The sequence below is a fragment of the Bradyrhizobium retamae genome (assembly GCF_001440415.1).
GTDB classification, from domain to species: Bacteria; Pseudomonadota; Alphaproteobacteria; order Rhizobiales; family Xanthobacteraceae; genus Bradyrhizobium; species Bradyrhizobium retamae.
In genome coordinates, this window is record NZ_LLYA01000160.1 from 1 (window position 1) to 56,734 (window position 56,734).

A 56,734-nucleotide genomic window follows, 5' to 3' on the forward strand; every position below is an offset into this window, starting at 1 on the left:
ATATTCCGCTTTCGTTCTCACCCAAATCAGTCGCATAACTCCGCCCGTCTCACGGCAGATGAGGGGCGTTGGCGATCGTCACGAACGTGCGGTGAGATGCGATGGACGCGGAATGCGCAAGACGTAGGCGCAGGAAGCGTACGGCGAAGTCGTGTGGTCCTGGCGTCGCGGTGCTGGCGTTAAGTCCTTAAGAAGCGAAGCTTCTCGGGGGCGACGGAGGCAAAAGAGCCGTTCTCCGGGGAGAGTACGAAGTAAGCCGTAAAGCCATTGCGCAGGGAAGGCCGGGACGCTCCCGCTGTACCTGTATGCTCGTGTGCGTTTTCTTTCGCGCACTTTGCACACGAGACCGCGGGTGCGGCGCGCACCCGGTCTTCCCTGTGCCCTCTGAACGAGAGGGTGGGAAGTTGATAGCAAAGCTCGGGCACAGTGTGTCGCGAGAACGCGAACGCATACTCCGTCGTCGTCACCTGCGAAAGTGGATGACCCAGTATTCCAGAGACGTCAGTGATTCAACAGAGAAGCCGCGGCGTACTGGATCCCCCGCTGGAGTCTGTCATCGGGCTCGCCGAAGGCGAGACCCGGTGGCGGGGGATGACAAATGCATGCGATTATTCGCCCTCACTCCCGCACGCGCGTCAGCAGCGCCAGGCCCGCGACGAAGAACACCACCAGCAGCGCCATGCCGGCCTTCTGGCTTGCCGTCACGGCCGTGATCGCGCCGATCAGGAGCGGACCGATGAACGACGTCACCTTTCCGGTCAGCGCGAACAATCCAAAGTATTGCGCGATGCGATCCTTCGGCGCGAGGCGGATCAGCAGCGTGCGCGAAGCCGCCTGCAGCGGGCCGCCGGCCGCGCCGATCAGGCACCCGAGCACGAGATAGGCGCGCTCGGCGGCGCCGGAAAACAGCGCGCCGCCCGGAACCGGTGGCGCGACCTTCACGAACAGGATCGAATCCTTGTCGACCAGCAAGATCGCGGCGAGCGCAAGCAGCAGGATCGTGAGGCTGCCGGCGATGACGCGCTTGGGTCCGAGCCTGTCGTCGAGCTTGCCGCCAAGCCACGCGCCGAAGGTGCCCGCGATCGCCAGCAAAATTCCAAACGTCCCGATCTCGATCGTGTGCCAGCCGAAAGTGCCGGCGGCGTAGATGCCGCCGAAGGCAAACAGCGACACCAGCCCGTCGGTATAGATCATGTTGGCGAGCAGGAACGTCGCCATCGGTTTCTGCTTCGGCAATTCGCCGAGCGTTCGCCTGAGCCCGCTCAATCCTTCGCGCACGGCCTCGCGGATCGGGCGCTTGGCCGGATAATCCGGCGTGAGCAGGAACATCGGCGTCACGAAAATGAGGAACCAGATGCCGGTCAAGGGACCGGTGATGCGATCGCCCTGGTGCGTGACCGGATCGAGACCAAACAATGGCGCGAGGCCGAACAGTGTACGCCCGGTCTCGGGACTGGCCGCCAGAAAGCCGAGCACGAGGATGAGGCTGAGGATGCCGCCGATATAACCGGTCGCCCATCCGGTCCCGGACAACCGCCCGATTCTGTCCGGCGGCACCAGCGTCGGCATCATCGCATTGTTGAAGACGGTGGCGAATTCGACCCCGATGCTCGCAATCGCATAGGCCAACAGCAGTGGCGGGATGACGCTCGGGTCGCCCGGCTTTCCGAACCACATCAGGCAAGAGCCGATCACCAAAAGCGACCCGAAGCCGGCGATCCACGGCTTGCGGCGGCCGCTGGCGTCGGCGATGGCACCCAACACCGGCGACAGCAGCGCGATCATCAGGCCGGCGGCGGCGGTGGCGAATCCCCACAGCGCCTGCCCCCTCGCCGGATCCGGCGCGACGAAGCCTGCGAAATAGGGCGCGAAGACAAACGTGGTGATCAGCGTGAAGTAAGGCTGCGCGGCCCAATCGAAGAAGATCCAGCTCACGACGGCAGCGCGGCGCGGATATGCCCTTGGAATCTCGGCGCCAACTGCCTCGGAAGCGATCACCGCCATGCCGGATATTTCCTTCAAAAGTCTCGCGAAGCGTTTTGCGTGCCGAAGCCGAACCCATATAGCATGCGTCACCAACGCTGGCGCTGTTGCCCACGCGCCACACAGGCTCAAACTGCGGCGGATTTTCGATGACAATCTTTCAAATCAGCCGGCGCAAGGCGATTGCCGCAATCGCGCTGGTATTCGCCTGCGGCACCACCGCCTTTGCACAGGAACGCCGCTTTTATTCGCCGGACCTCTCCGCCGTTCGCTCCATTCCAGCCGAGCACGGCATGGTGGTCGCCCAGGAAAGGATCGCGGCGGAAGTCGGCGCCGACATTCTCCGGCAAGGCGGCAACGCGGTTGATGCCGCGGTCGCCACCGGCTTTGCGCTTGCCGTCACCTATCCGCGCGCCGGAAACATCGGCGGCGGCGGCTTCATGGTGATCCATTCGGCCGAGCGCAATGAAGACGTCGCCATCGACTATCGCGAGACCGCACCGGCCGCGACCACGCGCGATATCTTTCTGGGATCGGACGGCAAGCCCGATACCGACAAGTCGCGCAATTCCGCGCTTGGTATCGGCGTGCCCGGCACTGTGGCCGGATTGACGCTGGCGCTGGAGAAATACGGCTCCGGCCGCTTCACGCTCGCGCAAATCCTCAAGCCCGCCATCGAGCTCGCACGAGACGGTTTCGTGATCGCCGACGACACCGCCGACACGCTGCCCGACCTGTATCGCCGGATGGCGCGCTGGCCGAACTCAGCCAAGGCGTTCTCCCGTGACGACCGCACGGCGCTGCGAGAGGGCGACCGTCTGATTCAGGCCGATCTCGCGGCAACGCTGTCGGCGATTGCCGAGCAGGGACCGCGCGGATTTTACCAGGGGTCGGTCGCCGAACGGCTGGCAAAAGCCGTCCGCGATGCCGGCGGCATCATGACGGCGGACGATCTCAAATCCTACGAGTCGGTGATCCGTAGCCCCGTGCGCGGCAGTTATCGCGGCTACGAGATCGTCTCGATGCCGCTGCCCTCGTCCGGCGGCACGGTGCTACTGGAAGCGCTGAACATTCTCGAAGGGTTTGCGATGGCGGACATGAAGCAGGGCTCGGCGCCTTCGTTGCATGTCATGATCGAGGCCATGAAGCGCGCTTACGCCGACCGGGCGCGCTATCTCGGCGATCCCGCCTTCGTCAATGCACCGGCGAATATCCTGATCGCGAAGGATTACGCGGCGAAGCAACGCGCCAGCATCGACCTTGCGCGCGCTACGCCCGCCGACGCGTTATCCGTGAGCCTGCCGCGCGAGGGCAGCAATACCACGCATTATTCCGTCGTCGACGCCGCCGGCAATGCCGTCAGCAACACCTATACGCTGAATTTTTCCTATGGGGTCGGCCTCGTCGCCGATGGCACCGGCGTGCTGCTCAACAACGAACTCGACGACTTCACCGCGGCACCCGGCGCGGCGAACGCGTTCGGCCTGGTCGGCTTCGAAGCCAATTTGCCGGGCCCGGGCAAAAGGCCGCTGTCGTCGATGTCGCCCACCATCGTGCTGAAGGACGGCAAGCCGGTGCTGGTGACGGGTTCGCCGGGCGGCAGCCGCATCATTTCAGCCGTGCTGCAGGTCGTGGTCAACGTGCTCGATTACAAGATGGACGTCGCCACCGCCGTGGCCGCACCCCGGCTGCACCATCAATGGATGCCAGACGTGGTGCGCGTGGAGCGCGGCTTTCCGCAGGAAACGCTGGATGCGCTAAAGGAGAAGGGCCATCAGCTGATCGAGCCGCTCGGCCAGACGTCGGCCAATTCGATCGCCGTCACGCCCAACGGCCTGATCGGCGCCCCCGATCCGCGGACGAGAGGGGCGGCGGCGGCAGGGCATTAAAGAACGGTGCGTCGCTGACGTAGTATGCTTCATTCGCAGGAGATTTTCAGATGACATCCCTCAAAGGCAAGACGTTGTTCATTTCCGGCGCCAGTCGCGGCATTGGGCTGGCGATTGCGCTTCGCGCCGCGCGTGACGGCGCCAATGTCGCGATTGCGGCGAAGACCGCCGAGCCGCATCCGAAACTCAAGGGCACGATCTACACCGCGGCGGAAGAAGTTCGCGCCGCGGGCGGCAAGGCGCTGCCGGTGCTGTGCGACATCCGCGACGAGGCGCAGGTGATGGCGGCGGTCGAGCAGACCGTCGCCGAATTCGGCGGCATCGATATCTGCGTCAACAACGCCAGCGCCATCAGCCTGACCAACTCGCAAGCAACCGACATGAAGCGGTTCGACCTGATGATGGATATCAACACCCGCGGCACGTTCATGGTGTCGAAATACTGCATTCCGCATCTGAAGAAGGCGAAAAACCCGCACATCCTGATGCTGTCGCCGCCGCTCGACATGAAGACGAAATGGTTCGAGCATTCCACCGCGTACACGATGGCCAAGTTCGGCATGAGCATGTGCGTGCTGGGCTTGTCGGGTGAGTTGAAATCCGCTGGCGTCGCCGTCAACGCGCTATGGCCGCGTACCACCATCGCCACCGCCGCGGTCGGCAACCTGCTCGGCGGCGAGGCAATGATCCGCGCCAGCCGCACGCCCGTGATCATGGGTGACGCCGCGCACGCGATCCTGACCAGGCCAGCGCGGGAATTCACAGGACAGTTCTGCATCGACGACAAGGTGCTGTACGCGTCCGGCGTCAGGGATTTCGAGCGCTACCGCGTCGATCGGTCCGTGCCGTTGATGTCGGATTTCTTCGTCCCCGACGACGACGTGCCGCCGCCCGGCGTCTCGGTGCAGGCGCTGCCCTCGGTCGGCGCCGCGTAGACGTCGCGCTAGAAGTGAACACCGACAGCAATGACGGAGGAGATGTCACCGCCCGACCACATACGGCCCGCCCTTTTCCAGCGCGCGCGCATATGCCGGCCGCGCGTGGATGCCTTCGAGAAACGCCATCGCTTTGGGATGGCCCTGCTCCAGCCCGCCGCGCGCCGCGGCCGCTTCCAGGGGAAAGCTCATCTGGATATCGGCGGCGGTGAATTCATTGCCGGCGAACCATTCGCTCTTGCCGAGCTCACTCTCCCAGTAATCCATGTGCTGCTTGAGCTGCGGATTGACCAGGGTAGTCAGCGCCGTGTTGGAGACCTTGCGCACCAGCGGCCGCAGCAGTGCTGGCGCACGCTTCGGCATCAGCGTGAACAGCAGCTTCAAAAGCAGCGGCGACATGGCGGAGCCTTCCGCATAGTGCAGCCAATAGGTGTAGCGCAGCCGCTCCGGCGTGTTCGGTGGCGGGATCAGGCGACCATTGCCATAGGTGCCGACGATGTATTCGCAGATCGCGCCGGACTCGGCGATGGTATTGCCGTTGTCGGTGATGACGGGCGATTTGCCGAGCGGGTGAATGGCGCGCAGTTCCTTCGGCGCGCGCATGTCCGGCTGGCGCTGATAGCGGACGATCTCGTAAGCGACGCCGAGCTCTTCGAGAAGCCAGAGCACGCGTTGGGAGCGTGAGTTGTTGAGATGATGAACCGTCAGCATGGCGTCCCCCTGGAGTTGGCGTGGCGTTGGTGCCAGCCGGGGGATGGAAAGTCGAGACGGCCTGAGCCATGTCATATTTTACCCGGAGGATATTGACGTCCGAAATTTATCCGGGTACATATAACGCGCCGAAAATCCAGAGTATCTCCAATGGCTGCCCCGTCTCGCCCCCTGTTCACAGCCTTCATCGGCCCGCAACGCCTGGCGGCCGGCCCGCTCGCCGAGGTCGCGCTGGCGGTCATGCAGGCCTCCCGCAGGCCCGCAGTGCTGCCGATCATCATATTCAACGACGCGACCGGCCAACCGATCGATCTCGACCTTCGGGGGGCCGAGAGCGACGTTATTGCCCGTCTGCCGCAACCGGCCTCGCCTCCGGAAGTCGAAGCCGACGAGGCTGCTGCGGCGATTGAGCCGCGCGGACGGGGGCGGCCCAAGCTCGGCGTGGTAGCGCGCGAGGTGACGCTGTTGCCGCGCCATTGGGTATGGCTCGGGGCGCAGCCCGGCGGAGCGTCGGTGGCGTTGCGCAAGCTCGTCGACGAGGCGCGCCGCGCCAATGGCGATGCGGATCGCGCCCGCGCGGCAAGGGATGCCGCCTACCGCTTCATGTCGGTGATGGCCGGCAATCTCGCCGACTTCGAGGAAGCCTCGCGGGCGTTGTTCGCCGATGACCGGCGGCGCTTCGTCGCTCTGGTCGCCGGCTGGCCCGACGATATCCGCGACCACGTCGTCAAGCTGGCCTTCAGCGATCGCGCCGAGCCATAGGCGCGATCGCCCTTCAGCCGAATCTCCAAAAGTCCCTCGCCCGCCACGCATTCCACAATATTACGATCATCATGATACTGTGGACGCGCCGGCTGCCTTGCGCCAAAATGCGCCAAAACGTCCAAGGAGAGTGCCGTGAGTTCAAATCCGCAATTCCTGTTCGATTTCGGCAGCCCCAACGCCTTCCTCAGCCATGAAGCGATTCCAGCGATCGAAAAGCGCACCGGTGCAAGGTTCGAATATGTGCCGATCCTGCTCGGCGGCATCTTCAAGGCCACCAACAACAAGTCGCCTGCCGAAACGCTCGCCGGCATCAAGAACAAGCGCGAATTCCACGCGCTGGAAACCGAACGCTTCCTGAAGCGCTTCGGGGTCAAGCCCTATGTCTGGAACCCATTCTTCCCGGTCAACACGCTGAATCTGATGCGTGCGGCGGTGGCAGCCCAGTTCGAGGGCGTGTTCGAGAAATATGTCGATGCTGCGTTCCACCACATGTGGGTCGAGCCGAAGAAGATGGATGATCCCGAAGTCGCAGCCAAGGCGCTAACCTCGTCCGGCCTGGATGCTGCCAAGCTGCTGGCGCGATCGCAGGATGCGGATGTAAAGGCCAGGCTGATCGAGAATACGCAAAACGCGGTCGATCGTGGCGCGTTCGGCTCGCCGACGTTCTTCGTCGGCAAGGAAATGTTCTTCGGCAAGGAACAACTTCGCGAAGTCGAGGAAATGATTTCGGGGAAGTAGCTGCCCAGATCAGACCACATGGTAGGCAAGCGAATGGTGAGTAGCGAATAGCGAATAGTTGGGAGTAGATTGCAGCCGGCATCTTCCTACTCGCTATTCGCCCGTTCCAAAATCAACAGTAAGGAAAGTTGATACATGCGTATTCTCGTGGTCGGGGCCGGCGCCATCGGCGGCTATTTCGGCGGCAGGCTGCTTCAGGCAGGAAACGACGTGACGTTCCTGGTCCGGCCGAAGCGCGCATCCGAACTCGCAAGCGCCGGTCTCGTCATCAGGAGCCCCGCCGGCGATGTGACGCTCGAGAACCCGCCGACCGTGCAGGCCGACAAACTCGCCGAGACATTCGACGTTGTGCTGTTGAGCTGCAAGGCGTTCGACCTGGAGGATGCGATCAAATCTTTTGCTCCTGCGGTCGGGCCGCAAACCGCAATCATCCCGCTGCTCAACGGCATGCTGCACCTCAACGTGCTGGACAAGAAATTCGGGCCCGACCGCGTGCTCGGCGGTCTCTGCGCGATCGCGGTGACGCTCAACGAGGCCCGCGAGGTGGTCCAGCTCGCGCCGATGCAATCGCTAAACATTGGCGAGCGCGACGGCTCGATGTCGGATCGTGTGCGCGCGATTGCAAAAGTGTTCGACAGCGGCAAGTTCGGCGCCGTAGCCAGCGAACACATCATGCGGGACATGTGGGAGAAGTGGGTTTTCCTTGCTTCGCTCGCAGCCTCCACCTGCCTGATGCGCACCTCAGTCGGCAACATCCTGGCGGTGGCCGGCGGCAAGGATTTTCTGCTCGGCATGCTCGATGAATGCAGCGCGATTGCAAAGGCGTCGGGCTACGAGCCGACGGGACCGTTCTTCCAGCGTACCAGCGGCTTGTTGACCACCGAGGGCTCGCCGATGACCGCCTCGATGTTCCGCGACATCAAGGCGGGACTGCCCGTGGAAGCCGATCATGTGATCGGCGATCTCGTGGCACGCGCCGACGCGGCGAAGATTCCGGTTCCGAAGCTGCGCATCGCCTATACGCATCTCAAAGCGTATGAGAAGCAGCGGGCCGCGTAACCATTCGACTCTATCTCCGTCGTTCCTGCGAAAGCAAGGGACGACGAGCCACTCAGAGATGCGCGAGATAATGCGCGAGTGCTTCGATCTCTTCCTCGCTAAGGGAATAGGCGACGTCCGTCATCGCAGCCATCGCGCCGCCGGATCGCACTCCCGACTTGTACTCGCGCAGCGCCTTGACCAGGTATTCCTCGCGTTGGCCGGCGACGCGGGCGACCCCCTTGGTGCCGGCGTAGCTATCGGTGTGGCATGACGCGCAGCGCCGGCCAGCGGCCGCCTGCGCGCCCTTTTTGGAGAGATCAGGGTTTTCGTCAGGCTTGGGCGCTTTCGGCGGTTCGAGCGAAGCGTAGTAGGCGCCGAGGTTGCGAATATCCTCATTATTGAGCTGTTCGACGATCGGCTGCATCTGCTCGTTCTTGCGGGTGCCGGCACGAAAGAACACGAGCTGCCACTGGATGAATTGATCAGGCTGAGCCGCCAACGAGGGAGTGTTCTCGATCTGCGAAATACCGGCCTCGCCATGACAACCGACGCACAGCTCGGCTTTCGCCTTGCCGGCCGCGATATCGGCGGCGCGGGCGAGCGGTACGCAAATCATGATCGCCAGCAGCGACCCCATTAATGCACTTCGCATTTCAACTACTCTCCGCCCGTGCATCAAACAATAAGGGCCGCGGCTACTCGTTCCCGAGCAACCGCAGCCTCTCATTTACTTAGGCGCTACTTCTTGGTGTAGCTGATGCGGTAGATCGCACCGGCCCAGTCGTCGGCCACGAGGATCGAACCGTCCTTGTCCAGCAATATATCGTTCGGCCGGCCGAGGTAGCCCTGGTCGCCTTCGAGCCAGCCGGAGGCAAAGATCTCGGATTTGGCGTTCTTGCCCTCGGCATCGACGATGACGCGCTTGATCCGGGCGCCCTGGTACTTATGCCGATTCCAGGAGCCGTGTTCGGCGATCAGGATGTTGTTCTTGTACTCGGCCGGGAATTGATCGCCGGTATAGAACTTCATGCCCAGCGGCGCGACGTGCGCGCCCAGATTGACGACGGGCGGCGTGAATTCCGAGCACTTGTGGCCCATCGCGAATTTCGGGTCCGGCATATCGCCCTGGTGGCAGTAGGGATAGCCGAAATGCTCGCCGATCCTGGAGATCATGTTCAGCTTGTCGCTCGGCATGTCGTCACTGATCCAGTCGCGGGCGTTCTCGGTAAACCAGTATCGCCCGCTGCGTGGATCGATGTCGCCGCCGACGCTGTTGCGGACGCCAAGCGCCCAGATTTCGGCATTGCCGGTCTTGGGATCGACGCGGCGTATTTGCGAAACGCTGGTCGGCGGAATGCCGATGTTGAATGGAGGACCGAATGGCAGGTAGAACCAGCCATCCTTGTCGACGGTGATGTATTTCCAACCATGGGCGATGTAGGACGGCATGTCGTCATACACCACCTTGCCGGTGCCGAGGTTGTCGAGATTGGCCTCGGCGTTTTCGTATTTGATCAGCTTGTCGACCGCGATGACGTAGAGCGCGCCATCGAGAAAGGCGAGGCCGGTCGGCATCTTGAGGCCCTTGAGAATGGTCTTGACCTCCTTCTTGCCGCCATTGTCCTTGATCGCATAGACATTGCCGAGGTCGAACGAGCCGACGAACAGCGTGCCCTTGTCGCCCCACGCCATCTGCCGTGCGGACAACACGTTGGACGCATAAACTTCGATCTTGAAGCCGTCGGGCAGCTTGATCTTCTTCATCATCGCCGCCAGTTCTGCGTCCGAGGCGCCGGTCGGCGGCCCTGACGGCGGAGCGAGGCCCTTTTGTTGTTCGGTCTCATCGCCGAGGAACCAGTCCGGCGGCGGATTATTCCAAAAATCCTTGGTGCCGGACTCGTATTTCTTCAGGGCCTTCTGTTGGGCGGAGGCCTGGCTGGCCCCCGCGACAACAAGGATGGCTGCGAGCGCAAGAATAGATCGATTGAAAGCCGCTTTCATCGCGTCACTCCCTATGCAGCGCGGATGGGCCGCGCCTGTTATTATTTTGGACTTCGAGAGGCGAGTTTGGTCTGGTGAAGTGTGGCAGACCGGAAAATGGTAGCACATCCGTTGCGGCAGAGAAGCGCGCGCCGCGCGGCTCAATGCGACCAAGACAAATTGTGAGACGGATTGCCAAGCCGCACGTTCAATCCGAACTGCGCCCGCTGCATCGCAATATCCGCGTCGAGCTAGTGGGCGCAAGGCGCACGAGTGGGCGGCATTCCACATCAAGCGGATCGCTTGCGCTGTCACCCGATTGATAAACGAACAACGCAATTGTGGTCCATTTCATACAGGAGTGGATCAAACCCTGAGAAAACCATTCGGCATATCCTTCAATGTCTGTCTCCCCTCGCCCGGGTTTGAGCGAGCGTCCGTATGGCCAACAAGCGGATCATTCTGCTCTCGGACGGCACCGGCAATTCCGCCGGCAAGGTCTGGCGGACGAATGTCTGGCGTGTGTTTGAATCGCATGATCTGACCAGTTCGCAACAGATCGCGTTCTACGACGACGGGGTCGGCACCTCGTCCTTCAAGCCGTTCGCGATCCTGGGCGGCGCCTTCGGCTTCGGCCTGAAGCGGAACGTGCTCGATATCTACAAGTTTGCCTGCCGCAACTATCGTTCGCATCTGGACTATCTGGCGCTAGAGGCTGCCGTTGCGAAGGCCGAGGGTCGCGAAGAGAGATACGGTCCCTGGCAGAGCGACGACATCTTTGCATTCGGGTTCAGCCGAGGGGCCTTCACCATCCGCGTGGTGAACGGTCTGATCTGCGAACAGGGCCTGGTGAAGTACCAGACCGAAGAAGAACTCGATCGAAAGGTCGCGGCGGCCTACCGGGCGCACCGGGCAGAGACGTTCAAGTCGCGGTTTCAAGTCGAATGGGTTTTTCGAAAGCTGCGCAACCTGTTCGTATCAGCCAAGCACGACAAGAACGAGCGCCCGGTCGATCACATCGCCTTCCTCGGCCTTTGGGATACCGTCGCCGCCTACGGCCTGCCCATCGACGAAATGACCCGCGGCGTCAGCCGGTATCTCTGGCCGCTCGAACTGCCGGACCGGCAGCTCCATCCGTTGGTCCGCAAAGCCTGCCATGCGCTCTCGCTCGACGATGAGCGCACCACGTTTCATCCGCTGCTGTGGGACGAGAGTCCGGAGACCGTTGTCACCGATACCCGAAGGACCAGTTCGGAACGGATCACGCAGGTCTGGTTCGCCGGCGTGCATTCAAATGTCGGCGGTGGATATCCGGACGACTCGCTCGCGCATGTGTCGCTGACCTGGATGTTATCAGAGGCGCGCAGCCGCGGCCTTACCTTGAAGGCGGCGCCGGGAGCCGATCCCGACGCATTCACGCGAGTGCGATCGACCCAGGACAAGGACGGCCGCATCTATGATTCCCGCAACGGGCTCGGCGGCTACTACCGCTATGGGCCACGGAGCGTGGCCGCGTTGTCGGATACGAAATTTTCCGACGACAAGCGCGATTGCGTGAAGATCGCAATACCGAAGATCCACGAAAGCGTATTCGACCGGATCTCCGTCGACGCGCATCTCTATGCGCCGGTCGCACTGCCACCGGTCTATGAAATATTGACCTACGACGAGAGGATCGTCACCCCCGACAAGCTGACCGTCCCGCCGGGCAGGCCGAAATATGAGAGCCTGGCCTCCGCCCGTCAGCGCGAGCTCACCCAGGAGCACGTCGTCGGAAGTTCGATCTGGCGGCGACGCATCATCTATTTCCTGACCGTCATCGCGTCGCTCTATTTGCTGACCTATCCGCTTACATCCACCGCGCCGGCGGCCGCCGAATTCACCACGCCCCTCCGGCCGCTTTCCGACCTCATTCGGATGGTCGGGCTCACTTTGCCGGGCGCGGCCTCACGCTGGATCAATGCCTATGCGAGGGAGCCGCTCTGGTTTGTGCTTTGCGCCGGTCTTGTTGCGCTGCTGCTATGGTTGAGCGCCAGGCTTAAGGACCGGATCACCGATCAGATGCGCCGCGCGTGGCGGGTGAGCCTTGCAAAGGTCGACCTGCACCGGGGCGAATCCAAACCAAGGCTCGGCCTGAGCACATCGCAAATGGTGGTGCTGGCTGGCCTGCTCTTTGTCGCGCTCTATCCGCTACCGGGTTGGACCGGCTACAGCTTGCCAAAGCTGTCTGCCTCGCCGCAGACCTTCATCGACCGAATAACCCACCCCTATTTCCAGTTCTTCGCCTTTGCCGTCCTAGTCACCATGTTGCTCCCCGACAGGACTATCGCGGGCTTCAGACTGAAGGACGCCTACCGGCGATTGCTCACCAACATCAAACTCAAGGTCGCGCCCGCATTCTTTGCGGTTTTCTTCCTGGTCGGCGGCATCGCTTTCGCCAGCCACTATCTTTTCAACATTCGCGACAGCCTTGGCCACTTCTGCCAGCCAGCGGAGAAGCCAATCACGCTGGAGGTGTGCGACCCCGATGATATGAAGCTGTGCAAGCGCGCACCCGACGGCAGCTTCCATGGCACCTGCACGTCGGCGGCGTGCCGAGGGGTCGACTTGGCCGCATTCAACACCGCCGACCTTTGCACACCCGTGGGCGTCATGCTCGAGAGGCGCGGACATTATCAGTTCATTCTGGAAAAGGATGGCGACTGGTCGTTTCTCGGCGCGCCATCGGGCCCGGGCGGAATGCCTCTCCGTGCGTTCTTGCCCAACTGGAAAAAGAACGGTGTAACAACCGATCCGACCGTTCCACTGGGCCGATTCGCTTTGCTGGCGGCGGCTTACCCGCTCAAGCGAACGCTCGACCGGCCCTTTGGCCACGTTATCCTTCGCTACGGCGAGACCGGCAATGAGGAGAACTTCATTGATGGCGAGCCGGCGAACGGCCGTCTTGACGAGAAATTCAGAGCGACCCGCGACGGGCAGTTGTTCGTCTATCTGAACCAGCCGGTCAGCGGCGTCTTTCCGGGCCTGTTTCGCAACGTGAATTCGGGAAAGGCAAGGGTCTGGGTCTATCGCATCCCGAGATGAGCAACCGTTGGGTAGAGATGCCGCCGCCGGAGGCGCACCCGTTGTCGGCTGCAAACGAAAGGCCGCCAAAATGGCGGCCGTTCGTTGGATCTAGTGCTTTGCCATAGAGAAATCTGGAGCGGGCGAAGGGGCTCGAACCCTCGACCCCGACCTTGGCAAGGTCGTGCTCTACCACTGAGCTACACCCGCATCCGAGATGGCGGCGATCGCGCGCCGTCAACGGCAGACCTATGCCAAATGCGGGCTGCGAATGCAACAGTCCGCGCACGGTCCGAAGCTTTTCCGGATAATCTGATTTCTTTGATCAAAAAGGCTCGAATCGGCCCGAAACAACGGCATAATGGAATTTATCGGGCCTCGTGCCATCGTCGGGAACCCAGAGTTAGCCGCCAGCGCGATAGCCCGATTCGCGGGGCCCCTGGCCCACCCAGACGGCTCGGAACGCCGGCCGGAGCGGCGGTTGCACCCTTCATTCGCCGAATGTCCACGGTCGGCACAGCTTGCGGAAGGCGGCGGCGCCCGGACCGATTGATTTTTGCGGCCAAGCCGCCATCTAGCGAACGAGAACTTGGTTCCGGACCGTGCTAGAAGCAGCGGACCCGCAGCCGATATTCTGCGTTCCTTCTCGAGACATCAGGCGAGGATACCGTGACGATAGTTGAGCAGGGCGGCGGCCCGGCACCGCAGGCAGTACCCGATCTGATCAAGGAGACGACCACCCAGACCTTCGTGAAGGATGTCATCGAGGAATCGAAGCGCCAGCCGGTGCTGATCGACTTCTGGGCGCCCTGGTGCGGTCCCTGCCGTCAGCTCACGCCGGTGCTGGAAAAGGCGGTTCGGGCCGCCAAGGGTAAGGTCAAACTGGTCAAGATGAATATCGACGAGCATCCAGCCATTCCGGGCCAGATGGGCATTCAGTCGATCCCGGCGGTGATCGCGTTCGTGGGCGGCCAACCCGCCGACGGTTTCATGGGCGCGGTGCCGGAGAGCCAGGTTAACGCCTTCATCGACAAGCTCACCAAGGGCATGACGGCACCGGGTGAGCCGAACATTGCAGAAATCCTGAAGGAGGCCGAGGCCGTGCTGGCAGAAGGCGATCCGGCCGCCGCTGCACAGATTTATGCCGAGATACTCGGTTTCGATGCCACCAATATCGCCGCACTGGCGGGACTGTCGAAGTGCTACGTGACGACGGGCGCCGTCGAACAAGCCAAGCAGACCATCGCGATGGTGCCGGAATCGAAGCGCAACGATGCCGCCGTCAAGGCGGTGCAGGCCTCGATCGACCTTGCCGAGCAGGCGCAGTCGGTCGGCCCGGTGACCGAGCTCGAACAAAAGGTCGCCGCAAACCCGCTCGACCATCAGGCGCGATTCGACTTGGCGACGGCGCTCAATGCGCTCGGCCAGCGTAACGAGGCGACCAACCAGTTGCTGGAAATCGTCAAGCGCGATCGCAAGTGGAACGACGACGGCGCGCGCAAGCAGCTCGTGCAGTTTTTCGAGGCTTGGGGCGGCACCGACGAAGCTACGGTCGAGGGACGCAAGCGGCTGTCGACGATCCTTTTCTCGTAGGCGTAGTCCACGCGCGCGGGACATGGTTTTGTGAAGAGAACACCCACCGAACCAACGAACTGACCGGGACTGCAGATGCCGATCAATGCCGAATACCGCGGACCCGGCGAGCTTCCCGAAATCATTCCGGTATTTCCGTTGCCGGGCGCGCTGTTGCTGCCGCGCGGCCAGATGCCGCTCAATATTTTCGAGCCGCGCTATCTGGCGATGGTGGACGACGCGTTGCGCGACGGCCACCGGCTGATCGGGATGATCCAGCCGGACATTTCCCACACCAGGGACGAGGCAAGGCCCGAGCTGTTCCGGGTCGGCTGCGTCGGCCGCATTACCCAGCTCGCCGAATCCGGCGACGGCCGCTACATCCTCGAATTGACCGGGGTCGCGCGCTTCAAGGTGGTCGAGGAAATCGCAACACTGACTGCGTACCGGCAATGCAAGGTGGACTTCTTCCCCTATGCCGACGACTTCGTCGCGCGTAAAGGCGAGGAGGAAGTCGACCGTACGGCGTTGCTCGACGTGCTAAACGATTTTCTAAAAGCCAACAATCTGAAGGTGGATTGGGAAGGTATCGAGAGCGCGCCGAACGAGGCGCTGGTCAACGCGCTCGCGATGATGTCGCCGTATGGTCCGGCGGAGAAACAGGCGATGCTGGAGGCGCCGGACCTGAAAACCCGCGCCGAGATCCTGATCGCGGTGACCGAAATGGACCTCGCCAAGAAAGGCACCAGCGGCGACACCGGGCTGCAGTAACCCTCTAGTATCCTGCCACCGCGAGCACGACGACGGCGCCGAGGGCTTTCCAGCCGAAGCCGCGGCCGCGCGACCACCACGCATTGGCGGCGGCGGCAAAGGCGTAGACCGCGACGATCGTTGCGACGATCCAGTGCCGCGCGCTCTCCGATCCAAACGAGGGCGCGGCAATCAGCAGCACTCCGCCGCCAATCCAGGCCACCGTACCCGCCTGCCATACCAGGCGGATGAGGGTGCGCAGGCTTTCGGGCTGAATGGTCGCCTTGGCGAACACCTTAGTTTCCCCGAGCATGCCGTGAATCAAGGCCACCGCTATGCCGGCAACGCCGGCGCATTGCAGAATGAGATCGCGCATCGGATAACCTCTCCATACAGAGCTGTATGGTTATGCGGTGCATTCTGGTGCTTGTCAATACACTGATGTATGGTGGTGATAGCGCGGAACCCAGCATGAGCGATCAATTATCGGCAAAGGACTGGCTCGATCAGGGCCTGAAGACGTTGGCGACCCGTGGCTTCACCGCACTGAAGGCGGAGCCTTTGGCCAAGACGATGGGAGTGTCGCGCGGCAGCTTCTATTGGCATTTCGCCGATATCGGCGCGTTCCATGCCGCTATACTCGCGCGTTGGCATGAGGTCGCGGCCGAGCAGATCATCGCCAATGTCGAGGCGGCCTCGAAGGACGAGAACCCGCTCGCGCTGCTGCTGCGCCGCGTGTTCGGTGAACGGCTGATGTTGGAACGGGCGGTCCGCACCTGGGCGAGCGTCGATCCCGCCGCCCGCGCCGCCGTGCAGGCGATCGACCGGCGCCGGCTCGGCTATGTCGAAGGTCTTTTGACGCAATCCGGACTGTCGACGGATGTGGCCCGCGCCCGGGCGCAAATCCTGTATTGGGCATTTCTCGGCTTTGCGCTATCGGACCAGCCGTTGTCGAAAGCACGCCAAGAGGTCGTGGTCGACGAACTGGTGCGGATGGCCGCGTCATGACACCTCGCGATTTGGTATGCTAAGGGGCTACGCCTATCTGGAGACAGTAAATGACAGCCCCGCCCGAACGCCTCGACGGCACCGTCGATCCAAAGTTGCTGGAGATCCTGGTCTGTCCGGTGACCAAGGGTCCGCTCGAATTCGATTCGAACCGGCAGGAATTGATTTCGCGTTCCGCCAAGCTCGCCTATCCGATCCGCGACGGCATCCCGATCATGCTGCCGGAAGAGGCACGGAAGATCGAGTGACGAAGCCGGCGGATGGTGAGTGGCGAATAGCGAATGGTCTATTCGCCGCTCCCTATTCGCCATTCGCCTTCTACAGCGCCTCGCCCTTCAACAGTCGCGGCACCTCGCCCGACAATCCGGCTGCCTGGCGGATGAACAAGTTCTTCAGCGGCGGCGCACGATCGACGAGGCCGAGCCCGATATCCCGCACCGTGCGCAGCAGCGTCGATTCGTTCGAGAACAGAAAATTCAGCGAGTTGGTCGCAACGCCCATCGCCATGGTGTCGAACCGCCGCCAGCGCTGGTAGCGGTCGAGCACATCGGCCTGCCCGGGATCGATGCCGAGCCGGGCCGCATCGACCACGACTTCGGCCAACGCCGCGACGTCCTTCAAGCCCATATTGAGCCCCTGCCCCGCGATCGGATGAATCACATGCGCGGCGTCGCCGACCAGCACCAGCCGCTCGGCGATGAATGAGCGCGCAACGAAATAGCCGAGCGGAAACGCGCGCGGCTTGTCGAGCGCCTTGATCTCCCCGAGGTGCAGCCCGAAGCGCTTCTCGAGCTCATCGTGGAATTCGGCCTCGCCGAGCGCAGTGATGCGTGCGGCCTCGGTCCGGTTCTCGGTCCACACCAACGACGAGCGCTTTCCGCTCAGCGGCAGGATCGCGAACGGACCTGCGGGCAGAAAATGCTCTTCGGCGCGGCCGTGATGATCCCGTTCATGGCCGACGGTGACGACGATGCCGGATTGATCGTAGTTCCAGCCATGGGTGGCAATGCCGGCGCGCTCGCGCAGTTTCGAGCGCGCGCCGTCGGCGGCGACCAGCAGGCTTGCCTCGATGACACCGCCGTCGGCGAGCGTCACGGTGACGCCATCGGAACGTGAATCGTAAGTCGAAACGGCGGTAGCCCGGAGATCGATGCCTTCGGCCTCGGCGCGCTCGACCAGCGCGTCGATCAGGCGGCGATTCTCGACCATGTGGGCAAACGGCTCGCCGGGTTCGACATCTCCTGCAAACGTCAGGAATACCGGGCGTGTCGCGTCATCGAGCCTGGAATCGGTAACGACCATGTCGAGGATGGCTTGCGAATCCGATACCTGATCCCAAACGCCGAGCGTCTCGAAAAGCCGCCGGCAGGCGGCCACAATGGCGGTCGCGCGTGGGTCGCGGCTCGGCCGCACCCCGAGCGCGGGATCGGCGACGACCACGGGAATCTCCGCGCCAAGGCCCTGGCGGAGCGCCAGCGCCAGCGCCAGCCCGGCGAAGGCGCCGCCGCAGATGACAATACTTCGCTGTGTCGCCATGCGATCCGTACCCGGTTATGCCCTCAGACCAGACTTGCTACCTGATAATAGCTGGGCGAAACAGGGCCGAGAAACAAGGTTAAGCCGTCATTAAGCCGTCATTCCGGGGCGACACGCAGTATCGAACTATGGGGCGCCCCTTGCGCCCCTGAGAACCTCGAGATTCCGGGTCTGGTCCTTCGGACCATCCCGGAATGACGCTGGAATCCAACCGAAAGCAGCACCATGTCCAAAGGCCTGATTGACCTGATTTCCATCCTCGATCTGGAGCCGCTCGAGGTGAACCTGTTCCGCGGCAACAGCCCGAAGACGAGCTGGCAGCGGGTGTTCGGCGGACAGGTGATCGGGCAAGCCATGGTTGCGGCATGCCGCACTGTTGAAGGCCGCCTGCCGCATTCGATCCATTGCTATTTCATCCTGCCCGGCGATCCGCAGATTCCGATCATCTACGAGGTCGAGCGGCTGCGTGACGGCAAGAGCTATTCGACAAGGCGCGTCACCGCGATCCAGCACGGCAATGCGATCTTCTCCATCATGGTGTCTTTCCATGCCGAGGAAGAAGGCGCGTTCAATCATCAGGACAAGATGCCTGACGTGCCGCCTCCGGAGAAACTCACCGCCGAGGAAGTGGCAAAACAGCCGATGTTCCGCGAGATGCCGGAATTCATCCGCCGCTACTACGAATCCGACCGGCCGATCGAACTGCGCCCGGTCGAGCTCGGCCGCTATTTCGGCCAGAAGATCGACGACGGGCGCATCCATGTCTGGATCCGCACCGCGGCCAAGTTGCCCGACGATCCGGCGCTACACATGTGCGCGCTGGCCTATGCATCGGATTTCTCGCTGCTCGACGCGGTGATGGCGCGGTACGGCCGCACGCTGTTCGACAAGCGCATGATGCCGGCGAGCCTCGACCACGCGATGTGGTTTCACCGGCCGTTTCGCGCCGACGAATGGCTGCTCTACGCGCAGGATTCGCCGAGCGCGCAGGACGGCCGCGGATTGACCCGCGGCCTGATCTTCAAGCCTGACGGCACACTGGTGGCGTCGGTCGCCCAGGAAGGCTCGGTCCGCCAGCGCAAGTAAGAGCGCCGGCGCGTTAAGCGTTCGCCAGCGTTCCGCGCTCGGCCAGCGCGAATTGCGACGCGTACCAGCGTGCGTACCAGGCCAGCATCCACGGGATCGGAATGATGAAGATGCAGGCGATCACGAACACGAAGGTTCGCCACAGCACTTCCAGTCCGGACGCGGTGAAGATGACCTCGCGCTGCGTGCCGTCGATGTTGCGGCAGATCCAGCGCATCCAGGCCGTGACCACCCAGGCCCAGCCGATGATGGTAATGAAGGATACATACAACAGCACGTGCCAGCCGACATAACCCAGCGCGCTGCCGTTGAAGGCGATCGGAAGCGGCTGGTCGTTGGAGCTCAGGTTGGAAGCGATCCAGCGAATGACCATCCAGGCCAGCACGGCCTGAATCGGGATCGAGAGGTATTGCAGATAATAGAGGTCGGCCGAGCCCACATAGGTCAAAATGCCGATGGCGATGAAGACGTACCAGATGTCGAGGGGCTGGCCGGTGAAAGCAAGGTTCGGCCGGCCAGGCACGTAGAGGCGGGAAAAGATCCAGCGATAGAACCAGGTCGCAACCCAGGGCGCCGGAATCACCAGCACCATGCCGATGACGAACACAAGGCTGCGCCCGAGGAGCTCCCACAAACCCACATCGATCGATAGCGCACCGCCGCCATAACCTCCACCTGCAGCCGTAGGTGGGCCACCTTGTTGCGTGAAGGCGGGCGGGCCTGATCCGCCGGGTATCATCCCCGGAATTTCTCCTGCCCGCTGCCAGCCCGACATTCCCTCGGTCCAGACCAGCGTATCCGCCCCGACCATGCCGCGGGTGATGAGGTCGCGAAGCTGGACCTCCGGATAAGGACCCTGTTGCTGGCCGTTGGCTGCATAAAACCACGATCGGTTCGACATTTTATTTCCTTGAGCCGTGGAAATGGAGGTAGCCGGCGGGCGGCTGGGGATGAAACCGCATTTTGGCGGACGTTACAGGTGCCTGTACAGTGATCGATGTCACCAGCTCGAAATGTTTTCCCCTTCTACCTGCAACTTTTTTGTGCCATTTGCCCAGAAAGATGCCAGATTTGCGTCGGCGGTCCGCCGTCGGGCACCCAGCCTGTCGCGTGCTCAAAAATACCCCAGAGAAATGAAGGCCTGACCATGAAGCTCGTCGTCGCGATCATCAAACCCTTCAAGCTTGACGAGGTACGCCAGGCGCTGACGGCCATCGGCGTCCACGGCATGACGGTGACGGAGGTCAAGGGCTACGGCCGCCAGAAGGGCCACACCGAAATCTATCGGGGCGCCGAATATGTCGTGAACTTTCTGCCCAAGCTCCGAATCGAAATCGCGGTCGCCTCCGACGTTGCGGATAAAGCGGTCGAGGTCATTACCGCGAACGCGCGTACCGGGCAGATCGGCGACGGCAAGATCTTCGTCACACCGATCGACCATGCGCTGAGAATCCGCACCGGGGAAACCGATAGCGACGCGCTCTGAGACATCACGGAATTTTAGGCGCGGCGGCAACGACGCTGAACGCGCGAAGCCAAGAAGCGGCAACGAAACGACAACCGGCCGGGGGAAATTTATGGGGGCACCATCGTGTCGTGCAGCAGGCAATGCTGCGCTCATTACGCTTGCGGCGAGCTTCGCACTCATCACGCCGGTGCAGGCCGAGACGTCCACCATCAGTGCCGCCGACACCACGTGGATGATCGTCGCCACCGCGCTGGTGCTGATGATGACGATACCGGGCCTGGCGCTGTTCTATTCCGGCATGGTGCGCAAGAAGAACGTGCTGGCGACCATGGCGCAGAGCCTCGCCGCCGTCGCGATCATCTCGATTCTCTGGGTGGCCTTCGGCTATTCGTTGGCTTTTGTCGGCGATGGCGCCTGGATCGGCACGCTCGACCGCTGGTTCCTGATCGGCATGACGATGGAGAGCGTCAATCCGGCGGCGAAGACGATTCCGGAAGCGCTTTTCATGCTGTACCAGATGACCTTTGCGATCATCACGGTGGCGCTGGTGGCGGGCGCGGTGGCCGACCGGATGCGGTTCTCGGCCTATCTCCTGTTCTCCGTCGGCTGGTTCATGTTCGTCTATGTGCCGCTCGCGCACTGGGTATGGGGCGGCGGATTCCTTGCCACCATGGGCGTGCTGGATTTCGCCGGCGGCCTCGTCGTGCATCTTTCCGCCGGCGTCGGCGGACTGGTTGCCGCGATGGTGATGGGCCGGCGTCATGGCTATGGGAACGAGAACCTCGCGCCGTTCGACCTCTCGCTCGCCGTGATCGGCACTGGATTGTTGTGGGTCGGCTGGTTCGGCTTCAACGGCGGATCGGCGCTGGCCGCGAACTCGCGCGCAGTCATGGCGATCACCGCGACGCATCTGGCCGCCTGCGCCGGCGCGTTGGCCTGGGCCGCGATCGAATGGGCGACACGACGCAAGCCGTCGGTACTCGGCATGATCTCGGGCGCCATCGCCGGTCTCGGCACGATCACGCCGGCCTCCGGATTCGTTGCGCCGTGGCACGGCATCGTCATTGGCGTTGTCGCGGGAACGCTCTGCTTCTGGGCCTGCACCTGGCTCAAGCAGCGCTTCAAATATGACGACTCGCTCGACGTGTTCGGCATCCACGGCATCGGGGGATTGACCGGCACATTGCTCGCCGGCGTTTTCGCGGTGAACGCGATCGGAGGTACTGCCGGCCTGATCGAGGGCAATGCGCAGCAAGTACTGACCCAGCTCTATGGCGTCGCGGTTACCCTCGTCTGGTCTGGCGGCATTACCTTTATCCTGCTTAAGCTGGTGGGCGTGTTCGCGCCGCTGCGGGTATCGCTGCAGCAAGAGCTGGAAGGCCTCGACATCTCGCAGCACGGCGAAGCCCTGCAATAGGCACCCACCGTATTGCCGTTTTCTTGCCCTGCTGCTGAGCACGATTGCGTCGGCCGTCAGGGCCCTGCCCACGTTTTGGGCACGCCTGATTACGCTTTGGGCGCGGCGGAATGGCGCAGGAAGATGCAACCCTCGCAGAGGGCGAAAAGGTCCGGATTCATAGTCTGTTAGGGAACGATCCCGATCTGGCACGGCATTTGATTCTAAGGGTCCCGACTGTGCCCGCGTAGTGAACATCTTCGCGTGGTGAACCTCAGTCGAGAACGCCCGGTCCGCTGACCCGGGCCCAAGCGGGGACCAAGACCCATGAAAATTATTATGGCGATCATCAAGCCATTCAAACTCGAAGAAGTCCGTGACGCCCTGACCGCCATTGGTGTTCACGGTCTGACGGTGACGGAAGTCAAAGGTTATGGCCGCCAGAAGGGCCATACGGAAATCTATCGTGGCGCCGAATACGCCGTGAGCTTCCTGCCGAAGATCAAGATCGAGGTCGCGGTCGCTTCGGACCAGGTCGACAAGACCATCGACGCCATCACATCAGCCGCCAAAACCGGACAGATCGGCGATGGCAAGATCTTCGTCATCAACCTCGATCATGCGGTTCGCATCCGCACCGGCGAGGCGGATGCCGCGGCCCTCTGATTTCGCGCTCAAACCTTACACTCAGGAGTAAAACCAAATGACGTTTAAACGTCCCTATAGCGCGGGATTGGCAGCCCTCGCAGTCGGCCTGTTCGCCGCGACCGCTGCCTACGCCGAGCCGACGGTCAACAAGGGCGACAACGCCTGGATGATGACGTCGACGGTGCTGGTGCTGTTGATGACGATCCCGGGCCTTGCGCTGTTCTATGGCGGCCTCGTCCGCTCCAAGAACATGCTCTCTGTGCTGATGCAGGTCTTCTACACCGTCTGCATCGCCATTCTGCTCTGGGCGCTTTATGGCTACAGCCTCGCCTTCACCGGCGGTTCCGACTTCATCGGCGGCTTCTCCAAAGCCTTCCTGATGGGCGTGACGCCGGATTCGAAAGCTGTGACCTTCAGCGTCGACGCCAACATCACCGAGCTCATCTACATCTGTTTCCAGATGACCTTCGCGGCGATCACCCCCGCCCTCATCGTCGGCGCCTTCGCCGAACGCATGAAGTTCGCGGCGATCGCGCTCTTCGTTCCGCTCTGGATCACACTGATCTACCTCCCGATTGCGCACATGGTCTGGTACTGGGCCGGCCCGGACGCGATCACGGATGCAGCCAAGGCGCTTGCCGCGGCGGCTGACGGTGCGGCGAAGACCGCGGCGCAAGCTAAGCTCGACGAGATCAACGCCGATGCCGGCTGGATCTTCAAGAAGGGCGCGATCGACTTCGCCGGCGGCACCGTAGTGCACATCAACGCCGGTATTGCCGGCCTCGTCGGAGCGCTCCTGATCGGCAAGCGCGTCGGCTACGGCAAGGAGCTGATGGCTCCGCACTCGCTGACCATGAGCATGATCGGCGCTTCGCTGCTTTGGGTCGGCTGGTTCGGCTTTAACGCCGGATCGAACCTGGAGGCCTCCGGCGGCGCCGCGCTCGCCATGACCAACTCCTTCGTTGCGACCGCAGCGGCGGCGCTGTCCTGGATGTTCGCGGAATGGATCGTCAAGGGCCATCCTTCCGTGCTCGGCGCATTGTCGGGCGCGATTGCGGGCCTTGTGGCGGTCACACCCGCGGCCGGCTTTGCCGGTCCGATGGGTGCGATCGTGCTCGGCCTTGTGGTCGGCGTCGTCTGCCTGTTCTTCTGTACGGTGGTGAAGAACTCGCTCGGCTATGACGACTCGCTCGACGTGTTCGGCGTTCACTGCGTCGGCGGCATCGTCGGGGCGCTCGGCACCGGTATCCTGGTGAATCCGGCCCTCGGCGGCACCGGCGTCATGGATTACGTCGCCGGCAAGATCGCCGACTACGACTTCGTCGCGCAGATGACCTCGCAGCTCTGGGGCGTCTGCACCACGCTGGTGTGGTCCGGCATCGGCTCGGCGATCCTGTTCAAGGTCGTCGACGTCATCGTCGGGCTGCGTGTCAACGTCGAGACCGAGCGTGAAGGCCTTGACGTCACCGAGCACACCGAGCGCGCCTACAACATGTAAGTTCTCCTGGGGTGCGATCTCCTAGAAGGGATCGCATCCACAGCTCCGGTTCGGGCACATACCCGGCAATGCCCTGACCGTTGAGGGGCTCCAGCGCAAGCTGGAGCCCCTTTCTTTTTGTGCTCCGCTATTGTTCCCGTTCCGGCGCGATCAGTTCGACCGTCGGGAAATAGGTTCGATAACGCCTTGCATCGCGTGTCAGCAGAGGTAGCTGCTCGACAGCGGCGTGAGCGCCAATGAAGAAATCCGCCAGCACGCCAGTGCGAAGGCCTCCGGCACCGCGATACCGCAGGTAAGCCTTGCCCGCGAGAAAAAGCGCGGTGCGCGGGATCGCCGCCAGTTCCATGTCCAAATTGCGGAGCATCGCGTCCACGCCTTCGACCGTGGCGTAGCACGTCGATATCTCGGCGTAGATGACATCATTGATGATAAGCGGCCCGGACGAGGCCGCTTGTTCGAGCCGTTGTTGCGACCAGTCCGCCCATGTTTCACCGTCGGTGACGACGTCCAGGAGGACGTTCGAATCGACGAGCGTCATTCCGGTTCGCCACGCAAGAGAGCCATCAGTTCATCGGTCGTCATGCCTGGCCCAGCCGAACCTCGCGCTTTGGCAAACCTGCTCGGCGGCCGAGGCCCATCGGCTTTTTCGATCACCACACCGCCATCGGCGCTGCGGCGGAAATCCACCTGGCTGCCAGGCTGAATCCCCAAATAGTCGCGAACACGTTTCGGAATTGTCACTTGGCCCTTGCTCGTCACTGTCGTCGCCATAGCAGCACTTCCGGAAGTAATACCCGTTCAAAATATGGTAATACCCTGCAAATTGTCCAGACCAGCCGATGGTTAATCGCGTCTTAACCTCGCCGTATCTATGGTGGTTTGATGGGTTTCCGGGGCTTGCTTAAGTCCTTTGACCGCTTTTGAAAGTGCTGGCGTTTCAGACATGGCAATGACCGCCTCTTCCGGCGTGGCGCAGGGCGCTGGCAGTGCAACCCCTGCCGGTCAGGCCGAACGCTCGCCGTTCTTGCGCACGACCGAGCTGCTGGCGCCCTACCAGCCGGCCAAGTCATTGATTACGCTGTCCCTCGGAGAACCGCAGCATCCGGTGCCCGACTTCGTCGGGCCGGTCCTGGCGAAACACATTGCTGAGTTCGGCCGCTATCCGCTTGCCAAGGGCATCGAGCCGTTCCGACGCGCCGCCGCCAACTGGCTTTCGAGCCGGTTCCAGCTCCCTCGCCCGATCGACCCCGAGAGCGAAATCTTGGTGCTGAACGGCAGTCGCGAAGGGCTGTTTTTCGCGGCGATCACCGCCGCCCGTTATGTTGGCCCGCGCAAGGGTAGGCCCGCGATCCTGATGCCCAATCCATTCTATCCGGCCTATGGCGCGGGCGCCCGAGCCGCTGGTTGCGAACTGATCTACCTGCCGACCACGCTCGCCAACGGATTCCTGCCGGATTTCGATACGCTAGACGAGGCGACGCTGGCCCGAACCGTGGCGATGTTCATTGCCTCGCCCGCCAATCCGCAAGGCGCCGTCGCCTCGCGCGATTACTTCACGCGGCTGAAGGCCCTCGCCGACCGCTACGGCTTCATGATCCTGAGCGACGAGTGCTATTCGGAAATCTACACCAGGCAGGCGCCCGGCAGCGCCTTGGAATGCGCCGGGCCTGATTTCACCAACGTCGTTGCGTTCCAGTCGCTGTCGAAGCGCTCCAATCTGCCCGGCATGCGCGTAGGCTTTGCCGCCGGCGATAGGAAGTTCCTCGCCGCCTTCCACGAGTTTCGCAATGTCGCGGCGCCGCAGGTGCCGGTGCCGCTGCAGCACGTCGCAGTTGCCGCCTATAGCGACGAGACGCATGTCGAAGAAAACCGCAGGCTTTATCGCATCAAGTTCGATCTTGCCGACCAGATTCTCGGCAGCCGTTACGGCTATGTGCGGCCTGCCGGCGGCTTCTGCGTCTGGCTCGACGTATCCCAGCGCGGCGGCGACGAGGCGGCGGCGGTGAAGCTTTATCGGGATGCTGGGGTCCGCGTGATCCCCGGCAGCTATCTGTCGCGGCTGCAGCCCGACGGCTTCAATCCCGGCGCGGGCTACATCCGTCTCGCGCTGGTCTCAGACAGTGAATCAACGGCCGAGGCATTGCACCGGCTGGTCGAAATTCTGGATTAATCGCAGGGCCCCAATGAGCATGCCAGCGATCGAACGTGTCATTCCCCTGGTCGGTCATCTGCCGGTCTCGATCCGCGAGGCCCTGGCGCGGCGGCTGCGCGAGCTTGCCGGCCTCAGCCTGATCGCGCTGTCCGGCGTGGCGGCGGCGGCGCTGATGACGTGGTCGGTGCAGGACCCAAGCTTGAGCCACGCGACGTCGCGCCCGATCCGCAACGTTCTCGGCTACCCCGGCGCAATCGGCGCCGATCTGTTGATGCAGATTCTCGGCCTCGGCGCGATCATGCTGATCCTCCCCGTCGCGGTGTGGGGTTGGCGCATGCTGACCCACCGCGCCTTCGACCGCGAAGCGCTACGCCTTGGGTGCTGGATTCTATCCACGGTGATCGCGGCAGGCTTTGCAAGCTGCTGGCCGCATGGCGGCGCATGGGCACTGCCGACCGGACTTGGCGGCGTCGTCGGCGACGCGCTGGTGCGTGCGCCCGCCGTCGTGTTTGGCCCGGCCGGCTTCACCTATCGTCTCGTGCTCGGCATCATCCTGTTTGCGGCGATGGCTGCGGCCTTTCTGTTTGCCAGCGGCGGGGGCTCGCGCCCGAAAGAGGAAGAGCTGACGCCGATCGAGGACGATGACGCGCCCTTCGTCGAAGAACAGGATCGCAGTTCGGTGTCGCTCGGATGGGTGTACCATGCCCTGATGAGCGCAAAGGCGCGGCTCGGGTGGCTGATGGGCGTGGCCTACCGATCGCTGGTGTCGAGTTCGCTGCCGCCTCGCAAGTCCTCGTTCGAACGTCAGGAGCCGAGCCTCGGTGGCCGCGCCGCACCGGCATTGGCCCCGCAGCAAGAGGAATTCGAGCACGAGGAAGAAGAGGAAGAGGAGGACGAGGAAGTTCCGGCCGCCCGCGCTCCGCGCAAGAAGCCTGCACCGCGCGCAGCGACGAAGAAATCCGACAAGTTCGAACTCCCTTCGGTCTCGATGCTGACGGCGCCGAAAGCGTCGGACCGGCAGCCGCTCAGCAAGGCTGAACTGGAGGCCAATTCGCGCGCGCTGGAAGGCGTGCTCGGCGATTTCGGCGTCCGCGGCGAGATCGTCAAGGCCAATCCCGGCCCGGTCGTGACGCTGTACGAACTCGAACCGGCGCCCGGCATCAAATCCTCGCGCGTCATCGGCCTTGCCGACGACATCGCCCGCTCGATGAGTGCGCTTTCGGCGCGCGTCGCCGTGGTTGCCGGCCGCAATGCGATCGGCATCGAGCTGCCGAATGCGCATCGTGAAAAAGTTTACCTGCGTGAATTGCTGACCACAAAGGACAGCAACGAGTCGACGGTGAAGTTGCCGCTCTGCCTCGGGAAAAACATCGGCGGCGAATCCATTATCATCGATCTTGCTCGCACGCCGCATATGCTGATCGCGGGCACCACCGGCTCCGGCAAATCAGTCGCCATCAACACCATGATCCTCAGCCTGGTCTATCGCCTGAGGCCGGATCAGTGCCGCCTGATCATGGTCGATCCGAAGATGCTCGAGCTCTCCGTCTATGATGGCATCCCGCATTTGCTGACGCCGGTCGTGACCGATCCGAAGAAGGCGGTGGTGGCGCTGAAATGGGCTGTGCGCGAGATGGAGGAGCGCTACAAGAAAATGGCCAAGCTCGGTGTGCGCAACATCGACGGCTATAATCAGCGCCTCGTCGAAGCCAAGGCCAAGGGCGAGGAGCTGACGCGCACGGTGCACACCGGCTTCGACAAGGAAACCGGGAAGGCGATCTACGAGGAAGAAAAGCTCGAGCTCGAGCCGCTGCCCTATATCGTCATCATAGTCGACGAAATGGCCGACCTGATGATGGTGGCCGGCAAGGACATCGAAGGCGCGGTGCAGCGTCTGGCGCAGATGGCGCGCGCCGCCGGCCTGCACGTCATTCTCGCGACGCAGCGTCCGTCGGTCGACGTCATCACCGGTACCATCAAGGCTAACTTCCCGACCCGTATCGCCTTCCAGGTCACGTCGAAAATCGACAGCCGCACCATTCTCGGCGAGATGGGCGCCGAGCAACTGCTCGGCCAGGGCGACATGCTCTATATGGCCGGCGGCGGTCGCATCAGCCGTGTGCACGGACCATTCGCTTCAGACGAAGAAGTCGAGAAGGTGGTGCGTCACCTCAAGACGCAAGGCGCGCCGGAATATCTGGAAGCGGTCACTGCGGAGGAACCGAGCGAAGAAGACGGCGCGGTATTCGATTCCACCGGCATGGGCGGCGATGGTGGCGGCGATTTGTTCTCGCAGGCGGTTGCGATCGTCAAGCGCGACCGCAAGGCCTCGACGTCCTATATTCAGCGCCGGCTGCAAATCGGCTACAACCGCGCCGCTTCGCTGATGGAACGAATGGAACAGGAAGGCATCGTTGGGCAGGCGAATCACGCCGGCAAGCGCGAAATCCTGGTCGAGGAGGAAGAGGGCGGATTCTAAAGCGCCGAACGTGGATTCGGCGCAACGAATTCACGGAAAAACGATATCTCCTTTGGTCGAAGCGCGATAAACTGGCGGGCAGCGGGATGCCTCGTTGAATAGAGATCCGAAACATCTGATGACACAACAACCCACCCATCGCGGGCTGCGCTCCGGACTGGCCCTTTTGGTCGCCACATCCATCGCCGGCTTTGCGACATCGGCTCTCTCGCAGACCGTGCCGGTTCCGAAGCCCGCGCCCAAGGCCCGCGACGGCAACGTGCAGATGAGCGCACAGGACAAGGTTCCGATGACGACCGGCGCCACCCAGGCGCCGCCGAATCCGGTGCTTCCGGATCCGCGCCGCAATGTCCCGGCCAATGTTTTTGCAACCTTCGATGCCAACCAGAAGGCGCAGGCTGCGCGGGTGAGTTCATATCTATCGTCGCTGCAGACGTTGGTCGGGAATTTCGTGCAAGTCGGCCCTGACGGCAGCAGGACCAAGGGCGATTTCTACATCCAGAAGCCGGGCAAGGTACGTTTCGAATATGACGAACCGAGTCCGATCGCGATTATCGCCGATGGTTCATCGCTGGCCGTGCGCGATCGCAAGCTCGCGACCCAGGACATCTATCCGCTGTCGCAAACGCCGCTGCGTTTCCTGCTGTCGGACCGGATCGATCTGTTGAAGGACACCAATGTCGTCAGCGTCACCGCCGATGACGTCTACATCAGCGTCACCATCGAGGAGAAACAGGCCCTGATCGGCACCAGCCGGCTGATGCTGATGGTTGGCGTGAAGGACGGCCAGCTCAAGCAATGGACGGTGACCGACCCGCAGGGTTACGACACCACGGTTGCGGTCTACAATCTGGACTCTTCCAAGAAGGTCGATCCCGGCCTGTTCAAAATCGACTTCACCAACTACTTCACTCCGGCGAACTGAGCGACGGCGTTCGTTTTCCTTCTTTCTGCGGAGCCGTAGGATGGGCTAAGTCACCGGGTCGCGCGAAATGCGCGCCCGATGACGGGCTCTGCGTGCCCACCATTCTCACCGAGATTGGGATGCATGGTGGGCACGGCGCGGAGCGCCTTTGCCCTACGAAATTCCACCTGTGGACAAAGCGCGCGACGTCGTCAGGAACCGTGGTAAGACACGGCTCCCATGCGTTTTTCCCTGACAACGTGGAATATCAATTCGGTGCGCCTGCGCATCGATATCGTCGCCAAATTCCTCAAATCGGCGCGACCGGATGTGCTGTGCCTGCAGGAAACCAAATGTATCGACGACGCTTTTCCGCTGAAGCGGTTCAAGCGTCTCGGCTATGAGCATGTCGCGCTGAACGGGCAGAAGGGCTATCACGGCGTCGCCATCGTCTCGAAACTGCCCTTCGACACCACCGAAATCAGAACTTTCTGCGAAAAGATCGATTCGCGGCATATTTCGGTGGCTTTCGGCGAGAAGGCCCAGCTTGCAAAGCCACTGGTGCTGCACAATTTCTACGTTCCCGCCGGCGGCGACATTCCCGATCCTGCGCTCAATCCGAAGTTTGATCACAAGCTGAAATTTCTCGACGAGATGAAAGCCTGCGAACCGCTGCATCCGCGCGGTGACGACCGGCATATTCTGGTCGGCGATCTCAACGTTGCACCACATGAAAACGACGTGTGGTCGCACAAGCAGCTTCTGAAGGTCGTCTCGCACACGCCGATCGAATGCGAAAAGCTCCTGGCGGCGCAGATCCATGGCGAATGGTTCGACGTCGCGCGCGAGCGGATCCCGCTTTCGGAAAAGGTATATACGTGGTGGAGCTACCGCGCCGCCGACTGGACGGTCGGCGACCGTGGCCGTAGGCTCGACCACATCTGGGTTTCCCGCGCACTGAAGGACGCTGTCAGCGATTTCAGGATCACCCGCGATGCGCGCGGTTGGGAGCGTCCATCGGACCACGTGCCCGTCACGGTGACGCTGGAGGTGTAGGTTCTTCGTCGCCCTGCGAACGCAGGGGCCTATAACCACAGCTTCAGTTGGTGAAGAGGCCGCTGGCCAAATTGTGAGGCCGCGTCCAGGATCGCGCTCGCGGAGCCTGTCATCGGGCCGGCCGAAAAGGCCGGACCCGTTGGCTCGCTTGTCCGGGACGGAGCTCAAATACTCAGCTTGGCGCCCGCCATCAGAATATCGCTGGCGAGCTGGCTGGTGCGGGTGGCGAGTTCGTCGCGCAGGCGGCGCGCCGCGCCGGGATCACTTTCGAGCACGCGCTGAAACAAGCTGCGTGACACCCGGATAACTGAGGAATGATCAAGCGCGACCGCGCTGGACGGCCGTTTCATGGCCACGATCAGTGCCAATTCGCCGATCAGGGCCCCGGGGCCCGCAACGACTTCAGCGCCGCCGTCTTCGACGCGGAACGAACCGCGCTGAACGATGTAGCCTGCATCCGCGTCGTCGCCCGCGTTGAACAGATAATCACCGGGAGAGAAATCGCGCTGCTCCGATCCGATCGCCAGCATGCGCAGCGCCGCCGTTCCCAACAGGCGTAATGTCGGGACCCGCTCGAGCAGGGCTACATCATCGTCGATCGACATGGACCGTTGACCGGGATGCGCGAAAATTACGAATCGTGGTTGCGAACGTATCACGGCACCAGTTTGTAACCACCGGCTTCCGTCACCAGGATTTCCGGGTTGGCCGCATCTTTCTCGATCTTCTGCCTGAGACGGTAGATGTGGGTTTCCAGCGTGTGCGTGGTAACGCCCGAATTGTAGCCCCAGACTTCCTGCAGCAGCGTCTCGCGCGACACCGGCAATTGGCCGGCGCGATACAGGAAGCGCAGGATCGCGGTTTCCTTCTCGGTCAGCCGCACCTTTCGGGCATTGGCGGCGGTCAGCATCTTGGAACCGGGCCGGAAACTGTAAGGGCCGACGGAGAATACCGCGTCCTCGCTGGCCTCGTGCTGGCGGAGCTGCGCCCTGATTCGGGCGAGCAGGACGGCAAACCTGAACGGCTTAGCGACGTAGTCGTTGGCACCCGATTCGAGCCCCAAAATGGTGTCGGAGTCGGTGTCGTGGCCAGTCAGCATGATGATTGGCGCCTTGAAGCCGCCCTTGCGAAGGCTGCGAACGACCTCCCTTCCATCGGTATCGGGCAAGCCGACATCCATCAGCACCAGATCGGGGGAATTGGCTTTGGCGGCGCTGGCGCCCTTGGCGCCGGTATCGACTGCGGAGGCTTCGAATTCCTCATGCAGCGACAATTGCTCCACCAACGTATCGCGCAGATCGGTGTCGTCATCCACGATCAGGATCTTGCGGGCATTGGGCATAGGATACGATCCTCTTGAGGCAGGCGGCGGACACAAGCGAGAGCGTCTCAAAGCCGGGTCTTGGTCGATAACAACCTGATTCGCAGGCAAACTTCACAAGCAAGCCGGGTTATCAGGCACTGATTCGCATTGAGGTAGGAGATTGTTACAGTTTCACAAGCCGAACCGCAGTCTATCCCAAATTTGAGGCGCGTTTGGATGAATGTCCTGTAATGCCGCCAAATAGAGCGATTGAGGTGGCAAGCAACCCCAAGATTCGGGCATTGGCATGGAAAGTAACGCCATTTCAATCACTTATAAGACAGATGCGCGTGATCGGCCGTTGACGGCAATCCGGGTCCACAGGGCCGCCGGCGACCCCTGCCGGGGCTGGCTGACGGCGGACGGCTGGACCGTGCCGGTGGCACTTGGCCGCGGCGGCATCCTCGCCAACAAACGGGAGGGCGACGGCGGCACGCCGCGAGGCATCTATCATCCGCTGCAATTGTGGTGGCGCGCCGACCGCCATCCCAGGCCGCGGACCTATCTGCCGGTTCGGCCGATCCGGCCCGAGGATGCCTGGTGCGAGGACCCGCAGGACCGCCGTTATAACCAGCCAATCCGTCTGGTCCGGGATCAGCCTGGTGACCGGCTGACGCGCGAGGATCACCTCTACGACTTCATCGTCGAAACCGATCACAACAGCTCGCCGCGAATTGCCGGCCGTGGCAGCGCCGTGTTCCTGCATCTGGCGCGGACCAATTTCTCGCCCACGGCGGGATGTGTCTCGATGACGAAATCCGCCATGCTGCGGCTGCTGCGGCGGATGGGACCGCAGACCAAAATCAAGATCGGCTGATGGGGAAGCAAAAACAATGCTCGACAGCAACGCAATAACGGCCGCGTCAAAGATCCTGCACGACCACTGGCGCGCCGGCACCAAATTTTCCGGCCTCGACGAATCGCTGCGGCCGCGCGATCGCCTTGAGGCCTACGCGATCCAGGCCGGAATCGAAAAATACTCGTCCGATAGCTTGTTCGGCTGGAAGATCGCGGCCACCAGCGTGGCCGGACAAAAGCACATCAACGTCGACGGCCCGATGGCCGGGCGCATTCTTGCCGAAACCGTCATACTCGACGGCGGAACAGCTTCGATGGCGGGCAACGAAATGCGCGTCGCCGAACCCGAATTCGCCTTTCGCATGCGCGTGGATCTGCCGGCGCGCTCCACGCCCTATACAATGCAGCAGGTCCTCGATGCGGTCGACACGCTGCATCCGGCCATCGAAATTCCGGATTCGCGGTTTGCCGATTTCGTCGGTGCCGGCGCAGCGCAGATCATCGCCGACAACGCCTGCGCGCATCTGTTCGTGCTGGGGCCCGCCGCAACGGTCGACTGGCGTTCAATGGACCTCGTCGAGGAACGGCCCGTCATCACGATGCACGGCGAGAAATTCATTGGCCACGGCAAGAACGTGTTGGGCGATCCGCGCATTGCGCTGACCTGGCTCGCCAACGAACTGCGCCAGCTTGGCGTGACGCTGAAAGCCGGCCGCGTCGTCACCACCGGCACCTGTCACCCACCGCTGCCAATTCAGTCAGGCGATTTTTGCGCTGTCGATTTCGGCGCGCTCGGAAAAGTGTCGGTGGGGTTTGAGTAAGCCGCGGCGTATGGGTCCCTGCGTTCGCGGGACGACGGCACAGACTTTTATCGCGCGCCAAAAATCGCCGAGCCGACGCGCACATGCGTCGCACCTATCTGGATCGCGACCGCAAAATCGGCGCTCATGCCCATCGACAGATTTTTCAGCCCGTTGCGCGCGGCGATCTTGGCCGTTAACGCGAAATGCGGCGCTGGCGCCTCGTTGACCGGCGGAATACACATCAAGCCGGAAATGGCCAGGCCGTATTTGTCGCGGCAACTCGCAATAAAGGCATCTGCCTCGCCGGGCGCGATGCCGGCCTTCTGCGGTTCCTCGCCGGTGTTGATCTGAACGAACAATTCCGGACGTTTGTTCTGCGAATTGATTTCCTTGGTGAGCGCTTCGCAGATGCTGGGACGGTCCACCGAGTGGATGGCATCGAACAGCGCGACGGCCTCCTTCGCCTTGTTGGATTGCAGCGGCCCGATCAGATGCAGCGCAATCCCGGGGTGGGCAGATACCAGCGGCGGCCATTTCGCTTTGGCCTCCTGTACGCGGTTTTCGCCGAACACGCGCTGCCCGGCATCGATAACCGGCGCAATCGCCGTTGCATCAAACGTCTTCGACACAGCGATCAGCGTCACCGATGTGCGCTCTCGGCGCGCCTCCCTGCAGGCGCGCGCGATGTCTTGCTCCACCTGAGCCAGGCCATTTGGTAAAGACTTGGTTAGCGGTGTCGCCATCTCACTCGCGTGATGTCCTGATTTCGGTCGGATGTTTTACGGCATTTCCTCGAATTTTACCAAGTTCGAGAAAGCCTTTTTGAACCCTTCACACTACCGTGCCGCGTAGGGGGCATGATGTCTGGCGTTAGTTTCAACCGCAATCGCGTCAAACTCAAGAAGCTTCTCGGAATCCGGGCGCGGCTTGCATTGCTCGCCGTGATGCTGGTGGCGCCCTTGATGCTGGAACGGGTCCGTTCGCTCGAAGACGCGCGCGCCAAGCAGATCGCGATGGCTTCGGAGGAATACGCCAACATTACGCTGCACACTGCGGAGACCCAGCGCGAGGTCGTTTCGTCAGTCGAAACCATGCTGAAATCGGCCGCCTATATCCGCGCCTCCAGCGGTATCGGACGCAGTTGCGAAATCCTGCGCGCCAGCCTGCCGACCAACCTGCCCTGGATCCGCAGCATCATGATCGTCAGCAAGGAAGGCGTGGTACAGTGCTCGACGCTGAACATGTTGGTCGGCCTCAATATCGGCGACCGTGACTACTTCAGGAAGGCGCAGCAAACCCGCGACTTCGATTTCAGCGACTATCTGTTCGCCAGGGTAAGCAACAGACCGATCCTGATGGCGGCCTATCCGGTAGCCGCAATCAATCCGGAAGAAGACGCCGTGGTGGTCGCCGGCATCAATCTGGACTGGATGTCGAAGATCATGGCCAAGCTCGGCGGACGGCCGGGCATTTCGGCGCTGCTGGTCGACAGCGCCGGCGTCGTGCTGGCCGCGCCGGCGGAAGAGGCCAGCATGATTGGCCAGCAGCTCAACAACGTGCCGCTGCTGACAGCCATCGCTCACAAGGCACTCGTTTCCGACACCCCGATGGGTTCGCTTCCCTTCACCGCAGCCGACGGGTCGCAGCGCGCGATCAGTTTCGCGCGCATTCCCGGCACGCAGTCCCGCCTGATCGTCAGCATCGACGAGGCCAAAATCACGGCGGCGATCAACCGCGATATCCGCACCGCCTATCTGCAGCTCGGACTAGTCTGCCTGTTCGTGCTGATCGGCGCGCTGATCGGCGCGGAAAAGCTCATCATCAACCCGATCGAAGTCATGACCGGCATGGCCAGGCGATTCGGCGAAGGCGACTGGTCAGCCCGCGTCTCGCACAGCCGCCTGCCGTCGGAGTTCATGCCGCTGGCCCGCGCCTTCAACGCGATGGCGGCGCAACTCAGCCAGCGCGAACGCGAGCTCATTGCCACCAACGACCGGCTCACCGTGATGGCCTCGATCGACATGCTCACCGGCCTCGCCAACCGGCGCGGCTTCCAGAGCCGGCTCGATTTCGAATGGATGAAGGCGCAGCAGTATCATACCGAGCTGTCGCTGCTGATGATCGATGTCGATCACTTCAAGCTCTACAACGACACCTATGGCCACCCGGAAGGCGACGCCTGCCTCGCCCGGATCGGCGAAGCGCTGGCCGGCATCGCCGCCGACAATCTGGGCTTTGCCGGCCGCTATGGCGGCGAGGAGTTCTGCCTGCTGCTGCCGAACACCAGCCCGCAGAAAGCACTCGAGATTGGCGAGACCGTGCGCGCCACCGTTCAAGGCCTCGGCCTGCCGCACATCACCTCCAGCCACCGCACCGTCACCGTCAGCGTCGGCGTCGCCGCGACGCTTCCGAACGACGCTCAAACCCCCGGCGAGTTGATCGAGGCGGCGGATGCCGCCCTCTACGCCGCCAAACACCGCGGGCGAAATAGCGTGGTCGAGCACGGCTTTGCTAAGCTGGTGGACAAGGCGGGGATCGCGATGGCCGGGTGAGCGGACGCTCCACGCCATCGGCCAAAACGCCCCGTCCCACTGTCCCACCCCGTTGACCCCGCAGCCGCTTTTGTGGCCTAGTCCGCCGTCCTCTGGACGGGACCCGAATTCACAAAAAGCCCTGCGATTCCATGACCTCCGAACGTTACAACGCCCGTGATTCCGAGCCGCGCTGGCAACGCCAGTGGGACGAAAAATCGATCTTCGCCTCGAAAAACGACGATCCGCGGCCGAAATACTACGTGCTCGAGATGTTCCCCTACCCGTCCGGGCGCATCCATATCGGGCATGTCCGGAACTACACGCTGGGCGACGTGCTGGCCCGCTTCATGCGCGCCAAGGGTTTCAATGTACTGCACCCGATGGGCTGGGACGCCTTCGGGCTGCCGGCCGAGAATGCTGCGATCGAGCGCAAGGTCGCGCCCAAGGCCTGGACCTACGACAATATCGCCGCGATGAAGAAGCAGTTGCGGTCGATTGGGCTGTCGCTCGACTGGTCGCGCGAGTTCGCGACCTGCGATCCCGCCTATTACAAGCATCAGCAGAAGATGTTCTTGGACTTTCTGCGCGCGGGACTGGCCGAGCGCGAGAAGCGCAAGATCAACTGGGATCCGGTCGACATGACCGTGCTCGCCAACGAGCAGGTGATCGACGGCCGCGGCTGGCGCTCCGGCGCCGTCGTCGAGCAGCGCGAGATGAACCAGTGGGTCTTCAAGATCACGAAGTACTCGCAGGAACTGCTGGACGCGCTGGATGGACTGGACCGCTGGCCGGACAAGGTCCGGCTGATGCAGCGCAACTGGATCGGTCGCTCTGAGGGCTTGCTGATCCGCTTCGCGCTCGATTCCGCAACGACACCTGCGGGGGAATCTGAACTAAAGATCTTCACGACGCGGCCCGACACGCTGTTCGGCGCAAAATTCATGGCGATCTCGGCTGATCATCCGCTGGCCCAGGCGGCGGCAGCGAAGAATCCAAAGCTCGCCGAGTTCATTGCGGACGTGAAGCGAATCGGCACTGCGCAAGAGATCATCGACACCGCCGAGAAGCAGGGCTTTGATACCGGCATCAAGGCCGTCCACCCGTTCGATCCGAATTGGAAGCTGCCGGTCTATGTCGCGAACTTCGTGCTGATGGAATACGGCACCGGCGCCATCTTCGGCTGCCCCGCGCACGACCAGCGCGACCTCGATTTCGTCAACAAGTACAATCTCGGCAATACGCCGGTCGTCTGCCCGGAAGGCCAGGACCCGAAACGTTTCGTCATCACCGACACCGCCTATGACGGCGACGGCCGCATGATCAATTCCCGCTTTCTCGATGGCATGACCATTGAGCAGGCCAAGGAAGAGATTGCGAAGCGGCTGGAGACTGAACTACGCGGCAACGCGGCAGTCGGCGAGCGGCAAGTGAACTTCCGCCTGCGTGACTGGGGCATTTCACGCCAGCGCTATTGGGGCTGCCCGATCCCGGTGATCCATTGCCCGAAATGCGACGTGGTGCCGGTGCCGGACGCCGATCTGCCGGTGACGCTGCCGGAGGACGCAACCTTTGACAAACCCGGCAATGCGCTCGACCATCATCCGACCTGGAAGCACGTCACCTGCCCCAAATGCGGCGGCAAGGCGCAGCGTGAAACCGACACCATGGACACCTTCGTGGATTCGTCCTGGTATTTTGCGCGCTTCACCGATCCCTGGAACGAGAGGGCGCCGACCACGCCCGATGTCGCCAACCGGATGATGCCGGTCGACCAGTATATCGGCGGCGTCGAGCACGCGATCCTGCATCTGCTCTATAGCCGCTTCTTCACCCGCGCGATGAAAGCGACCGGCCACATCGGCATGGACGAGCCGTTCGCCGGCATGTTCACGCAAGGCATGGTGGTGCACGAGACCTACCACAAGTCCGATGGCACCTACGTGACGCCGGCCGAGGTGAAGGTCGAAACCGGCGGCAATGGCCGCCGGGCCACGCTGCTCGACAGCGCCGAGGAGGTCACGATCGGCGCGATCGAAAAGATGTCAAAGTCGAAAAAGAACACCGTCGATCCCGACGATATCATCGCGACCTATGGCGCCGACGTGGCGCGCTGGTTCATGCTGTCGGACTCGCCCCCGGATCGCGACGTGATTTGGAGCGACGAGCGCGTGCAGGGCGCCTCACGCTTCGTGCAGCGGCTGTGGCGACTGATCAACGAATCCGCCGAAATCGCCAAGGTGGCCCCGGCCGCGCGGCCGGCTTCGTTCGGGGCGGATGCGCTTGGCTTACGCAAGGCAGCCCATGGCGCGCTGGACAAGGTATCGTCCGGTATCGAGCGGCTGCATTTCAATGTCTGCCTTGCGCATATCCGTGAATTCACCAATGCGCTGGCCGAGGTGCTCGGCCGTGAGGGCAAGCCGGCGCCGGATCTGGCCTGGTCCGTCCGGGAGGCCGCAATCATCCTGGCTCAATTGTTCGCGCCGATGATGCCGCATCTGGCCGAGGAGTGCTGGCAAGTTCTGGGGCAGTCCGGGCTGATTTCGGAGGCCAACTGGCCCCAAATCGAACGCGATCTGCTGGTTGAAGACACTGTGACGCTGGTGGTCCAGGTCAACGGCAAGAAGCGGGGTGATGTCACCGTGCCACGGGTCGCCCAAAATCCGGAAATTGAGGCTGCCGTTTTGGCGCTCGATGCGGTAAAACTCGCCCTCGGCGGCAAGACCGTCCGCAAGGTAATCGTAGTTCCCATGAGGATCGTGAATGTCGTTGGCTAGGACCCGGATCGCCGTTCGGCTCATCGCCGTCGCCGCTCTGGCGGCGCTCACAGCGGGCTGTTTCCAGCCGATGTATGCCGAACGCACGGACGGCAAGCCCGGCTTGCGCGAAAAGCTGATGGGCGTGGAGATTCCGCCGGTCGACAAGAACAACGCCTCGCGGGAAGCCCGAATTCAGGTCGAGATCCGCAACGCGCTGGCGTTCAAGCTCTACGGCAACGCCACCGGCATGCCGCCGACCCATCGGCTGGTGCTGCGATTTAACACCAGCCGCTCTTCGCTGATTCTCGATCCGGCCACCGCCCTGCCGTCGAGCGAAAACTACGGCATCGACGCACAGTACAATCTCATCGACCTCGCCACCAACAAGTCGGTCATGACGGGCACCACGTTCTCCCGCGTGTCCTACGACGTCCCTGGCCAGTTGCAGCGCTTCGCCCGCGCCCGCGCCTTCCGCGACGCCGAGGACCGCGCCGCCAACGAGATCGCGGAAAACATCCAGACTCGGCTCGCGTCCTACTTCTACGCCGGCACCTGACAACGATCGTCATTCCGGGACGCGCGAAGCGCGGACCCGGAATCTCGTTCCGACAATCTCCAGATTCCGGGTCTTATGCCTTCGTCCGCATCCCGGAATGACGAATGAAGGTCTCCGTCGTGGTCGCGCTCCGCGGAAAAGACATCGACGCTTTTCTCGCCCGGCCTGATGCCGGCCGCCCCATCATCCTGCTGTACGGTCCCGACGCCGGTCTCGTGCGCGAGCGCGCCGACGCGCTGGTTGCATCGGCAGTCGACGATCCCAATGATCCCTTTTCGCTGGTGCGGCTCGACGGCGACGAACTGGCCGCCGAGCCATCGCGACTGGTCGACGAGGCGATGACGATCCCGATGTTCGGCGGCCGGCGTGCCATTCGTGTGCGCGCCGGCTCCCGCAGTTTTGCCAGCGGCGTCGATACGCTGGCCGATTCGCCGATCAAAGATTGCCGCATCGTGATCGAGGCCGGCGAGTTGCGGCCGGAATCGCCGCTGCGCAAGGCCTGCGAGCGCGCCAAGAGCGCAGTCGCCATCGCCTGCTATCCCGACACCGAGCGCGACCTCGCCAGGCTGATCGACGAGGAACTACGGACTTCCAATTTGCGCATCGCCGCGGATGCCCGCGCCGTGCTGATGTCGCTGCTTGGCGGCGACCGCCAGGCCTCGCGCAACGAGCTCCGCAAGCTCGCGCTCTATGCCCATGGCAGGGGCGAGATTGCGCTCGACGACGTCATGACCGTCGTCTCCGATGCGTCCGAGCTGAAGCTCGACCCGATCGTCGATGGCGCGTTTGCCGGCAAGCCGGATTTGGTCGAAAGCGAATTCGCCAAGGCGATGGTCGCCGGCACCTATCCCGGCGTGATCATCTCGGCCGCGCAGCGTCAAGCCGCGTGGCTGCACAAATCGGCGCTTGCGGTTGCTGACGGTACGCCCGTCTCGACTTTGCTCGAGGGCGGCTATCCGCGCCTGCACTTCTCGCGAAAGGGCGCCGTCGAAATCGCGCTGCGCAATTTCAGCGCGGCGCGGCTGGCGGGGATCATCGATCAGCTCGGAACCGCCGCCCTCGACATGCGCAAGCAGGCCTCGCTGGCGTCAGCCATCGCGCTGCGGACGCTGCTGTCGATCGCGGTGAATGCCAAGCGGCGGGGGTGAGGAAAGGTGCTTCAGATCGTCATTGCGAGCCAACGGGTCGCGCGAATGCGCGCCCGATGACAGGCTCCGCGAAGCAATCCATAGCGCCGCAAGTGGAGGAATGGATTGCTTCGTCGCTGTCGCTCCTCGCAATGACGCAGAGGGACCCTATCAGCCGCCCCGCTCCAGCCGCCGCATCACCTCGTCGAGTTGTTCGAGGTTACGATAGCTGATCTGGACGGATCCGCCGGGATCGCGGTGGTTGACGGTCACGGTGAGGCCGAGCGCGTCGCTGACGCGTTTCTCCAGCGCGATGGTGTCGGGATCCTTTGTCTTGCCACCACCGCTGCGCGCCTTCTGCGGCTTGCGCTCTGGCACGCCCTCTTCGTGGGCAAGCGCCTCGGTCTGACGCACGTTGAGGCCTTCGGCGACAATGCGCTTGGCGGCCGCCAGCGGATCGGGCACGCCGATCAGCGCGCGGGCGTGTCCCGCCGACAATTCACCGCTCGCGATAAGGGCCTGTACCTCCGCCGGCAGCTTTGTCAGCCGCATCATGTTGGCAACGTGGCTGCGGCTCTTGCCGACTTCCCTGGCGATGTCTTCCTGGCTCCGTTTGAATTCGTCGGCCAGCGCGTGATAACCTTGCGCCTCTTCCATCGCGTTGAGGTCTTCGCGCTGCACGTTCTCGATGATCATGATCTCGAGTGCGTCGCTGTCGCTGACATCGATGGGAACTATCGGCACCTCGTGCAAGCTGGCGAGCTGCGCCGCCCGCCAGCGCCGTTCGCCAGCGATGATCTCATAGCGGTCCTGCGCGCCTTTCACCGGCCGCACCACGATCGGCTGGATCACGCCGTGCTGCTTGACGGAGGAGGCGAGCTCGCCGAGCTCGGCATCGGAAAATGTCCGGCGCGGGTTGCGCGGATTTGGTTTCAAAAATTCGATCGGCACCTTGCGCGGGTTGCGCGGCCGTTCGACATGCGCGGCCTCGCCGCCGACATCCCCGATCAGACTTGCAAGACCACGACCCAATCGCGAACGCGCTTCGTCGGCCATCGTCGCCAACTCCCTAGGATTCACTTGGCTACTCCACTACAGAATTCGTTGCTCGTAGGGTGGGCAAAGCGAAGCGTGCCCACCAGCTTTCGCGACGGCGCGCATAGGATGGGTAGCGCGAAGCAAACCCATCACCTTCATCGCGCGCTTTGATGGGTATCGCTGCGCTCAACCCATCCTGCATTCCCTCTAATGCGTCCGCAGCTCGCGCTCGCGCTGGATCACTTCCGTCGCAAGCTTGAGATAGGCTTCGCTGCCGACGCATTTGAGATCGTAGACCAGCACCGGCTTGCCGTAGGACGGCGCCTCGGAGATGCGGACGTTGCGCGGGATCATGGTGTCGTAGACCTTGGAGCCCATGAATTGCCTGACGTCGGCGACCACCTGGTTCGACAAATTGTTGCGCGAGTCGAACATCGTCAGCACGATGCCGTGGATCGACAGATTCGGATTGAGGGTCGAGCGCACCTGCTCCACCGTCTGCAGCAATTGCGACAGACCTTCGAGCGCGAAGAACTCGCACTGCAGCGGCACCAGGATAGCGTCCGACGCCGCCATCGCGTTGACGGTGAGAAGATTGAGCGATGGCGGACAATCGATCAACACATAGGTGTAGTCGGTGTCCGGCGCCGCGTTCTTGTTCAGGGCCGCGATCGCATCGCGCAGGCGGAACGCACGGCCAGGCGTCGTGCCGAGTTCGAGTTCGAGGCCCGATAGATCCATCGTCGAGGAGGCGATGTGCAGCCGCGGCACTGCGGTGGCAACCACGGCGCCGCGCAACGGCGCTTCACCGATCAGCACGTCGTAGGTCGAGCAGTTGCGGTTGCGGCGATCTATGCCCAGGCCTGTCGAAGCGTTGCCCTGCGGATCGAGATCGACGATCAGCACGCGCTCGCCAATCGCCGCGAGCGCGGTGCCAAGGTTGATAGCGGTGGTGGTCTTCCCGACGCCACCCTTCTGGTTGGCGAGCGACAGGATGCGTGGATGAGGTGGTGGGGTTGGCTCCCTATCCTCTTGATATAACTCATCTAATTCGGTCATGCCCGATCGCCATGTGTGATCGCGGTGGGGTTGCGCCGCTCGATCCGATCGAGTTCGACGATCCAGCCGTGCCCGCCCGTTCGGCTGGAATGGAGTCGCGGTTCAATATTCCAATATTTGGTGGCTTCGGTCAATTCAGCCTCTATATCTTGACCCTTGAGGAACAGCGCTTTCGCGCCACTGCTCACAAACGGTTCCGCGAAACCGACAAGCTGATGTAACGGAGCCAACGCCCGCGCAGTGACGCAATCGATGCGGCTACCGATTCTATCCACAGTATCCCCGATTCCCGCCAAATGCACGGTCGCAGCCGCAGATGTCACGCGGACCGCCTCGCGCAGAAAGGCCGCCTTTTTGCCGTTCCGCTCGACCAAATGGACATTGGCGCCCGGGGTCTCGGCCAATACGCAGGCGAGCACCACGCCGGGAAAGCCTCCACCGCTGCCCAGATCGACCCACGTCTTTGCGGACGGCGCGAAGTCGAGGAGTTGTAGCGAATCGGAGATGTGGCGAGTCCACAGAGTCGGAAGCGTCGACGGCGCCACGAGATTCGTTTTGGTCTGCCACTCGATGAGGAGATCGACGTAGTGATTCAGCCGCGCCTCCGTTTCACGTGAAACGGGGGTGAGGGCCAGAGCGGCAGCCTTGTCCGAGGGCAGAACTGGGGATGGGCTGGGAGCGGCGGCCTTCGCCATATTGGTCTCGCTGAGCGCAGCAGTTGTAGGGCGGGTGAAGCGAAGCGATAACCATCAATCGCCGGAGCATCTGGCGATGGGTCGCTACATTCCACCCATTCTACATGCTCGTTTCACGTGAAACAGATTTTTACGCGCTCGCCTTCGCGTCCTTCCGCCGCGCCTCGCGACGCAGATACGCCGCCAATATACCCAGCGCCGCGGGCGTCAAACCGTCCAACCGGCCCGCCTGCCCCACCGTCCGCGGCCGCGCCGCTTCGAGCTTGGCGCGCGCTTCGTTGGAAAGTCCGGGCACATCTGCATAATCGATATCGGTCAGGACCAAACCCTCGTCGCGCCGAAAGGCATCGACGTCGGCGGTCTGGCGCTTGAGATAGACATCATATTTGGCGTCGATCTCGAGATGCACAGCGATCGAGGGATCAATGGCCGAGAGCTCCGGCCATATGCTGCGCAGGGCAGTCCACTCAATCTCCGGGTAAGCAAGCAACTCAAACGCCGACCGCCGATGGCCGTCCCGGTTCAATGCCAGGCCATACTTTGCGGCTTCGTTGGGGGTGATCGCCAGCGATTTGGCGAGCGACTTCCCGGACTCCAACGCGGCCATCTTGCCGCGATGCCGGCGCGCGCGCGCCTGTCCGACGCAGCCCAAGGCAATGCCCTTGTCGGTCAGGCGCTGGTCGGCGTTGTCGGCTCGGAGTGTCAGGCGGTACTCGGCCCGCGAGGTGAACATCCGATATGGCTCGGTGATCCCGCGGGTCACGAGGTCGTCGATCATCACCCCGAGATAACCGTCAGCGCGATCGAACACAATCGGATCGGCCCCACCCGCCATCAACGCAGCGTTCAGACCGGCAACGATTCCCTGGGCCGCCGCCTCTTCATATCCCGTCGTCCCGTTGATTTGTCCGGCCAGGAAAAGACTCGGCAGCCGCTTGGTCTGCAGGGTCGGCTCCAGCTCACGCGGATCGACATGGTCATATTCGATCGCATAGCCCGGTCGAACCATCTTCACCCGTTCGAGCCCGGGAATGGTCGCGAGGATCGCGAGCTGGACTTCCTCCGGTAGCGAGGTCGAGATGCCATTGGGGTAGACGGTGGCGTCGTCGAGGCCCTCCGGCTCCAGGAAGATCTGGTGGCCATCACGATCGCCGAACCGGACAATCTTGTCCTCGATCGAGGGGCAATAGCGTGGGCCGCTGCTCTTGATCTGTCCGGAGTACATCGGCGAGCGATGCACATTGGTCCTGATCACCTCGTGGGTGGCCGGGGTCGTCCGAGTGATCCCGCATTGGATCTGCGGCGTCGTGATCCGATCGGTCATGGCCGAGAACGGCTCAGGTGGATCGTCGCCGGGCTGCATCTCAACGGCGGCCCAGTCGATGGTCGTGCCATCGAGCCGCGGCGGCGTGCCGGTCTTCAGCCGTCCAAGCGTAAAGCCGGCGCGCTCGAATGAAGCCGATAGTCCGATCGCAGGCGCCTCCCCGACCCTGCCCGCCGGCCAGTTCTTCTCGCCGAGATGGATGAGCCCGCGCAAAAAGGTCCCCGTCGTGATGACCACCGCGCCCGCCGAAAGCTGCCTTCCCTCGACCAAGCGAATTCCAGCCACCCGGCCGTTCGAGACGATCAACTCGTCCGCCTCACCCTCGATCACGCTGAGATTGGCGGTCTCCCGGATCGCCGTCTGCATGGCCGCAGCATACAGCTTGCGATCTGCCTGGGCGCGCGGTCCGCGGACGGCCGGACCCTTGCGGCGGTTCAACATCCGAAACTGGATACCGCCGGCGTCGGCCACCCGGCCCATCAGGCCATCGAGAGCATCGACTTCGCGGACCAGATGACCCTTGCCGAGACCGCCGATAGCGGGATTGCAGGACATTGCCCCGATGGTCGCAAACCGATGGGTCACCAAGGCCGCCTTCGCACCCATCCGCGCAGCCGCGCTCGCGGCCTCACAACCGGCGTGGCCGCCGCCGATAACAATGACGTCGAAGGAGTCTGCCTGGAAAATCATGTCGCGACTTCTATCGCGGAGTTGGAAAACGCGGAAGAAAGAATTGCTCGATGGGGGATTTGAGGGCCTGGCGTTTCACGTGAAACGTTCAAACGGACGGAACTGTTTCACGTGAAACAGGGTAGGGAAGGCTCACTTACCTACACAGAATTCCCGGAAGATAACGTCCAGAATGTCCTCGACATCCACCCGTCCCAAGAGCCGCCCCAGCGAATGGGCTGCCATGCGCAATTCCTCCGCCGCCAGTTCCTCGCCCCGCCCGACTACCTGAACGCAGCGCCGTAGCGAGACCGCGGTCTCCTGCAAGAGTAGGCGCTGCCGGGTTCTGCTGATCAGACCACCCTCGCCGCCACCAAAGTAATTTTGCGCGAAACCAACCAGCGCCGCGATCAGCTCAGGCAAGCCATCGCCTCGGCTCGCAGAGATCTGAAAAACGCCCTGCCCTGACGCATCGGCCAATGGCCGACCTATCTGTTCAAGATCGATCTTGTTTCGCACGCTCCAAACCGGTGCATCCCCATCGTGGTCGATCGCTACCCCCGGCGAGTCAGAGAGCCACAGCACGAGATCCGCATCCGTTGCCCGAGCCCTGGCGCGACGAACGCCCTCCTGCTCGACCGGATCGTCCGTCTTACGAATCCCGGCGGTATCGATCACGGTCACCGGATAGCCGTCGAGATCGAGCTGCACCTCGATGACGTCTCGCGTGGTGCCGGCGTGCGGCGAGACGATCGCGACCTCCCGGCGCGCGAGCTGATTCATCAGCGTCGACTTGCCGACATTCGGCGGCCCGGCGATCGCGACGACGAGGCCATCGCGAAGCCGCTCACTCCGTCCCTGCTCCGCCAGGACTTCCTCGATCTCAGCCGACAGCACTTCGACTTTCGCCAACGCCGGCGCGATCAATTCTGCCGGCACGTCGCCCTCGTCCGAGAAATCGATCCCAGCTTCGATCAGGGCGGACGCTTCGATGATCCGCGCACGCCAGTCGCGAGCTCGGTCGCCAAGCAGCCCCTTCAATTGGCGAAGCGCCTGGCGCCGCTGCCGATCGGTATCGGCATGGATGAGATCGTCGAGTCCTTCGGCCTCGGTGAGGTCGAGCTTGCCGTTCTCGAAGCCGCGCCGGGTAAATTCGCCGGGCTCGGCCGGACGCACATTTTCGAACGCAGAAAGCGTCGTGAACAACGCGTCCAGCACCGCGCGTCCGCCATGCACGTGAAATTCCGCGACGTCTTCCCCGGTCGCGCTGGCCGGACCCGGAAACCACAACACCACGGCATCATCGATCGGCCGCTGGCCGACATCATGGAGGAGCGCCCGCGTGGCCATTCGCGGCGACGGCAATTTGCCAGCCAGCGCCGTCACGAGCTTCCCGGCCTGCGGACCCGAGACGCGCACCAAGGCAATCGCGCTCGGTGGCCGGCCCGACGATAGTGCAAAAATGGTCTGGTCCCGCGGATGCATAGCCTATTTGTGCGGGAGGTCCTGAAAAGGCAACGTAGTTTCGATTCGGGGTCTGAGAACGCAGGCCAATATCCGCTGACCTTATTGGTGCAGCAGCGATGCTGCAAAATCGGGAGCGGCGCCCTGCCCTGGTCTCCAGACCGAATAAACAATATAAAATTCAATAACTTATTTGGTTAACCAATCAATAACGCGAATTTTCCGTCGCTGCATCGTCGCCGCAGCGACGACCACAGCATGAAAAAGGCGCCCCGCAGTGCGAGGCGCCCTCCCCTAAGCTTGGCTTGGCGGCTCAGGTATTCATGGAGTCGAAGAACTCGGAGTTGTTCTTGGTGTTACGGAGCTTGTCGAGCAAGAAGTCGATCGCGTCCATGGTACCCATCGGATTGAGGATCCGGCGCAGCACATACATCTTCTTCAGAAGCTGCGGATCAGTGATCAGCTCTTCCTTGCGCGTACCGGATCGCGAGATGTCGATCGCCGGGAAGGTTCGCTTGTCCGAGACCTTGCGGTCGAGGATCAGCTCGGAGTTACCGGTGCCCTTGAATTCTTCGAAGATGACTTCGTCCATGCGGCTGCCGGTATCGACCAGCGCGGTGGCGATGATCGTGAGCGAACCGCCCTCCTCGATGTTGCGCGCGGCGCCGAAGAATCGCTTCGGCCGTTGCAGCGCGTTGGCGTCGACACCGCCGGTCAGCACCTTGCCCGATGACGGCACCACGGTGTTGTAGGCGCGGCCGAGACGCGTGATCGAGTCGAGCAGGATCACGACGTCGCGGCCGTGCTCGACCAGGCGCTTGGCTTTCTCGATCACCATTTCGGCGACCTGAACGTGGCGCACCGCCGGTTCGTCGAACGTCGACGACACCACCTCGCCCTTCACCGAGCGCTGCATGTCCGTGACTTCTTCCGGACGCTCGTCGATCAGAAGCACGATCAGGTAGCACTCCGGATGATTGGCCGTGATCGAGTGCGCGATGTTTTGCATCAGCACGGTTTTGCCGGTGCGCGGCGGCGCCACGATCAGCGCGCGCTGGCCCTTGCCGATCGGGGCGACGATATCGATCACCCGTGCAGAAAGGTCTTTTCGCGTCGGGTCTTCGAGCTCGAGACGGAAGCGCTGATCCGGAAACAGCGGCGTCAAATTATCGAAATTGACCTTGTGCTTGGACTTTTCCGGATCTTCGAAATTGAGCGTGTTGACTTTCAGCAGCGCGAAATAGCGTTCGCCTTCTTTCGGGCTGCGGATGTGGCCTTCGATGGTGTCGCCGGTGCGGAGTCCGAAGCGGCGGATCTGCGAGGGCGAGACGTAGATATCGTCGGGGCCGGGCAGGTAGTTGGCGTCGGGCGAGCGCAGGAAGCCGAAGCCGTCGGAGAGAACCTCGACGACGCCTTCGCCGATAATGTCGATTTCCTGGATCGCGAGCTGCTTGAGAATGGCGAACATCAGCTCCTGCTTGCGCATGGTGCTGGCGTTCTCGACCCCGCTCTCTTCGGCGAACGTGACGAGCTCGGCCGGCGTTTTCGATTTGAGGTCTTGGAGTTTCATTTCCCGCATTGGGGTGGTCCTGTGGAGTGTCTTTTAAGAGGGGTGCGAAGCTGGCTTTGGGGAAAGCCGGACACGAAAAATGGAAGGTCCGCAGGTCTAAGCAAGGAAAGCGCCGGTGAGGCTTCAAACCTGATGCGGCGGCCGGTCCAATGAAGGAGCCGGAACGCAGCCACATCCGCCTGCGTGGGGTGGGATTTCGATAATATAGAAAATCGGCCGCTGCTTCGCAAGCAGGTGGGAAACCGACCGACCCACGAAAAGGGGCGCCCTAGAACGGCTTCACGATCACCAGGATGACGATAAAGATCATCAGGACAGTTGGTACCTCGTTGATAATACGATAGAATTTATGGCTTCTGGTATTCCGGTCGACGGCGAAATCCTTAACCCAGCGCGAAAAAAAGCCGTGGACACCCGACAGGATCAGCACCAGCGTCAGTTTGGCGTGAAACCAGCCGGACGTGTACCAATGTCCGCTCCAGGCCATATAGATGCCGGCCAGCCACGTGATGGTCATCGCGGGGTTGATGATCACCTTCAGCAGGCGCCACTCCATCACTTTGAAGGTTTCGGACTGCTTCGATCCGACCTCGGCTTCGCAATGGTAGACGAACAGCCGCGGCAGATAGAGCATGCCGGCCATCCACGAGATGACGGCAATCACATGCAGCGCCTTGATCCACGGGTAGGCCGTGATCGTGATCCACTCGTACATTGCAGCCGCCCTGATTTCCGGAACGTTCCGATCTTCTCAAGCGTTGCGAAGAAGCTCCGCCAGCTTGGGACGCAAGACATATCCGCAAAGCACCGCTTCTCTAAACTAATAATTTTAGAATCTTAGGTTTGAGTCTTAGTGGCGGTGATTTGGACTCATACAAAACCGTCCAGTCTCTTTGCGAGGCTTGTTCACATCCTTCACCAATTGGGACCAAACACCGGATCGTCCTGATAACACCACGAGCATCAATCGCTTGCGATGTTTTGTGGTCAGCTTATGAAGAGACAAATCCACAGCTTCTCACTATCATTGCCGCGAGGCGTTGGACTTGTCCTCGCGTGAGGCCCTGTGAAGAAAACAAGGGTTTTCCCGAAGGCGACGATCCAGGGCCGGATATCTCGGTTATGCTCCACAGGATTCACAGGAATACACAGGGGTTCTGGTGCCCACGACCGGCAACTATTTTCATCTTCATCTGGTCTCGGACTCGACCGGCGAGACGCTGATCACGGTGGCGCGCGCGGTCGCCGCGCAATACGCCAACGTGACGGCGGTCGAACATGTCTATCCGCTGGTGCGCAGCCAGAAGCAGCTCGACCGCGTGCTTGACGAAATCGAGGAAGCACCGGGCATCGTGCTCTTCACATTGCTGGAAAAGGATCTGGTCGCCCGGCTGGAAGCCAAGTGCAGGGACATCAACATACCGAGCCTCTCCATCATTGGTCCGGTGATGCAGTTGTTCGAGGCCTATCTGGGCGCGGCGACGACGGGCAGGGTAGGTGCCCAGCACGTTCTGAACGCGGAATATTTCAAGCGCATCGACGCCCTGAACTACACCATGATGCATGATGACGGGCAGCACGTCGAAGGCCTGGAAGAGGCGGATGTCGTTCTCGTCGGCGTATCCCGCACCTCGAAGACGCCGACTTCGATCTACCTCGCCAACCGCGGCGTCCGTACCGCGAACGTGCCGCTGGTCCCGGGCATTCCGCTGCCGCACCAACTGGAGACGCTGAAAAAACCTTTGGTCGTCAGCCTTCATGCAACGCCGGAGCGGCTGATCCAGGTCCGGCAAAATCGCTTGCTGAGCATGGGCGCCGATACCCCCAATGATGATTACATTGATCGTCAGGCAGTGGCCGACGAAGTAGCCTATGCCCGAAAACTGAGCGCCAGGTTCAGTTGGGCGCAGCTCGACGTGACACGGCGTTCGATCGAGGAAACCGCGGCGGCCGTGCTAAAACTGTTCACCGATCGCCAGCGGCAGCGGCTTCCGGAATGACGCAGCCAAGATGACCATTTGGCGTGGACAACACCCGCTGATTCTCGCTTCGCAGAGCCGCGCGCGGCAAATGCTGCTTGCCAACGCCGGCATTTTCTTCGACGCCGTTCCTGCCGATATCGACGAACGATCCGTGCAGAAGAATTCAGGCCTTTCCGCGCCGGGTGAGATCGCCGGCCTCTTGGCGCGCGAGAAGGCGTGTTTCGTGTCGTCGAGAAATCCTGGTCGTTATGTCGTCGGCGCTGATCAGACGCTGGCTTTGGGAAGCCGGCTGTTCAGCAAACCGGCTGGGCGTGCGCAGGCCGCAGAGCAATTGCGGTTGCTTGCCGGCCAGACACACGAGCTGCACTCCGCCGTTGCGGTTGCCCGTGACGGCAAGCTAGTGTTTTCCGACGCCAGCACTGCCAGAATGACGATGCGGCGCTTGGGAGAGAGCGAGATCGAAGCCTATCTGGATCAGGCCGGGCAGGCGGTCACCACCAGCGTCGGTGCCTATCAGCTCGAAGGGCTGGGCGTGCATTTGTTCGAACGGATCGAGGGCGACCACTTCATAATTCTCGGCCTGCCGCTGTTGCCGTTATTGGCGTTCCTGCGCGGCGAGGGTTTGCTCAATGTTTAGGATCATTACTTTGGCAACGGCGATCTGATGCGGATCCTGGGACTCACCGGCTCGATCGGGATGGGGAAATCCACCACCGCAAAACTATTCACCGAGGCGGGCGTGCCGGTGTACGACGCCGACGCGGCCGTTCACGAAATCTATGAAGGTGAGGCGGCACCCGCGATCGAAGCCGCATTTCCCGGCACGACGGTGGACGGCAAGGTCGATCGCGCCAAATTGTCCGCCAAGGTGGTTCATGACCCTGCTGCCATCAAGCAGCTCGAGCAGATCGTTCACCCAATGCTCGGCGCGTCCCGCCAGAAATTTCTCGATGAGGCCGAGTGGTCCGGCGCACCGGTTGTCGTGATGGACATTCCGCTATTGTTCGAAACCGGCGGCGAGAAGCGCGTCGATGCGGTGGTCGTGGTCACGACCGATCCGAAAACCCAACGCGAGCGAATTTTGGCACGCGGCACCATGACATCAGAGGCCCTCGACGCCATTCTGGCGCGGCAATTGCCCGATGCCGAAAAGCGCAAGCGCGCGGATTTCGTGGTGGATACCTCGCATGGGCTGGACCCGGTGCGCGCGCGGATCCGCGACATTCTGGCCGAGGTTGTTAAGATGCCGCAGCGGCGGACCTGATTCGTCGAAACTTCGGTCTCTCACATCCATGCGCGAAATCGTTCTCGATACCGAAACCACGGGCCTCGATCCGCTGCGCGGCGATCGGCTGGTCGAAATCGGCTGCATCGAGATCTTCAACCGCATGCCAACGGGGCAGACGTTTCACCGCTACATCAATCCCGAGCGCGACATGCCGGCGGAAGCCTTTGCCGTGCACGGCCTGTCGACCGAGTTCCTTGCCAGCAAGCCGCTGTTTACCGAAGTGGTCGAGGAGTTCCTGGAATTCATCGGCGACGCACCGCTCGTCATCCACAACGCCTCGTTCGACATCAGCTTCATCAATGCAGAGCTCGACCGCATCAAGCGGCAGCCGATTCTGCGCGACCGGCTGGTCGATACGCTGCTACTGGCGCGCCGCAAGCATCCCGGCGTGTCTAACCGGCTGGACGATCTCTGCTCGCGCTATGCAATCGACAATTCCCGCCGCACCAAGCACGGCGCGCTGCTCGACGCCGAGCTCTTGGCCGAGGTCTATATCGACCTGATCGGCGCGCGGCAGTCGCAACTGATCCTGGCGTCGGAAACCCGCATCACGGTTACCAGCGGGATTGGTGATACGCCACGCCGGCAGCGCGAAATACCGGTGGCGCCGCGAATCACCGAGGCCGATCGCGAGGCCCATCGCGCCTTCATCGCCACCTTGGGCGACAAGCCGATCTGGAACGATTTTCTTCCGGCAACGGCCTAGCGGCAACCAAGCCGCCGCTCGCCTTTAGCTCGGCTTGGCGCCCGAAGCCGCCTGTGCCGCGGCCTGCCGTTCCATGTTCTGGCGGTACAGGCCAACAAAATCGACGGGATCGAGCATCAAGGGCGGGAAGCCGCCGTCGCGCACCGCGGTCGCGATGATCTCGCGCGCGAACGGGAACAACAGCCGCGGGCATTCGATCATGACCAGTGGATGAAGCTGTTCCTGCGGCACGTTGACGATGCGGAACACGCCCGCATAGGCGAGTTCGAAGCTGAACATCACTTTGCCGGCATTTTCCGCCTTGCCCTCGATCGAGAGCGTCACTTCAAACTCGTTTTGCGCGAGGTTATTCGCCGAAACGTTGATCTGGATGTTGATCGCCGGCTGCTGCTGTTGCGGCGCCAGCGAGGAGGGCGCGTTCGGATTCTCGAACGACAGGTCCTTGATGTATTGGGCCAGCACGTTGAGCTGGGGAGGGGCCTGTTCGGGAGGCGCGCCGTTGCCGTTGGTCATGAAATCTCTCCTGAAGCGCTCGCGAGCGCGGCCCGGGTTCGTCTGAGAATGCGTTTTCCGGGCGAGTGGCTATCATAGCCCCTGCTCATTCCACAAGGACGACGGCTCGGCCACAGACCAGCCCGGCCGCCAATTGTGGCGGATATGCCTAATACCGCCCCGCCAGCCGCGCAGAATAGACCTTAAATAATTGAATGTGCGTGATTTCCGGCCATGATCGGGTTTCCCCTCGTCGCCAAAACGCGCTACAATTACCCCGCGCCAAAACGCGCCATTGGCCGGGCGCAGTTTCATGCCTACATGCTGCAGTCTCGATCGATGTAATCTCTGCCGTTCTCAGGGAAATCTCGTAAGAGAGCTTATCATCAGGGAACGCTCGACCGCCGGGCCCGTTGCCGGCGCTGGAACCAGAAAGCGAATACGACGTGGATATTTATACCATCATCTTCCTGGCGTTGGCGGTCTTTATCTTCCTGCGCCTGCGCAGCGTCCTCGGACAGCGCACCGGGAGCGAACGTCCGCCCTATGATCGCGCCGCTCCCAACGTCGTGCAGCGTACGCAGGACAACAACGTCGTTCCCATGCCGGGTACCGTCATCGATCAGACGCCGCTGGCGCCCAATGCCGATATTGCGCCGGCCGATCGCTGGAAAGGCATTGCCGAGCCGGGCACGCCGCTCGCCGCAGGCCTCGACGCCATCACCGCCCAGGATTCCTCATTCGATCCGCGGCACTTTCTCTCCGGCGCCCGCAGCGCCTACGAGATGATCGTGCTGGCGTTCGCCAATGGCGACCGCCGGGCGCTGAAGGATCTCCTGTCGAGCGAAGTCTATGAGAGCTTCGAGGCCGTGATCAAGGATCGCGAGAAGCACGAGCAGAAAACCGAAACGCGGTTTGTTTCGATCGACAAGGCCGAGCTGGTGAATGCGGAAGCCCGCGACCGCGCGGCGCAACTGACGGTTCGCTTCGTGTCGCAGATGATTTCGGTCACACGCGACAAAACCGGCACCATTGTCGATGGCAACCCCGATAAGGTCGCCGATATCACCGATGTCTGGACTTTCGCGCGCGACACGAGCTCTCGCGATCCGAACTGGAAGCTGGTTGGCACCGGAAGCGCGGGCTAAGACGCAAAGCCTTGCGGGGCTTGCGCTGGGCGCGCTCGCTTTGGCGTGCTCGATCGCACCATCGGATGCCGCAGCAGTGCGCCATTCACGTGCGCAAAAGCCTTCGCATCCGCAGCCCGTCCGCCACCTGCCATACCCACCGCTCGAATTCCCGTTTCAGATTAGCGGCGGCCAGTACGCGCCGGTCGCCTGGTCCGAGATCGCGGGCTGGAGCGAGGACGATCATCTCGCCGCCTACAAGGCATTTCGCACGAGCTGCAGGCCGATAGCGGCACAGCAAAAGCCGCCGGCCGATCCAAAAGCACTCGGCACATCGCTCCGCGATCCCTGCCGTATCGCCGGGAGCCTCGAACTATCAGATGGCGTGAAGGCGAGGGCCTTCTTCGAGGAGCACTTTCTTCCCTTGCGCATTTCGCGGCTTGGTGAAGGCGAGGGTTTTGTTACCGGCTATTACGAACCCATTGTCGACGGCTCACGGACGGAGAACGAGGTCTACAAAGTGCCGGTCTATCGCCGGCCCTCGAACCTGTTCGTCCGTGGCACCACGCAGAGCTCGGCCGGCTTGCCCAACAAGGGCCAGGTGTTCCGCAAGATCGGCCGCCGCAAGCTGGTGCCCTATTACGATCGCGCCGAGATCGAGGATGGCGCAATCGCCGACCGCGGCCTCGAAATCTGTTGGCTGAAGGACCAGACTGACCTGCTATTCTCGCAGATCCAGGGCTCGGCGCGGGTCAGCCTCGACGACGGCTCGACCGTTCGCATCAATTACGATGCGCATAATGGTTTTCCGTATACGCCGGTCGGCCGCATCCTCATCGAACGCAACATCATCCCCAAGGATCAGATGTCGATGCAGAAGATCCGGGAATGGATGGAACAGAATCCTAACGAGGCCGACGAGCTGCGGCGGCAGAACAAGTCCTACGTCTTCTTCCGCGAGGTGCAGCTTTCCGACAAGGACGAGGCGGTCGGCGCCCAGGGCGTGCCGTTGACGCCGGGCCGGTCGATCGCCGTCGACAAATCACTGCATGTCTATGGCACGCCGTTCTTCATCGAAGGCGAACTGCCGATCGAATCGGAGCGATCGAAGACACCGTTTCGCCGCCTGATGATTGCGCAGGACACCGGCTCCGCCATCGTCGGCCCCGCGCGCGCCGATCTCTACTTCGGCGCCGGTCTCGATGCCGGCAAGGTGTCCGGCCGCCTCCGCCACAATGCCCGCTTCGTGATCCTGGTGCCGAAGAGCCTTGATCCGATGGCGCGTGGCCGCAAGATGCCGGTGCCCGACGAGCGGCCGTCGGAGACGATCGCAAAACTGTTCCCGCAAACCGATCCATCGAAGGATCCGTCCAAGGATCCGAAGAATGCCGGAAAGCCGTCCGATGTTACGGCGGCGACCAACGCCAAGTCCACGATGCAGGCGACGACATCGTCTGCATCTGGGCCCCCGCTGGCCCCGGCCGTCCAGGCTGCCGTAGCAAAACCAGTACCGCTTCCAGAACCGCGGCCGAAGGTTGAAGCGGTTTCGACAAAGCCGCAGCCGCGTCACATGCGCCGATATCGCTATCGTCAATGAAACGCCGGTCGTCGAGTTTGATTCCCGAATTGCCGGAGCCGCCGCGCCGCAAGCGCGGCCTAAGCGAAGAGGAGCGCGCGCTGTGGGAGAGCGTCGCCAAGCAGGTCAAGCCGCTGCGCAAGCGGCACCGCGCCTCGAAGCCGTCGGCTGCTCCGGCGGAAGCCGAGCACAAGATGGCTCCGAAAGCCGCCGCTTCACCGAGGCACGTCGCGCCGGCGCGAATAGTTGCGCCTTCAAGGCCGGAACCGCCGCCGCTGGCGCCGATCGGCCGTCGCGAGCGATCGCATCTGTCGCGTGGTCGCAAGGAGATCGATGCAAGGCTCGACCTGCATGGCATGACGCAGACGCGTGCGCATCGCGCGCTGTTCGGTTTCCTGCGGCGCGCCCATCATGACGGGCTGAGCTTCGTGCTCGTCATCACCGGCAAAGGCAAGGTGGGTTCTGAGTCCGAGCGCGGCGTGCTGCGCCGTCAGGTGCCGCAATGGCTCGGACTACCGGAATTCCGCGCGCTGGTGGTCGGCTTCGAGGAAGCCCATGTCGCCCATGGCGGCGAGGGTGCCCTGTACGTGCGGGTGCGGCGGGCGCGTATCTAATCTCGCTTGGAGCGGCGGCATGTCTTTGTCGCGGGGACGACGGCGGTGGACGTGACGGCTACAAAATAAACCGGCTCAGATCCGAGTTCTTGGCGAGATCGCCGATGTGGTTCTGCACGTATTCGGCATCGACCTTGATGGTCTCGCCATGACGATCCGGCGCGGCGAATGAAATCTCGTCGAGCACGCGCTCCATCACCGTCTGCAGCCGCCGCGCGCCGATGTTCTCGACCGTCGAGTTGACGGCGACCGCGATATCAGCCAGCGCGTCGATGGCGTCGTCGGTGATATCGAGCGTCACGCCCTCTGTCTGCATCAGCGCGACATACTGCTTGATGAGCGACGCTTCCGGTTCGGTCAGGATGCGACGCATGTCGTCGCGGGTCAACGCCTCCAGCTCGACGCGGATCGGCAGGCGGCCCTGCAATTCCGGCAACAGATCCGAGGGCTTGGCAATATGAAACGCGCCGGAGGCGATGAACAGGACGTGGTCGGTCTTGACCGCGCCGTGCTTGGTCGTGACGGTGGTGCCTTC

Annotated in this window: 53 protein-coding genes and 1 tRNA gene (1 of these 54 cut by a window edge); 32 read left to right on the forward strand and 22 right to left on the reverse strand. The window is 62.4% G+C overall.

The genetic code is table 11. From position 1 onward, the window contains the following. Positions 1-618: 618 nt before the first annotated feature. Positions 619-2,004, reverse strand: a complete 1,386-nt coding sequence (locus CQ13_RS21725) for an MFS transporter (RefSeq protein WP_057844887.1) — start codon at positions 2,002-2,004, stop codon at positions 619-621. 128 nt (positions 2,005-2,132) lie between these two features. Here CQ13_RS21725 and ggt point away from each other — a divergent pair, with 128 nt between their 5' ends. Together ggt and CQ13_RS21735 are read left to right on the forward strand one after the other, a co-directional pair. Next, positions 2,133-3,872 carry a gamma-glutamyltransferase gene (gene ggt, locus CQ13_RS21730; protein ID WP_057844888.1) on the forward strand — a complete coding sequence of 580 codons (1,740 nt, stop codon included), beginning with the start codon at positions 2,133-2,135 and terminating at the stop codon, positions 3,870-3,872. A 50-nt stretch (positions 3,873-3,922) separates the two neighbouring features. Further along, the gene (locus CQ13_RS21735; protein ID WP_057844889.1) at positions 3,923-4,807 is read left to right on the forward strand and encodes an SDR family oxidoreductase; all 885 of its coding nucleotides are present in this window, start codon (positions 3,923-3,925) and stop codon (positions 4,805-4,807) included. Between the two features lie 45 nt (positions 4,808-4,852). Here CQ13_RS21735 and CQ13_RS21740 read toward each other — a convergent pair whose 3' ends face one another. Then, complete coding sequence (locus CQ13_RS21740) at positions 4,853-5,518, reverse strand: glutathione S-transferase family protein (RefSeq protein WP_057844890.1); 666 nt, start codon at positions 5,516-5,518, stop codon at positions 4,853-4,855. 150 nt (positions 5,519-5,668) lie between these two features. Here CQ13_RS21740 and CQ13_RS21745 point away from each other — a divergent pair, with 150 nt between their 5' ends. The 3 genes from CQ13_RS21745 to panE all read left to right on the forward strand — a co-directional run bounded on the left by CQ13_RS21745 (position 5,669) and on the right by panE (position 8,080). Then, on the forward strand, positions 5,669-6,280 hold the full coding sequence (locus CQ13_RS21745) for a DUF2239 family protein (RefSeq protein ID WP_057844891.1): 612 nt from the start codon (positions 5,669-5,671) through the stop codon (positions 6,278-6,280). Positions 6,281-6,415: 135 nt separating this feature from the next. Further along, the gene (locus CQ13_RS21750) at positions 6,416-7,021 is read left to right on the forward strand and encodes a 2-hydroxychromene-2-carboxylate isomerase (protein ID WP_057844892.1); all 606 of its coding nucleotides are present in this window, start codon (positions 6,416-6,418) and stop codon (positions 7,019-7,021) included. Between the two features lie 135 nt (positions 7,022-7,156). Then, entirely contained in the window at positions 7,157-8,080 is a 924-nt protein-coding gene (gene panE / locus CQ13_RS21755; RefSeq protein WP_057844893.1) for a 2-dehydropantoate 2-reductase, read from the forward strand. Between the two features lie 52 nt (positions 8,081-8,132). On the opposite strand, the gene CQ13_RS21760 is transcribed toward panE, so the two are convergent. Continuing rightward, positions 8,133-8,714 carry a c-type cytochrome gene (locus CQ13_RS21760; protein WP_057844894.1) on the reverse strand — a complete coding sequence of 194 codons (582 nt, stop codon included), beginning with the start codon at positions 8,712-8,714 and terminating at the stop codon, positions 8,133-8,135. A gap of 86 nt (positions 8,715-8,800) precedes the next feature. Then, a complete protein-coding gene (locus CQ13_RS21765) occupies positions 8,801-10,063 on the reverse strand; it encodes a PQQ-dependent sugar dehydrogenase (protein ID WP_057844895.1) in 1,263 nt (420 codons plus the stop codon). Positions 10,064-10,483: 420 nt separating this feature from the next. On the opposite strand from CQ13_RS21765, the gene CQ13_RS21770 reads away from it, so the two are divergent. Then, on the forward strand, positions 10,484-13,126 hold the full coding sequence (locus CQ13_RS21770; protein WP_057844896.1) for a T6SS phospholipase effector Tle1-like catalytic domain-containing protein: 2,643 nt from the start codon (positions 10,484-10,486) through the stop codon (positions 13,124-13,126). Positions 13,127-13,240: 114 nt separating this feature from the next. Here the strand turns inward: CQ13_RS21770 and CQ13_RS21775 are convergent. Then, positions 13,241-13,315 (reverse strand) — tRNA-Gly (locus CQ13_RS21775). A 459-nt stretch (positions 13,316-13,774) separates the two neighbouring features. Between CQ13_RS21775 and trxA the strand changes: the two genes are divergently transcribed. Further along, on the forward strand, positions 13,775-14,698 hold the full coding sequence (gene trxA / locus CQ13_RS21780) for a thioredoxin (RefSeq protein ID WP_057844897.1): 924 nt from the start codon (positions 13,775-13,777) through the stop codon (positions 14,696-14,698). 75 nt (positions 14,699-14,773) lie between these two features. Continuing rightward, the gene (locus CQ13_RS21785; protein ID WP_057844898.1) at positions 14,774-15,448 is read left to right on the forward strand and encodes an LON peptidase substrate-binding domain-containing protein; all 675 of its coding nucleotides are present in this window, start codon (positions 14,774-14,776) and stop codon (positions 15,446-15,448) included. Between the two features lie 4 nt (positions 15,449-15,452). Here CQ13_RS21785 and CQ13_RS21790 read toward each other — a convergent pair whose 3' ends face one another. After that, positions 15,453-15,803: a hypothetical protein gene (locus tag CQ13_RS21790; protein ID WP_057844899.1), complete on the reverse strand. Its 351-nt coding sequence runs from the start codon at positions 15,801-15,803 to the stop codon at positions 15,453-15,455. 95 nt (positions 15,804-15,898) lie between these two features. Between CQ13_RS21790 and CQ13_RS21795 the strand changes: the two genes are divergently transcribed. Both CQ13_RS21795 and CQ13_RS21800 read left to right on the forward strand, forming a co-directional pair. Beyond that, a complete protein-coding gene (locus CQ13_RS21795; protein WP_057844960.1) occupies positions 15,899-16,435 on the forward strand; it encodes a TetR/AcrR family transcriptional regulator in 537 nt (178 codons plus the stop codon). 50 nt (positions 16,436-16,485) lie between these two features. Continuing rightward, complete coding sequence (locus tag CQ13_RS21800) at positions 16,486-16,683, forward strand: Trm112 family protein (RefSeq protein ID WP_057844900.1); 198 nt, start codon at positions 16,486-16,488, stop codon at positions 16,681-16,683. Between the two features lie 70 nt (positions 16,684-16,753). Here CQ13_RS21800 and CQ13_RS21805 read toward each other — a convergent pair whose 3' ends face one another. Continuing rightward, positions 16,754-17,971: a ubiquinone biosynthesis hydroxylase gene (locus CQ13_RS21805; RefSeq protein WP_057844901.1), complete on the reverse strand. Its 1,218-nt coding sequence runs from the start codon at positions 17,969-17,971 to the stop codon at positions 16,754-16,756. Positions 17,972-18,196: 225 nt separating this feature from the next. On the opposite strand from CQ13_RS21805, the gene tesB reads away from it, so the two are divergent. Next, positions 18,197-19,057 (forward strand): acyl-CoA thioesterase II, encoded by an 861-nt coding sequence (gene tesB, locus CQ13_RS21810; protein WP_057844902.1) that lies wholly within the window; start codon positions 18,197-18,199, stop codon positions 19,055-19,057. A 13-nt stretch (positions 19,058-19,070) separates the two neighbouring features. Here the strand turns inward: tesB and CQ13_RS21815 are convergent, their stop codons facing one another. Further along, positions 19,071-19,958, reverse strand: a complete 888-nt coding sequence (locus tag CQ13_RS21815; protein WP_057844903.1) for a DUF4339 domain-containing protein — start codon at positions 19,956-19,958, stop codon at positions 19,071-19,073. Positions 19,959-20,204: 246 nt separating this feature from the next. Here CQ13_RS21815 and CQ13_RS21820 point away from each other — a divergent pair, with 246 nt between their 5' ends. The 4 genes from CQ13_RS21820 to CQ13_RS21835 all read left to right on the forward strand — a co-directional run bounded on the left by CQ13_RS21820 (position 20,205) and on the right by CQ13_RS21835 (position 24,067). Beyond that, complete coding sequence (locus CQ13_RS21820) at positions 20,205-20,543, forward strand: P-II family nitrogen regulator (protein WP_028348351.1); 339 nt, start codon at positions 20,205-20,207, stop codon at positions 20,541-20,543. Positions 20,544-20,634: 91 nt separating this feature from the next. Continuing rightward, complete coding sequence (locus tag CQ13_RS21825) at positions 20,635-21,942, forward strand: ammonium transporter (RefSeq protein WP_057844904.1); 1,308 nt, start codon at positions 20,635-20,637, stop codon at positions 21,940-21,942. Between the two features lie 306 nt (positions 21,943-22,248). After that, positions 22,249-22,587, forward strand: coding sequence for a P-II family nitrogen regulator (locus CQ13_RS21830; protein ID WP_057844905.1), 339 nt, complete (start codon positions 22,249-22,251; stop codon positions 22,585-22,587). A gap of 37 nt (positions 22,588-22,624) precedes the next feature. Further along, positions 22,625-24,067 carry an ammonium transporter gene (locus tag CQ13_RS21835; RefSeq protein WP_057844906.1) on the forward strand — a complete coding sequence of 481 codons (1,443 nt, stop codon included), beginning with the start codon at positions 22,625-22,627 and terminating at the stop codon, positions 24,065-24,067. A 127-nt stretch (positions 24,068-24,194) separates the two neighbouring features. Here CQ13_RS21835 and CQ13_RS21840 read toward each other — a convergent pair whose 3' ends face one another. Both CQ13_RS21840 and CQ13_RS21845 read right to left on the reverse strand, forming a co-directional pair. Next, positions 24,195-24,605 (reverse strand): type II toxin-antitoxin system VapC family toxin, encoded by a 411-nt coding sequence (locus CQ13_RS21840; RefSeq protein ID WP_057844907.1) that lies wholly within the window; start codon positions 24,603-24,605, stop codon positions 24,195-24,197. Next, on the reverse strand, positions 24,602-24,838 hold the full coding sequence (locus tag CQ13_RS21845) for an AbrB/MazE/SpoVT family DNA-binding domain-containing protein (protein ID WP_057844908.1): 237 nt from the start codon (positions 24,836-24,838) through the stop codon (positions 24,602-24,604). Before CQ13_RS21845 ends, CQ13_RS21840 begins: the two co-directional genes overlap by 4 nt. A gap of 172 nt (positions 24,839-25,010) precedes the next feature. Here CQ13_RS21845 and CQ13_RS21850 point away from each other — a divergent pair, with 172 nt between their 5' ends. From CQ13_RS21850 to CQ13_RS21865, 4 genes are all read left to right on the forward strand, one after another. Beyond that, on the forward strand, positions 25,011-26,237 hold the full coding sequence (locus CQ13_RS21850) for an aminotransferase class I/II-fold pyridoxal phosphate-dependent enzyme (protein ID WP_057844909.1): 1,227 nt from the start codon (positions 25,011-25,013) through the stop codon (positions 26,235-26,237). Between the two features lie 13 nt (positions 26,238-26,250). Further along, complete coding sequence (locus CQ13_RS21855) at positions 26,251-28,698, forward strand: DNA translocase FtsK (RefSeq protein ID WP_057844910.1); 2,448 nt, start codon at positions 26,251-26,253, stop codon at positions 28,696-28,698. 118 nt (positions 28,699-28,816) lie between these two features. After that, positions 28,817-29,623: an outer membrane lipoprotein carrier protein LolA gene (locus CQ13_RS21860; RefSeq protein WP_057844911.1), complete on the forward strand. Its 807-nt coding sequence runs from the start codon at positions 28,817-28,819 to the stop codon at positions 29,621-29,623. 219 nt (positions 29,624-29,842) lie between these two features. After that, the gene (locus CQ13_RS21865; RefSeq protein ID WP_057844912.1) at positions 29,843-30,658 is read left to right on the forward strand and encodes an exodeoxyribonuclease III; all 816 of its coding nucleotides are present in this window, start codon (positions 29,843-29,845) and stop codon (positions 30,656-30,658) included. A gap of 164 nt (positions 30,659-30,822) precedes the next feature. Here the strand turns inward: CQ13_RS21865 and CQ13_RS21870 are convergent, their stop codons facing one another. Together CQ13_RS21870 and CQ13_RS21875 are read right to left on the reverse strand one after the other, a co-directional pair. Further along, the gene (locus CQ13_RS21870; protein ID WP_057844913.1) at positions 30,823-31,263 is read right to left on the reverse strand and encodes a cyclic nucleotide-binding domain-containing protein; all 441 of its coding nucleotides are present in this window, start codon (positions 31,261-31,263) and stop codon (positions 30,823-30,825) included. Between the two features lie 50 nt (positions 31,264-31,313). Continuing rightward, on the reverse strand, positions 31,314-32,000 hold the full coding sequence (locus CQ13_RS21875) for a response regulator transcription factor (protein ID WP_028348340.1): 687 nt from the start codon (positions 31,998-32,000) through the stop codon (positions 31,314-31,316). Positions 32,001-32,268: 268 nt separating this feature from the next. On the opposite strand from CQ13_RS21875, the gene CQ13_RS21880 reads away from it, so the two are divergent. Continuing rightward, positions 32,269-32,838: a L,D-transpeptidase family protein gene (locus CQ13_RS21880; protein ID WP_057844914.1), complete on the forward strand. Its 570-nt coding sequence runs from the start codon at positions 32,269-32,271 to the stop codon at positions 32,836-32,838. A gap of 16 nt (positions 32,839-32,854) precedes the next feature. Then, a complete protein-coding gene (locus tag CQ13_RS21885) occupies positions 32,855-33,640 on the forward strand; it encodes a 2-keto-4-pentenoate hydratase (RefSeq protein ID WP_057844915.1) in 786 nt (261 codons plus the stop codon). 47 nt (positions 33,641-33,687) lie between these two features. On the opposite strand, the gene CQ13_RS21890 is transcribed toward CQ13_RS21885, so the two are convergent. Continuing rightward, complete coding sequence (locus tag CQ13_RS21890) at positions 33,688-34,365, reverse strand: YggS family pyridoxal phosphate-dependent enzyme (RefSeq protein WP_057844916.1); 678 nt, start codon at positions 34,363-34,365, stop codon at positions 33,688-33,690. A 117-nt stretch (positions 34,366-34,482) separates the two neighbouring features. Between CQ13_RS21890 and CQ13_RS21895 the strand changes: the two genes are divergently transcribed. From CQ13_RS21895 to holA, 4 genes are all read left to right on the forward strand, one after another. Continuing rightward, positions 34,483-36,174 carry a GGDEF domain-containing protein gene (locus CQ13_RS21895; protein WP_057844961.1) on the forward strand — a complete coding sequence of 564 codons (1,692 nt, stop codon included), beginning with the start codon at positions 34,483-34,485 and terminating at the stop codon, positions 36,172-36,174. Between the two features lie 131 nt (positions 36,175-36,305). Beyond that, positions 36,306-38,930, forward strand: a complete 2,625-nt coding sequence (gene leuS / locus CQ13_RS21900) for a leucine--tRNA ligase (protein WP_057844917.1) — start codon at positions 36,306-36,308, stop codon at positions 38,928-38,930. Beyond that, entirely contained in the window at positions 38,917-39,468 is a 552-nt protein-coding gene (gene lptE / locus CQ13_RS21905) for an LPS assembly lipoprotein LptE (RefSeq protein ID WP_057844918.1), read from the forward strand. The genes leuS and lptE overlap by 14 nt, the downstream gene beginning before the upstream one ends. A gap of 119 nt (positions 39,469-39,587) precedes the next feature. Continuing rightward, complete coding sequence (gene holA / locus CQ13_RS21910) at positions 39,588-40,616, forward strand: DNA polymerase III subunit delta (protein WP_057844962.1); 1,029 nt, start codon at positions 39,588-39,590, stop codon at positions 40,614-40,616. Positions 40,617-40,766: 150 nt separating this feature from the next. Here holA and CQ13_RS21915 read toward each other — a convergent pair whose 3' ends face one another. The 7 genes from CQ13_RS21915 to hemJ all read right to left on the reverse strand — a co-directional run bounded on the left by CQ13_RS21915 (position 40,767) and on the right by hemJ (position 49,129). Beyond that, the gene (locus tag CQ13_RS21915; protein WP_057844963.1) at positions 40,767-41,651 is read right to left on the reverse strand and encodes a ParB/RepB/Spo0J family partition protein; all 885 of its coding nucleotides are present in this window, start codon (positions 41,649-41,651) and stop codon (positions 40,767-40,769) included. Between the two features lie 189 nt (positions 41,652-41,840). Continuing rightward, complete coding sequence (locus CQ13_RS21920; protein ID WP_057844919.1) at positions 41,841-42,692, reverse strand: ParA family protein; 852 nt, start codon at positions 42,690-42,692, stop codon at positions 41,841-41,843. After that, positions 42,689-43,387 (reverse strand): 16S rRNA (guanine(527)-N(7))-methyltransferase RsmG, encoded by a 699-nt coding sequence (gene rsmG / locus CQ13_RS21925; RefSeq protein ID WP_057844920.1) that lies wholly within the window; start codon positions 43,385-43,387, stop codon positions 42,689-42,691. The genes CQ13_RS21920 and rsmG overlap by 4 nt, the downstream gene beginning before the upstream one ends. 130 nt (positions 43,388-43,517) lie before the next feature. After that, positions 43,518-45,401 carry a tRNA uridine-5-carboxymethylaminomethyl(34) synthesis enzyme MnmG gene (gene mnmG, locus CQ13_RS21930; protein WP_057844921.1) on the reverse strand — a complete coding sequence of 628 codons (1,884 nt, stop codon included), beginning with the start codon at positions 45,399-45,401 and terminating at the stop codon, positions 43,518-43,520. Between the two features lie 132 nt (positions 45,402-45,533). Continuing rightward, on the reverse strand, positions 45,534-46,865 hold the full coding sequence (gene mnmE, locus CQ13_RS21935) for a tRNA uridine-5-carboxymethylaminomethyl(34) synthesis GTPase MnmE (RefSeq protein ID WP_057844922.1): 1,332 nt from the start codon (positions 46,863-46,865) through the stop codon (positions 45,534-45,536). Between the two features lie 292 nt (positions 46,866-47,157). Further along, positions 47,158-48,423, reverse strand: coding sequence for a transcription termination factor Rho (gene rho, locus CQ13_RS21940; RefSeq protein ID WP_057834504.1), 1,266 nt, complete (start codon positions 48,421-48,423; stop codon positions 47,158-47,160). A 259-nt stretch (positions 48,424-48,682) separates the two neighbouring features. Continuing rightward, on the reverse strand, positions 48,683-49,129 hold the full coding sequence (gene hemJ, locus CQ13_RS21945; RefSeq protein ID WP_057844923.1) for a protoporphyrinogen oxidase HemJ: 447 nt from the start codon (positions 49,127-49,129) through the stop codon (positions 48,683-48,685). 445 nt (positions 49,130-49,574) lie between these two features. Between hemJ and CQ13_RS21950 the strand changes: the two genes are divergently transcribed. From CQ13_RS21950 to dnaQ, 4 genes are read left to right on the forward strand one after another with little or no spacing between them, the layout of a single operon-like run. Further along, the gene (locus CQ13_RS21950; protein WP_057844924.1) at positions 49,575-50,414 is read left to right on the forward strand and encodes a pyruvate, water dikinase regulatory protein; all 840 of its coding nucleotides are present in this window, start codon (positions 49,575-49,577) and stop codon (positions 50,412-50,414) included. Positions 50,415-50,424: 10 nt separating this feature from the next. Then, positions 50,425-51,033, forward strand: a complete 609-nt coding sequence (locus tag CQ13_RS21955; RefSeq protein ID WP_057844925.1) for a Maf family protein — start codon at positions 50,425-50,427, stop codon at positions 51,031-51,033. A gap of 27 nt (positions 51,034-51,060) precedes the next feature. Then, positions 51,061-51,660, forward strand: coding sequence for a dephospho-CoA kinase (gene coaE / locus CQ13_RS21960; RefSeq protein ID WP_057844926.1), 600 nt, complete (start codon positions 51,061-51,063; stop codon positions 51,658-51,660). Then, complete coding sequence (dnaQ, locus tag CQ13_RS21965; RefSeq protein WP_283807515.1) at positions 51,584-52,390, forward strand: DNA polymerase III subunit epsilon; 807 nt, start codon at positions 51,584-51,586, stop codon at positions 52,388-52,390. The genes coaE and dnaQ overlap by 77 nt, the downstream gene beginning before the upstream one ends. Before the next feature lie 24 nt (positions 52,391-52,414). Here dnaQ and secB read toward each other — a convergent pair whose 3' ends face one another. Next, entirely contained in the window at positions 52,415-52,903 is a 489-nt protein-coding gene (secB, locus tag CQ13_RS21970) for a protein-export chaperone SecB (protein ID WP_057844928.1), read from the reverse strand. Positions 52,904-53,328: 425 nt separating this feature from the next. Here secB and CQ13_RS21975 point away from each other — a divergent pair, with 425 nt between their 5' ends. From CQ13_RS21975 to CQ13_RS21985, 3 genes are read left to right on the forward strand one after another with little or no spacing between them, the layout of a single operon-like run. Further along, positions 53,329-54,030: a Tim44/TimA family putative adaptor protein gene (locus CQ13_RS21975; RefSeq protein ID WP_057844964.1), complete on the forward strand. Its 702-nt coding sequence runs from the start codon at positions 53,329-53,331 to the stop codon at positions 54,028-54,030. Beyond that, on the forward strand, positions 54,008-55,606 hold the full coding sequence (gene mltA, locus CQ13_RS21980) for a murein transglycosylase A (RefSeq protein WP_082637572.1): 1,599 nt from the start codon (positions 54,008-54,010) through the stop codon (positions 55,604-55,606). The genes CQ13_RS21975 and mltA overlap by 23 nt, the downstream gene beginning before the upstream one ends. After that, the gene (locus tag CQ13_RS21985; RefSeq protein ID WP_057844929.1) at positions 55,603-56,199 is read left to right on the forward strand and encodes a Smr/MutS family protein; all 597 of its coding nucleotides are present in this window, start codon (positions 55,603-55,605) and stop codon (positions 56,197-56,199) included. The genes mltA and CQ13_RS21985 overlap by 4 nt, the downstream gene beginning before the upstream one ends. A gap of 58 nt (positions 56,200-56,257) precedes the next feature. Here CQ13_RS21985 and hslU read toward each other — a convergent pair whose 3' ends face one another. Further along, on the reverse strand, positions 56,258-56,734 hold the 3' portion of the coding sequence (gene hslU / locus CQ13_RS21990; RefSeq protein WP_057844930.1) for an ATP-dependent protease ATPase subunit HslU. 825 nt of this gene lie beyond the right edge of the window; the window shows 477 of its 1,302 coding nt (coding positions 826-1,302); its start codon lies beyond the right edge, outside the window; the stop codon is at positions 56,258-56,260.

Coding starts and splice junctions, on each gene's coding strand:
- CQ13_RS21845 (WP_057844908.1), bottom strand. CDS start 24,838: ATGGCGACGACAGTGACGAGCAAGGGCCAAGTGACAATTCCGAAACGT.
- rsmG (WP_057844920.1), bottom strand. CDS start 43,387: ATGGCGAAGGCCGCCGCTCCCAGCCCATCCCCAGTTCTGCCCTCGGAC.
- CQ13_RS21855 (WP_057844910.1), top strand. CDS start 26,251: ATGAGCATGCCAGCGATCGAACGTGTCATTCCCCTGGTCGGTCATCTG.
- CQ13_RS21790 (WP_057844899.1), bottom strand. CDS start 15,803: ATGCGCGATCTCATTCTGCAATGCGCCGGCGTTGCCGGCATAGCGGTG.
- CQ13_RS21835 (WP_057844906.1), top strand. CDS start 22,625: ATGACGTTTAAACGTCCCTATAGCGCGGGATTGGCAGCCCTCGCAGTC.
- CQ13_RS21875 (WP_028348340.1), bottom strand. CDS start 32,000: ATGCCCAATGCCCGCAAGATCCTGATCGTGGATGACGACACCGATCTG.
- CQ13_RS21985 (WP_057844929.1), top strand. CDS start 55,603: ATGAAACGCCGGTCGTCGAGTTTGATTCCCGAATTGCCGGAGCCGCCG.
- ggt (WP_057844888.1), top strand. CDS start 2,133: ATGACAATCTTTCAAATCAGCCGGCGCAAGGCGATTGCCGCAATCGCG.
- CQ13_RS21815 (WP_057844903.1), bottom strand. CDS start 19,958: ATGTCGAACCGATCGTGGTTTTATGCAGCCAACGGCCAGCAACAGGGT.
- CQ13_RS21895 (WP_057844961.1), top strand. CDS start 34,483: ATGTCTGGCGTTAGTTTCAACCGCAATCGCGTCAAACTCAAGAAGCTT.
- CQ13_RS21880 (WP_057844914.1), top strand. CDS start 32,269: ATGGAAAGTAACGCCATTTCAATCACTTATAAGACAGATGCGCGTGAT.
- lptE (WP_057844918.1), top strand. CDS start 38,917: ATGTCGTTGGCTAGGACCCGGATCGCCGTTCGGCTCATCGCCGTCGCC.
- CQ13_RS21865 (WP_057844912.1), top strand. CDS start 29,843: ATGCGTTTTTCCCTGACAACGTGGAATATCAATTCGGTGCGCCTGCGC.
- CQ13_RS21740 (WP_057844890.1), bottom strand. CDS start 5,518: ATGCTGACGGTTCATCATCTCAACAACTCACGCTCCCAACGCGTGCTC.
- tesB (WP_057844902.1), top strand. CDS start 18,197: ATGTCCAAAGGCCTGATTGACCTGATTTCCATCCTCGATCTGGAGCCG.
- coaE (WP_057844926.1), top strand. CDS start 51,061: ATGCGGATCCTGGGACTCACCGGCTCGATCGGGATGGGGAAATCCACC.
- CQ13_RS21920 (WP_057844919.1), bottom strand. CDS start 42,692: ATGACCGAATTAGATGAGTTATATCAAGAGGATAGGGAGCCAACCCCA.
- panE (WP_057844893.1), top strand. CDS start 7,157: ATGCGTATTCTCGTGGTCGGGGCCGGCGCCATCGGCGGCTATTTCGGC.
- hemJ (WP_057844923.1), bottom strand. CDS start 49,129: ATGTACGAGTGGATCACGATCACGGCCTACCCGTGGATCAAGGCGCTG.
- CQ13_RS21725 (WP_057844887.1), bottom strand. CDS start 2,004: ATGGCGGTGATCGCTTCCGAGGCAGTTGGCGCCGAGATTCCAAGGGCA.
- CQ13_RS21745 (WP_057844891.1), top strand. CDS start 5,669: ATGGCTGCCCCGTCTCGCCCCCTGTTCACAGCCTTCATCGGCCCGCAA.
- CQ13_RS21760 (WP_057844894.1), bottom strand. CDS start 8,714: ATGCGAAGTGCATTAATGGGGTCGCTGCTGGCGATCATGATTTGCGTA.
- leuS (WP_057844917.1), top strand. CDS start 36,306: ATGACCTCCGAACGTTACAACGCCCGTGATTCCGAGCCGCGCTGGCAA.
- CQ13_RS21955 (WP_057844925.1), top strand. CDS start 50,425: ATGACCATTTGGCGTGGACAACACCCGCTGATTCTCGCTTCGCAGAGC.
- CQ13_RS21785 (WP_057844898.1), top strand. CDS start 14,774: ATGCCGATCAATGCCGAATACCGCGGACCCGGCGAGCTTCCCGAAATC.
- CQ13_RS21830 (WP_057844905.1), top strand. CDS start 22,249: ATGAAAATTATTATGGCGATCATCAAGCCATTCAAACTCGAAGAAGTC.
- CQ13_RS21850 (WP_057844909.1), top strand. CDS start 25,011: ATGGCAATGACCGCCTCTTCCGGCGTGGCGCAGGGCGCTGGCAGTGCA.
- CQ13_RS21800 (WP_057844900.1), top strand. CDS start 16,486: ATGACAGCCCCGCCCGAACGCCTCGACGGCACCGTCGATCCAAAGTTG.
- CQ13_RS21890 (WP_057844916.1), bottom strand. CDS start 34,365: ATGGCGACACCGCTAACCAAGTCTTTACCAAATGGCCTGGCTCAGGTG.
- CQ13_RS21915 (WP_057844963.1), bottom strand. CDS start 41,651: ATGGCCGACGAAGCGCGTTCGCGATTGGGTCGTGGTCTTGCAAGTCTG.
- rho (WP_057834504.1), bottom strand. CDS start 48,423: ATGCGGGAAATGAAACTCCAAGACCTCAAATCGAAAACGCCGGCCGAG.
- CQ13_RS21885 (WP_057844915.1), top strand. CDS start 32,855: ATGCTCGACAGCAACGCAATAACGGCCGCGTCAAAGATCCTGCACGAC.
- CQ13_RS21825 (WP_057844904.1), top strand. CDS start 20,635: ATGGGGGCACCATCGTGTCGTGCAGCAGGCAATGCTGCGCTCATTACG.
- CQ13_RS21805 (WP_057844901.1), bottom strand. CDS start 17,971: ATGGCGACACAGCGAAGTATTGTCATCTGCGGCGGCGCCTTCGCCGGG.
- CQ13_RS21860 (WP_057844911.1), top strand. CDS start 28,817: ATGACACAACAACCCACCCATCGCGGGCTGCGCTCCGGACTGGCCCTT.
- CQ13_RS21770 (WP_057844896.1), top strand. CDS start 10,484: ATGGCCAACAAGCGGATCATTCTGCTCTCGGACGGCACCGGCAATTCC.
- mnmG (WP_057844921.1), bottom strand. CDS start 45,401: ATGATTTTCCAGGCAGACTCCTTCGACGTCATTGTTATCGGCGGCGGC.
- secB (WP_057844928.1), bottom strand. CDS start 52,903: ATGACCAACGGCAACGGCGCGCCTCCCGAACAGGCCCCTCCCCAGCTC.
- mnmE (WP_057844922.1), bottom strand. CDS start 46,865: ATGCATCCGCGGGACCAGACCATTTTTGCACTATCGTCGGGCCGGCCA.
- CQ13_RS21765 (WP_057844895.1), bottom strand. CDS start 10,063: ATGAAAGCGGCTTTCAATCGATCTATTCTTGCGCTCGCAGCCATCCTT.
- CQ13_RS21820 (WP_028348351.1), top strand. CDS start 20,205: ATGAAGCTCGTCGTCGCGATCATCAAACCCTTCAAGCTTGACGAGGTA.
- CQ13_RS21840 (WP_057844907.1), bottom strand. CDS start 24,605: ATGACGCTCGTCGATTCGAACGTCCTCCTGGACGTCGTCACCGACGGT.
- CQ13_RS21735 (WP_057844889.1), top strand. CDS start 3,923: ATGACATCCCTCAAAGGCAAGACGTTGTTCATTTCCGGCGCCAGTCGC.
- CQ13_RS21795 (WP_057844960.1), top strand. CDS start 15,899: ATGAGCGATCAATTATCGGCAAAGGACTGGCTCGATCAGGGCCTGAAG.
- CQ13_RS21870 (WP_057844913.1), bottom strand. CDS start 31,263: ATGTCGATCGACGATGATGTAGCCCTGCTCGAGCGGGTCCCGACATTA.
- dnaQ (WP_283807515.1), top strand. CDS start 51,584: ATGGGCTGGACCCGGTGCGCGCGCGGATCCGCGACATTCTGGCCGAGG.